Raw genomic sequence first — 57671 nt, 5'->3', positions numbered from 1 at the left:
GCCGCAACTTGACCAACTAGTTGCTTGTCAGCACCAGTGATCACGATTTCAGTTTGGCTTGGACATTCAGCTTTAATACCCGCTGGCAACTCGTGCTCAACTGGGTGTGAGAAGCCTAGTGTTAGACCTACAGCGTTGCCTTTGATAGCAGCACGGTAACCTACACCTTTAAGAGTTAGCTTCTTAGTAAAGCCTTCAGTAACACCAACAACCATGTTGTTAACTAGAGCGCGAGCAGTACCTGCTTGAGCCCATGCGTTAGCAACACCTTCTTTAGGACCGAAAGTCAGGTTATTTTCTTCCTGAGCGATTACAACTGCGTTGTTAAGAACGCGAGTTAGTTCGCCTTTCGCACCTTTTACAGTGATTTCTTGGCCGTTTAGTTTCACCTCTACGCCAGCTGGAATAGCGACAGGTGCTTTTGCAACACGAGACATAGTCTACTCCTTATTAAGCTACGTAAGCGATGATTTCACCACCAAGACCTGCTTTACGTGCAGCGCGGTCTGACATAAGACCCTTGGAAGTAGAAACGATAGCAATACCAAGACCACCCATTACAGAAGGAAGTTCATCTTTCTTCTTGTAAACACGTAGACCTGGACGAGAAACACGTTTAAGTTGCTCGATTACTGGTTTAGCTTGGAAGTACTTAAGTGTAACTTCTAGCTCAGGTTTTGCTTCGCCTTCAACAGCGAAGTCAACGATGTAACCTTCAGCTTTTAGTAGTGCAGCAATTGCAACTTTAAGCTTTGAAGAAGGCATTTTTACAGCAACTTTGTTTGCTGCCTGACCGTTACGAACGCGGGTCAGCATATCCGAAATCGGATCTTGCATGCTCATATGATTTACTCCAAATGATTAAGTGGCAATTACCAGCTAGCCTTACGAAGACCCGGAATCTCGCCTTTCATGCAAGCTTCACGAACCTTAATACGGCTTAGACCGAACTTACGTAGGTAACCGTGTGGACGACCAGTTTGGTTGCAACGGTTGCGCTGACGTGATGCACTTGAATCACGTGGAAGAGATTGCAGTGTAAGAACCGCGTTCCAACGATCTTCTTCAGATGCGTTTACATCGCTGATGATAGCTTTTAGCGCTGCACGCTTTTCAGCGAACTTAGCTACTAGCTTCGCACGTTTTGCTTCACGTGCTTTCATTGAATTTTTAGCCATAACAGTAACCCTTCACCTTACTTACGGAATGGGAAGTTAAAGGCAGCCAGCAGAGCACGGCCTTCCTCATCAGTACCAGCAGACGTCGTAATAGTGATGTCTAGACCGCGTACTCGATCAACTTTATCAAAGTCGATTTCCGGGAAGATGATTTGCTCGCGAACGCCCATGCTGTAGTTACCGCGACCGTCAAAAGACTTAGCGCTAACACCACGGAAGTCACGTACACGTGGAAGAGCGATGTTAATTAAACGCTCAAGAAAATCCCACATACGTTCGCCACGCAAGGTTACTTTACAACCGATAGGGTAGCCTTCACGGATTTTGAAACCTGCAACAGATTTGCGCGCTTTTGTGATAAGTGGCTTTTGACCAGAGATCGTTGCCATATCAGACGCTGCATTTTCTAGCAGTTTCTTATCGTTGATTGCTTCACCAACACCCATGTTTAGGGTGATTTTCTCGATTCTAGGGACTTGCATGACGCTTGTGTAACCGAACTGTTTGGTCAGTTCAGCGACTACAGACGACTTGTAGTAATCATGCAGTTTCGCCATAGTAGAACTCCAAATTACTTCTATTAGTTAGAAACGGTTTCGCCGTTAGACTTGAAGAAACGAACTTTTTTGCCGTCTTCAAAACGGAAACCGATACGGTCAGCTTTACCAGTAGCTGCGTTAAAGATAGCCACGTTAGAAACGTCGATAGCTGCTTCTTGCTCTACGATACCGCCTTGGATACCCATAGCTGGAACAGGTTTCTGATGTTTCTTAACTAGGTTGATACCTTCAACGATAACTTTACCAGTTGCTAGAACCTTAGTTACTTTACCTTTCTTGCCTTTGTCTTTACCAGCAAGAACGATTACTTCGTCATTACGACGGATTTTAGCTGCCATTTCTACGTGCTCCTTACAGAACTTCTGGAGCCAGTGAAACGATCTTCATGAACTTATCGCCACGAAGTTCGCGTGTCACAGGACCAAAGATACGTGTACCGATTGGTTGCTCAGTATTGTCGTTTAGCAATACGCAAGCATTTCGGTCGAAGCGAATGACAGAACCGTCAGGACGACGTACGCCTTTACGGGTGCGCACTACCACCGCCTTCAGAACATCACCTTTTTTAACTTTACCGCGAGGGATTGCTTCCTTCACAGTAACTTTGATGACGTCACCGATATGTGCATAACGGCGGTGAGAGCCACCCAGAACCTTAATACACATTACGCTGCGTGCGCCTGAGTTATCAGCTGCGTCCAGCATACTTTGCATTTGGATCATGTTAGTGCTCCGCTAAATATTAATAACTAGACCCATCACGGGTCGGGCTGCCTCTTTAAAAGGGACGCGAATTGTACCACCCTTTTTTGTGATTGGGTAGTCAAAAAATAAACGGCTCCAAAAATATTTTGGAGCCGCTTTAGTTTCATAGAATTAACGAGATTAAATCTTCGCCTTTTCTAGAACTTTTACCAAAGTCCAAGACTTAGTCTTAGACAGTGGACGACACTCTGCGATTTCAACTGTGTCGCCTAGGCCACACTCGTTGTTCTCGTCATGTGCGTGTACTTTAGTCGTACGTTTTACGTATTTACCGTAGATTGGGTGTTTTACGAAACGTTCGATAGCAACAGTGATAGACTTGTCCATCTTGTCGCTAACAACACGACCTTGTTGAGTACGTTTTACTTCGCTCATTATGCGCCTGCCTTCTCAGTCAAAACAGTTTTCACACGTGCGATATCACGGCGTACAGCTTTCAGAGTATGAGTTTGCTGTAGTTGACCAGTCGCAGCTTGCATGCGCAAGTTGAACTGTTCGCGTAGCAAATTCATTAGCTCAGCGTTAAGCTCTTCAACGCTTTTCTCGCGTAGATCTTGTGCTTTCATCACATCACCTGCTTAGTTACAAATGTAGTTTTGAAAGGCAGTTTACGTGCCGCAAGACGGAACGCTTCACGTGCCAATTCTTCAGGTACACCACCCATTTCGTACATAACCTTACCAGGTTGGATTTGGGCTACCCAGTACTCAACGTTACCTTTACCCTTACCTTGACGAACTTCAAGTGGTTTTTCTGTGATTGGTTTGTCTGGGAACACACGGATCCAGATTTTACCTTGACGCTTAACGTGACGTGTCATTGCACGACGTGCCGCTTCGATTTGACGAGCAGTTAGACGACCACGGCCAACAGCTTTAAGACCGAATTCGCCGAAGCTTACATCAGTACCTTTAGCTAGACCACGGTTACGACCAGTCTGAACCTTACGGAACTTAGTACGTTTAGGTTGTAGCATCTGTCGACTCCTTACTTACGGCCTTTACGCTGCTTCTTAGGCTTGTCGCCTTTAGGCTCTACAGCGTTAGCTGCTGGCATACCACCTAGGATTTCACCTTTGAAGATCCAAGTTTTAATGCCGATCACACCGTATTGAGTGTGAGCCGAAGAAGTTGCGTAATCAATGTCAGCACGTAGAGTGTGTAGAGGCACACGGCCTTCACGGTACCACTCTGAACGTGCGATTTCAGCGCCGCCTAGACGACCGCTTACTTCCACTTTGATACCTTTAGCGCCTAGGCGCATTGCGTTTTGTACTGCGCGCTTCATAGCACGACGGAACATAACACGACGCTCTAGCTGAGACGCGATGCTGTCACCAACAAGTTGCGCATCTAGTTCAGGCTTACGTACTTCAGCGATGTTAATTTGCGCTGGTACACCTGCAATTTTAGCTACAGCTGCGCGTAGCTTCTCAACGTCTTCACCTTTCTTACCGATAACAACGCCTGGACGAGCAGTGTGAATAGTCACACGGATGCTCTTAGCAGGACGCTCGATAACGATACGTGATAGAGACGCTTTTTTCAGTTCACTTGTAAGGAACTGACGTACCTTGAAGTCGCCGTCTAGGTTGTCAGCGAAATCTTTGGTGTTAGCAAACCATGTAGCATTCCAAGGCTTAACGATGCCTAGACGAATACCATTTGGATGTACTTTTTGACCCATTGCTTACTCTCCTAGTCTCTAGCGATCTGCTACAACAACAGTGATGTGGCTTGAACGCTTCAAGATACGATCCGCACGACCTTTAGCACGAGGCATAATACGCTTCATGGTTGGGCCTTCATCTACAAAGATTTTTGCGACATTCAGATCGTCAATATCTGCACCTTCGTTGTGCTCCGCGTTAGCGATAGCAGACTCTAGAACTTTCTTAACTAGTGCAGCAGCTTTTTTGTTGCTGAACGTTAGGATTTCTAGAGCTTGGTCAACAGATTTACCACGGATTAGATCCGCAACTAAGCGAGCTTTCTGAGGCGAAATGCGAGCAAAGTTATGTTTAGCAATTGCTTCCATTATCTACTCCTTAGCGCTTCTTAGCTTTCTTATCCGCAGCGTGACCGCGGTAAGTACGTGTTGGTGCGAATTCACCCAGTTTGTGACCGATCATTTCATCAGTTACAAATACTGGTACGTGCTGACGACCATTATGGACAGCGATGGTCAAACCGATCATCGTAGGGATGATCATTGAACGACGGGACCAAGTCTTAATAGGCTTTTTGTCTCCGCTTTCCACCGCTTTCTCTACCTTCTTCAGCAAGTGTAGGTCAATAAAAGGACCTTTCTTGAGAGAACGTGGCATGGCGATTCCTCTTTATATAGATTACTTGTTACGACGACGTACGATGTACTTGTCAGTGCGTTTGTTCTTACGAGTCTTGAAGCCTTTAGTAGGCATACCCCAAGGAGATACTGGGTGACGACCACCAGAAGTACGGCCTTCACCACCACCATGTGGGTGGTCAATCGGGTTCATTACAACACCACGAACCGTTGGACGGATACCGCGATGACGTGATGCACCTGCTTTACCAAGTTCACGTAGCATGTGCTCAGAGTTACCAACTTCACCGATTGTTGCACGGCCTTCAGAAAGAACTTTGCGCATCTCGCCAGAACGTAGACGGATAGTTACGTACGCACCGTCGCGAGCAACGATTTGAGCGTAAGCACCAGCCGAACGAGCTAGCTGACCACCTTTACCAGGCTTAAGTTCAACGTTATGTACTGTTGAACCTACTGGGATATTACGCATTGGTAGAGTGTTACCAGCTTTGATTGGTGCATCAACACCAGACTGAATAACATCACCAGCGACAACACCTTTAGGTGCTAGGATGTAGCGACGCTCACCGTCTTTGTAAAGAACTAGAGCAATGTTTGCGCTACGGTTTGGATCGTATTCAAGACGCTCAACTGTCGCTGGAATACCATCTTTAGTACGTTTGAAGTCAACTACACGGTAGTGATGCTTGTGACCACCGCCGATGTGACGTACTGTGATACGACCCTTGTTGTTACGACCACCGTTCTTAGAGTTTTTCTCTAGAAGAGGTGCGTATGGCTTGCCCTTGTGTAGGTCAGCGTTAACAACTTTAACAACGTGACGACGACCAGGGGAAGTCGGCTTACATTTAACAATAGCCATTTTTAACTACTCCTGTTATTCCGCGCCGCCAACGAAGTCAAGATCTTGACCTTCTTTCAAAGTAACGTACGCTTTCTTAACGTCGCTGCGGCGACCTTGGCGTAGACCTTGACGTTTGGTCTTACCCTTAGTGATAAGAGTATTTACAGACTTAACTTCAACTTCAAATAGCTTTTCTACAGCTGCTTTGATCTCTTTTTTAGTCGCATCTTTAGCTACTTTGAAAACGATAGTGTTCGCTTTCTCAGCTGCCATAGTTGCTTTTTCAGAGATGTGCGGTGCACGTAGAACTTTTAGGATACGCTCTTCAGTGATCATGCTAGCATTTCCTCTACTTGCTTAACTGCTTCTGCAGTCATTACAACTTTGTCAAACGCGATTAGAGATACTGGATCGATACCAGCAACATCACGTGCGTCAACTTTGTATAGGTTACGAGCAGCTAGGAATAGATTCTCATCTACTTCGCTAGTCACGATTAGAGCGTCAGTTAGCTCAAGCTCTTTAAGCTTAGCAACTAGCTCTTTAGTCTTTGGTGCTTCAACTGAGAAGTTATCAACAACGATTAGACGCTCTTGACGAACAAGCTCAGAAAGAATGCTCTTCATAGCACCACGGTACATTTTTTTGTTTACTTTTTGGCTGTGATCTTGTGGTTTCGCAGCAAAAGTAACACCACCTGTACGCCAGATTGGGCTACGGATTGTACCAGCACGCGCACGGCCAGTACCTTTTTGACGCCATGGCTTAGCGCCACCGCCAGAAACTTCTGAACGTGTTTTTTGAGCACGAGTACCTTGACGAGCACCTGCTGCGTACGCAACAACTACTTGGTGTACAAGAGCTTCGTTAAACTCACGTCCGAAAGTAGTTTCGGAAACAGTTAGTGCATCGGCACCTTTAACCATTAGTTCCATTACTTACTCCTGAGACGTTATGCTTTAACAGCTGGTTTAACGATCACGTTGCCGCCAGTTGCGCCTGGGACTGCACCTTTAATAAGAAGCAGGTTGCGCTCAGCGTCAACACGTACGATCTCTAGGTTTTGAGTCGTTACACGCTCAGCACCCATGTGACCTGCCATTTTCTTGCCTTTAAATACGCGACCTGGAGTCTGACATTGACCGATAGAACCAGGAGCACGGTGAGACAATGAGTTACCGTGAGTCATATCTTGAGTACGGAAGTTCCAACGCTTAACAGCGCCTTGGAAACCTTTACCCTTAGATGTACCAGTAACGTCTACTTTCTTAGTTTCGTTGAATAGTTCAACAGTTAGTTCTGAACCAACTTCGAACTCTTCGCCGTTTTCTAAACGGAATTCCCAAAGACCGCGACCAGCTTCAACGCCAGCTTTAGCAAAGTGACCTGCTTCAGCTTTGTTTACACGGTTAGCTTTCTTAGAACCAGCTGTAACCTGGATTGCTGCGTAGCCGTCAGTTTCAAGAGTTTTCACTTGAGAAACACGGTTAGCTTCAACCTCAACAACTGTTACTGGGATAGAAACGCCTTCTTCAGTAAATACGCGGGTCATGCCCACTTTACGACCGATTAGACCAATCATACTTCTAATCTCCCTTAACCTAGGCTAATTTGAACGTCAACGCCCGCAGCAAGGTCTAGACGCATTAGAGCATCAACAGTCTTGTCTGTTGGCTCAACGATGTCGATTAGACGCTTGTGAGTACGGATTTCGTACTGGTCACGTGCTTTCTTGTTAACGTGTGGAGAGATAAGAACTGTGAAACGCTCTTTACGAGTTGGCAGTGGGATTGGACCACGAACCTGTGCGCCAGTGCGCTTAGCTGTTTCAACGATTTCCGCTGTAGAAGCATCGATTAGTTTGTAATCGAAAGCTTTTAGGCGGATACGGATACGTTGGTTCTGCATGAGACAGAGCTCCAAATTTAATAAATTACACAAACAATATCGCCACTCAAACTCGTCAAGACGAGAGAATGCCGATTGATTTATGTGAAACCGTAGCATCCAAGATTAGGACGCATTGTCAGTTAATTTTCGATTAACTATCCCTATATGCCAAAGTCACCTTTGAGGATAGTTTTTCCGAAGAAAAGATAGCTAATTGTATTAACCGCGAACATAAGCTGAGTATACATTACCTCGCAAATCCTTAGATTTGCTCGCTCCTCACTGCTCATTGGTTCACAACTGGCTTAACCAGTGCGCTGCATTATACAGATCACACTTTAGGTTGCAAGCGCTGAGTGAAAAATAATCGGGAATATTCCAAACCCCATACATCCCTCTTCGCTTGGTAGCCATTAAACAAAAAGGACGCCGAAGCGTCCTTTTCTAAACTGTAATCGTAATAGCGGCTGCTATTATTTCTTACCGCTCGATAGTGCACCGAAACGCTTGTTGAAGCGATCAACACGGCCGCCTGTATCAACGATACGTTGCTTACCAGTGTAGAATGGGTGACACTTGTCACATACGTCTAGGTGGATAGACTCTTTACCTAGAGTAGAGTTGAACTCAAAAGAGTTGCCGCAAGAACAAGTCGCTTTTACTGCTTTGTATTCTGGGTGGATACCAGCTTTCATGGGATAACCTCAATAGTAGGCCGTGTCGCTATACGAATCTAAGCCGCACACCACACGCAATTAATAATAAAATGGGATACCGCATCAACTAATTGCCGAAGCCATATCTCAAGGCGCGATATAGTAAAGAATCACATTGCTCGGATCAACACATTTGGCAACTTTTTCGCCACTTTTTTAGCCAGACTAATCATAGAAGCACGATTCACTCTGAATCATATAGCTTTACTCGAATTTCCATACCGATTTTAATAGACTCTCATTTCCTTTCCCTCTTTTTAATAGCTAAGAATTTATGCGTCCAACCATTGCTAGAGTGGCATTACCCGTTCCGCTCGACAAACAATTTGATTACGCCATTCCGGGGCACCTGTTTCCGATCATTGGTGGACGCGTTTCCGTGCCTTTTGGACGCCAAACCTTAGTCGGCATCGTCACCGCAATGGTGAACCACTCGGACTTTCCCAAAGATCAACTCAAGCCAATCAAAGCAGTTCTTGATTCTCAGCCGGTATGGTCTGAAAAGCTTTATTCGTTGCTGACTTGGTGCAGCCAATTCTACCAGTACCCACTTGGAGATACGCTACACAATGCGATGCCGGCAGCTCTGCGTAAAGGAAAGCCTGCAGATTTTGCGACGACGCTACAAGAGTGGCAAATTACCGAATCCGGTAAAAACAAGCTGATGCAAGGGCTTGATCGTCGAGCGGTCAAACAACAGAAGGTCTTGCAAATGTTGGTTAACGGCGCTTTGCCTCACCAGGAGTTTGTCGACCAAGAGATAGCCTCAACTGTACTAAAGTCTTTAGAAGAGAAAGGCTGGATTGAACGTATCGAGAAGAAGCCTGTAATCACCAAATGGGGGCAGCACGTTGAATGCGACGTCGAGAAGCCAAAGCTCAACCACGAACAAGCACTGGCTATTGCGAGTGTAAATAGCCAAACAGGTTTTGCCTGCTATTTATTAGAAGGCGTCACGGGCTCAGGTAAGACAGAAGTTTACTTAAACCTAATCAAGCCGGTCTTAGAGAAAGGTAAACAAGCCTTGGTTTTAGTACCAGAGATTGGCTTAACACCACAAACCATCAACCGCTTTAAACGCCGTTTTAATGTGCCAGTTGACGTCATCCACTCCGGGTTAAACGAGACGGAGCGTCTGAATGCGTGGCTTTCTGCACGCGACAAAGCGGCCGGAATCATTATCGGCACACGCTCTGCCCTACTCGCGCCTTTTGCTGATCTCGGGATTATCATTGTGGACGAGGAACATGACACCTCTTACAAACAGCAAGATAGCTTGCGTTATCATGCTCGCGATGTTGCTGTAATGCGCGCTCATAAAGAACAAGTTCCGATTGTTCTGGGCTCAGCCACACCTGCACTGGAGACATTACACAATGCCTTGTCAGGCAAGTATCACCATTTAACACTAACCCAACGAGCTGGCTCTGCCGTACCAACCACCAATAAAGTGTTAGATGTAAAAGGTCAGTATTTAGAAAGTGGCTTATCTGCCCAACTGATTGCCGAAATGCGCAAGCATTTAAAAGCGGGCAATCAAGTAATGTTGTTTCTTAACCGTCGAGGCTTTTCGCCCGCTTTGATGTGCCATGAATGCGGTTGGATTGCAGAATGTAAACGCTGTGATGCGTACTATACGTTCCACTATTACAGCAACGAAATACGCTGCCATCACTGCGGCTCACAACAACCGGTGATTCATCAGTGTCAGGGGTGTGGTTCAACTCAATTGGTTACCGTCGGCGTAGGAACGGAACAACTCGAACAACAATTGGCTCAGTTATTTCCAGAATACAACGCCATTCGCATCGACAGAGACAGCACACGTCGCAAAGGTAGTTTGGAAGATGCCCTTGAATCGATTCGTAAAGGTGAACATCAAATTCTGATTGGCACCCAAATGCTGGCTAAGGGGCACCATTTTCCAAATGTAACGCTCGTTGCTCTTTTGGATGTTGATGGCTCTCTCTATAGTAGTGACTTCCGCGCTTCCGAGCGACTAGCGCAGTTGTTTATTCAGGTCGCAGGTCGTGCCGGCCGCGCAAGTAAACCTGGCGAGGTTATCCTACAAACCCACCATCCTGAGCACAGCTTGCTGCAGGCCCTGCTTCAAAAAGACTATCGCCACTTTGCTATGACTGCTCTGGAAGAACGCAAATTGGCTCAGCTTCCGCCTTATAGTTTCTTGACTCTGTTTAAAGCAGAGGCGAACCAAAGTGAGGTAGTTGAAGACTTCCTGCGTCAGGTTCGCTTTACGTTAGAGTCACACCCTCTGTTCGATGATTCCTGCATGGTGTTAGGCCCTACTCCTTCACCTTTGGCCAAGCGGGCTGGTAAATACCGTTGGCAACTATTACTGCAAACTCAGCATCGTTCATTGATGCAAAAGTTATTAACCAGTGCCAAACCTGCTATTGAGTTGTTGCCAAATGCTAAGAAAGTACGCTGGAATTTAGACATAGAACCACAAGATCTCAGCTAGCAAACGTTTAACTATGTAATGAATTACCATTTAATGTGACCAAAATCACACCAAGATTACAATTTTTGTTAAACAGACCGTAACTTTCACTTTAGAAATGAATAGACTATCCAAATTAGAACAGTCTAAAGTGACTTGTTTGCACAGGCTTAGATTAAAACAATGACTATTCCCACAAATTGATATCGCGGTGAAGAATCCATTTTCCCACTCGTTAACACGAACTGAGCGAAGAGCAAATACAGCTCTAACTCGGTTTGATTACTCTGATTTCAAACCGGAATAACGTCATCTTGGCAAAAAATAAATGAGAGGTTAAAAACTATGGCGACAATGAAGGATGTTGCCCAGCTTGCGGGAGTGTCTACGGCTACGGTATCTCGAGCCTTAATGAATCCAGAGAAAGTCTCTTCTTCTACAAGAAAGAGAGTAGAAGATGCCGTACTTGAAGCGGGTTATTCTCCAAACTCATTAGCGCGTAACTTACGTAGAAACGAATCAAAAACCATTGTTACTATCGTTCCCGACATCTGTGATCCTTATTTTTCTGAAATTATTCGCGGTATTGAAGATGCAGCCATGGAACATGGCTATCTAGTCCTGCTGGGCGATAGCGGACAACAGAAGAAACGCGAAAGCTCTTTCGTTAACCTCGTATTTACTAAGCAGGCAGATGGAATGCTACTGCTTGGTACAGATCTACCATTCGATGTCAGTAAGCCAGAGCAAAAGAACTTACCTCCGATGGTAATGGCGTGTGAATTTGCGCCTGAACTCGAGCTTCCGACAGTACATATTGATAACCTGACCTCTGCATTTGAAGCGGTGAATTACCTGACCCAATTAGGTCATAAACGCATTGCTCAAATCTCTGGACCAGATACAGCAATATTGTGTCAGTTCCGCCAGCAAGGCTACCAACAAGCCCTGCGCCGTGCCGGCATCAATAAAGATCCACAATATAGTGTCATTACTGAGTTCTCTTTTGATGGCGGAGCAAAAGCCGTTCGTAAACTGCTCGAATTGCCAGAACCACCAACGGCTATTTTCTGTCACTGTGACACAATGGCCATCGGCGCAATTCAAGAAGCGAAAAAGCTTGGCTTACGAGTACCGCAAGATCTCTCTGTTGTGGGCTTTGATGACATTAACTTCGCTCAGTACTGCGATCCACCGTTGACCACCATCTCTCAACCTCGCTATGAGATTGGTCGACAAGCGATGCTAATGATGCTCGAGATGTTAAAAGGCCACGACGTGCATTCAGGCTCGCGTCTGCTTGAAACTAATCTCGTCATTCGTGGAAGTGCAGCGCCACCACAGCGCCCTTAACCTAAAGATTAGGTATTCATCCCCAAAGCGGTGCTAAGGCGCCGCTTTTTTATTTACCCCTCCTGCTTTTTGTGTATCCCTGAATAAATGTAAGTGAGAACGGAAACACACTCCTACACTCGGGCGTTGTCGCGCTTTAGCTATCAAGATTCTATCAATAGGGTGTTTTCTCAACTCGTTCTGGATTAACATATTTGCAAGAATCCTTGATGACCAGAAATAACCGTGGCAAATAGAGATTATGTAAGACGGGGGCGAGGCGCCCCAAAAAAGTCGACAAAAAAACAGCCGCCGAGAAGAAAAAAACCTTGGCGCAGTGGCCTGCTCGCTATCTTGCTCGTGGGCGGTTTTGGCTATGGTCTTTACCTTTTGAGTAGCGACCCAGAACCTAAACAACCAGTCGTGAAGCAGCCAACAACCACTGTCAGCAAACCAAAGCCGAAAAAAGACTTGCCGCCACCACCAGAAGAAAAATGGGAATATGTTGAGTCACTACCGAAACGTGAAGTTGAAGTTGTGGCTAAAGAAATTGAAGTTTCTAAAATTCCTTACATCATGCAGTGTGGCGCGTACAAAACTCAGGCACAAGCGGAAGAGCGCAAGCTTGCAATCGCGTTCCAAGGGATGTCGAGCAAGATTCGTAAGAAAGAAGGCAGTTCATGGTATCGTGTGGTGCTAGGTCCGTATAAGTTCAAACGTGATGCAGAACGTGACCGTCATAAACTGCAACGCGCGAAAATCGAGCCGTGCGCGATTTGGAAAGAAAATCTTTAAACTCAGGCCCTAGGAGCTAAGATCCTAGGGCCTTTCTTTTTGCCCCCTTGAATCCCCATTTCTCCTCCCCCATATACTGAATTAAATCCAAAGAGAAATAATCAAGAGGTCGACTGTGACTACCATTGTATCTGTACGTCGAAATAATAAAGTCGTCATCGCGGGTGATGGCCAAGTATCTCTAGGCAATACCGTAATGAAAGGTAATGCGCGCAAAGTTCGCCGCCTATACAACAACCAAGTACTAGCGGGCTTTGCCGGCGGTACTGCGGATGCCTTCACCCTTTTTGAGCGCTTCGAAAGCAAACTGCAAATGCACCAAGGTCACCTAACCAAAGCGGCAGTTGAGCTAGCTAAAGACTGGCGTAGCGATCGTGCTTTGCGCAAGCTCGAAGCATTACTTGCCGTTGCCGACGAAACCGCATCGTTAATCATTACCGGTAATGGTGATGTCGTACAGCCAGAACACGACCTGATTGCGATTGGCTCTGGTGGTGCTTACGCACAAGCTGCCGCAACCGCCCTACTAGAAAACACAGATCTAGATGCTCGTGAGATCGCGGAAAAAGCTCTCAATATCGCGGGTGATATTTGTGTCTTCACTAACCATCACCACACGGTAGAAGAGCTAGACTCAACAATAGAGCCTGAAAAACCAACCGCGTAATCGTAACGAAGTAAGGAAAGAATATGTCTGAAATGACGCCTCGCGAAATCGTTCATGAATTGAACCGCCACATTATCGGTCAAGAAAAAGCCAAACGTTCGGTTGCGATTGCACTTCGTAACCGCTGGCGCCGCATGCAGCTTGAAGAAAGCTTGCGTGCCGAAGTGACGCCAAAAAACATCTTGATGATTGGCCCTACTGGTGTTGGTAAGACTGAAATCGCACGACGCCTCGCAAAACTGGCAAATGCCCCTTTCATCAAAGTTGAAGCGACAAAATTCACCGAAGTGGGTTACGTTGGTAAAGAAGTTGAAACCATCATCCGTGACCTAACCGATGTCGCTGTGAAAATGACGCATCAACAAGCGATGGAAAAAGTGAAATTCCGCGCAGAAGAACAAGCGGAAGAACGCATTCTTGATGCGCTACTGCCACCAGCACGTGATAGCTGGGGTCAAGCAGATCAAACGGAAGAGTCTTCTCACACTCGCCAGATCTTCCGTAAGAAACTGCGTGAAGGCCAACTAGACGATAAAGAAATTGAAATCGACGTAGCCGCACCGCAGATGGGCGTAGAGATCATGGCGCCTCCTGGTATGGAAGAGATGACTAACCAGCTGCAAGGCATGTTCCAAAACCTCGCTGGCGACACTAAGAAAAAACGTAAGCTGAAAATCAAAGACGCAATGAAAGCGTTAGCGGAAGAAGAAGCGGCGAAACTGGTTAACCAAGAAGAGCTGAAAGAAGCAGCGATTTTCAACGTTGAAAACAACGGCATCGTATTTATCGATGAGATCGACAAGATCTGTAAACGCGGCGAGAGCTCAGGCCCAGACGTTTCACGCGAAGGTGTTCAGCGCGACCTACTTCCATTGATTGAAGGCAGCACGGTATCAACCAAGCACGGCATGGTAAAAACAGACCACATTCTGTTTGTTGCATCTGGTGCATTCCAAGTGGCAAAACCATCTGACTTGATCCCAGAATTGCAAGGCCGTCTACCAATTCGTGTTGAGCTAGAAGCACTAAGCAGCAACGACTTCAAACGCATTCTGACAGAACCAAAAGCCTCTCTAACAGAGCAGTACGTTGCGTTGATGAAAACGGAAGATGTGGACATCGAATTCACAGAAGACGGCATCACGCAAATCGCGGAAGCGGCATGGACGGTCAACGAAAGCACCGAAAACATCGGTGCTCGTCGCTTACACACCGTAATGGAACGCTTGATGGATGAAATCTCTTACGACGCAGCGGAGCAATCTGGCGCTAAATTCGTTATTGATTCCGCTTACGTGAAAGCGCGCCTAGGCGACACAATTGAAGATGAAGATCTAAGCCGCTTTATTCTTTAAACGCAATCTATTTTACCAAAGCCCAGAACCTTGTTTCTGGGCTTTTTGTTTAGAATGGCGGTGACTTAGACAACATCTAAATCAAAGGATCTCGTCATTCTAGCGAGCTCAAGCGAGACTAAGAATCTAGTAACAGCAGACGCCTATTCTTTCTCTCTCACCGTAACACTTCACAATCGGATGATAGATTCTGAATCACACTCGTTCCTCGCTGTTCAGAATGACGGTGACTTAGACAACATCTAGATCAAAAGCTCTCGTCATTCTAGCGAGCTTAAGCGAGACTAAGAATCTGCTAACAGCAGACGCCTATTCTTTCCAACTCACCTTAACCACGGCACTATTGGGACGATAGATTCTGAATCACCTCGTTCCTCGTTGCTCAGAATGACGGTGACTTTGACAACATCTAAATCAAAAGACCTGGTCATTCTAGCGAGCTCAAGCGAGACTAAGAATCTGGTAACAACAGACGCCTATTTTTCCTCGCTCACCTTAATCACCGCACAATCGGATGATCGATTCTGAATCACCTCGTTCCTGGCTGTTCAGAATGACTTTGACAACACCTAAATCAAAAGATCTCGTCATTCTAGCGAGCTCAAGCGAGACTAAGAATCTGCTAACAGCAGACGCCTTTCTTTCCCACTCACCTTCACCACTGCACAACCGGATGATAGATTCTGAATCACCCTTTGACTTCTAGTTGAGTTGTTTTAGGTCAATAGCGTATCTGCCTCTTTGTGCTTATACTGGGCACATTGGTTACTAGCACGAAATTTCCATGAAACAATCTCTACAGATCTGGCTTGAAGCCGCTCGTCCAAAAACATTACCTCTGGCATTGGTCTCTATCTTAACAGGTAGCGTGCTCGCCTACTCGGCGGGTCATTTCTCACTGACGATTGCCATCATGGCTTTCGTAACCGCGACATTGCTGCAAATTCTGTCCAACCTGGCAAACGACTATGGCGATGCCGTTCAAGGTACAGATAACGACAAACGCCTCGGCCCATTACGAGCGATGCAGTCAGGCGCGGTAAGTGCTAAACAGATGAAACAAGCGATTATCTTTAACATCGTTCTGACCGCCATTTCAGGCTTGGTGTTAGTTTTCTATTCACTAAGTTCACTGGAAAGCATTGTTACTTTTATCGGGCTGGGAATTTTGGCCATTCTCGCAGCCATTGCTTATACCATGGGTAGCAAACCATACGGTTACGTGGGGCTTGGCGATATATCAGTGTTCTTGTTTTTTGGTTTACTCGGCGTATCAGGTACCTACTTCTTGCATACCGGTCACGTAGACACCACGCTATTCTTACCTGCTTTAGGCTGCGGTTTACTCGCTGTTGCAGTACTCAACATCAACAATATGCGTGATATAGAGAACGACCGAGAGTGTGGTAAACGCACGGTGGCGGTACGCTTAGGTCAACGTAAAGCCAAGCAGTACCACTTTATCTTACTTGGCGGAGCTATCCTTGCCTTTGCGGCTTACTTGTTAATTCAAGACAAACCCGTTTGGATTAGCTTGCCATTTTTACTTAGTATTTATTTCGTGGCCGATCATGGTAAAGCAGTTTGGCATACACAAAAGCCCGCTCAGATAGCACCAATGATGCCAGTCATCGTGAAATGCTCTCTAGTCACCAACGTTTTGTTTGCAACAATTGTGGTAGCTCAAACTCTAGTAAGTTAAAAAAGGATTGTCATTGCATTGACTTAATGCCTAGATATACTCAAAGACAACCAATTTCTGTTTAGAAAGGTACGCTATGGAATACAATACCTCAGCACTCTGTGATATCTACCTCGATCAGGTAGATGTGGTTGAACCAATGTTCAGTAACTTTGGCGGTCGCGCTTCATTTGCCGGGCAAATCACCACCATCAAGTGTTTTGAAGATAATTCGTTGATCCGCGAGACATTAGAGCAAGATGGACTTGGTCGCGTTTTGTTAATTGACGGTGGCGGTTCCCTACGTAAAGCCCTTATCGATGCAGAAATCGCAACCATTGCGGAAGAAAACGAGTGGGAAGGCATTGTCGTTTACGGCTGTGTTCGTGAAGTAGATGAACTTGAAGATATGAACTTAGGCATTCAAGCCCTCGCCTCTATTCCTGTTGGAGCGACCAGCCAGGGTATTGGCGAATTGGATATACCAGTCAACTTTGGCGGCGTTAGCTTCCTTCCAGAAGATTACATTTACGCTGATAGCACCGGAATTATCCTGTCGCCAGAACCATTGAATATTGATTTAGAGTTGGATGAAGAAGCATAACGAGTCTTAGGCGCCTAAGTTATAGGGTCTTCTCTTGGCTCTTAGCTCTTAGCTCTTAGCGCCTAGCCTTGTCTTAACATTTTCTACTTCCCTAAAACACAAACACCCGCTTAACGCGGGTGTTTTTAATTTGGAATGAAGAAGCCGAATTATTCCACTTCGTCCATTTTGCCAAGTAGTGCACGAATGCGCTCTTGCCATTGTGCGTGCTCTTGCTGTGCTTGTTGTGCTTTTTGCTCTAGCTCTTCACGTTGAGAGCGAAGCTCGTTCGCTTCTTCCGCAAGTTTAGCTTTATCTTCTTTCAGCTCTTCGACTTCCATCTGAAGAAGAGTGATTGTGTCAACTGCAGTTTGAATTTTAGATTCTAGTTGTTCTAGTACTTCAAAAGACATCTTGGCCTACCTATGTTATTCCGTTGGGACGATGTGCGAGATTGATGCACACCTAACCTATATAAGGTTCATTCTACTCAGCGTCGCGATGAGAAACACTCACTATATTCGATATTTTGCATCATTCGGTCAAAAAATCAGCGCAATCTCACTAAACGCTGACTTTTCTTGTCGCCGAAGCATTTTTGAGCAAGGATTTTGCGTCCCGCTACGCTGAAAATCGCCCTAAGTATTGATCAAATTCAAGTTAGATAAAGTAAAAGCCTCGCAAAAAGGCAAACGTTTACTCGACCTTGTGATAGAATCGCCGCGCAAATTCTTCTTCCCTCTTGCTTACTTGGAGACATCATGAAACGCGATTTAGCAATGGCATTTTCCCGTGTGACTGAAGGTGCAGCTCTGGCTGGTTACAAATGGCTTGGCCGTGGCGATAAAAACGCAGCCGATGGCGCAGCTGTTGAAGTTATGCGCACGCTACTGAACAAAACAGATATCAGTGGTGAAATTGTCATTGGTGAGGGTGAAATCGATGATGCGCCAATGCTGTACATTGGTGAGCAAGTGGGTATTGGTGGTGATGAAGTAGATATTGCAGTCGACCCGATTGAAGGAACGCGTATGACGGCAATGGGACAATCGAACGCACTAGCCGTACTTGCCGCAGGTGAGAAAGGCAGCTTTCTTAAAGCGCCAGATATGTACATGGAAAAACTGGTTGTTGGCCCTGGTGCAAAAGGCGTAATTGACTTAGAAAAGCCGTTAAAAGAAAACCTAGAGAACGTAGCAAAAGCCCTGAACAAGCCACTTGATACCCTAGTCGTTGTTACCCTTGCGAAACCTCGCCACGATGACGTTATTGCAGAAATGCAAGCAATGGGCGTACGTGTTTTTGCGGTGCCTGATGGTGACGTCGCTGCCTCTATTCTAACTTGTATGCCAGACAGTGAAGTGGACATGATGTACTGTATTGGCGGTGCGCCAGAAGGGGTTGTATCAGCAGCGGTAATTCGAGCGCTAGACGGTGACATGCACGGTCGCTTACTTCCTCGTCACGAAGTAAAAGGCGATAGTGAAGAAAACCACATTTACGGCGCAGATGAACTAAAACGCTGCGATGAAATGGGCGTAAAAGCGAATGTTGTCCTTAAAATGGAAGACATGGCTCGTAGCGACAATGTGGTATTTTCAGCTACAGGCATCACTAAAGGTGACTTGCTGGAAGGTATCTCTCGTCAAGGCAATATAGCGACCACAGAAACGCTGCTCGTGCGCGGTCGATGCCGAACTATTCGCCGCATCAAATCGACTCATTACTTAGATCGTAAAGATCCAGAAGTACGCGATATTATTCTTTAAGCATTTCTCGAGGCTCTCGCTCAGTCTGAGTTTGAGCCTTTCTTTCCGCGTAATCGGACAATAGATTCTGAATCACCTCGTTTCTCACTGTTCAGAGTGTATATATTGGTTCGCATAAACATAGCACCTACAATCCACACTCAAATTAAGTCAACACTTTTCTTTACTAACCCTATCGAGCATAATATCTACTGACGTATAAATGGTGTGTATATGAAGACCGTAGATAGGATATTGCAAATCGTTAAGCGTGATGGTTCCGTCACTGCAAAACAACTCTCCTCTGAGCTAGGTATGACAACCATGGGGGCTCGTCAGCACCTGCAAAGTTTAGAAGATGATGGCATTCTTTCTATCCATGACGTAAAAGTAAAAGTTGGTCGCCCTGCTCGTCATTGGTCTCTCACTCAAAAAGGTCATGAGCAATTTGCTGACCGTCACGGAGAGTTGACCATTCAGTTTATAGAAGCTGTCGAACATATCTTTGGCAAAGATGGACTGGAAAAAGTCACATCAGAAAGGGAAAAACTCACGTTACAAAGTTATCGTCAGCATCTTGAGCAATGCGACTCTCTGCAAAGCAAACTAGAAACACTCGTCACGTTAAGAGAGCAAGAAGGCTATATGGCAGAGCTCGAGAAAGATGAGAACGGATTCATCTTGATCGAAAATCACTGTCCGATTTGTAAAGCCGCAACTCGCTGCCCAAGCTTGTGCCAGTCAGAATTAAGTGTCTTTCAGTCTTTACTTGGACGTGACACCAAAGTAGAGCGTACCGAACACATCATTAGCGGCCAAAGACGCTGCGTTTACCGCATCCAACAACTGCAGTAACCACCACAGCCAAACATCGACATGCCGCACTTATTCAATCTCAGGCTTGAAAGCTTCTCTTATAAGTGAGACGGCTGAAGAATTCATCCTCTCTCCTCTTTCTAGTGGTATAGGCTTTTAGTAACTAAAGGCAATTTCCATAAGGATTTGGAGAGCATCGATGTCTACTCTACGTCATACCTCATCCCAAACTCTTCCTCCATTCGATGAGATGGTTCGAATGGCAGAGCGAGATCCCGAAGCTTTTGAGCAATTTCGTCATGAGATGGCGAAAGAGATGATCGAGAACGCATCAGAAAATATGAAAGAAAGATTGTGGGCTCAACAAAGCCACATTGATAGAGTCATCAGCACGTGTAAAAACCCTCATCACACCAATATGGTATTGATGAACGAGTTGCAAAAACAGGTCGTGAAGTTCAAAGCAGCACTAGAAGGGGAACCGGCACCGACTCAAAACGCGGATGTGATTAGCTTAAATACGTTTAAAGATAGGGATGATTTTTACTAAAAGGCAGGAATAAGACTCTAGAACCCTAGAGTCTTATTCCAAAACATAGAGCTATACTTACTCCGGCTCAGGGCCATATTGGTTTGGTCCTGATGTTCCCTTTAAGAAACCACATTCAATTAGAATCCATAAACCACAAATCAGAGAAATGGAAGCGACGAACATCTGTGGGGTCGACGGCTCTTGCGCGGCAGGGCTAGTCATTGGCGTGGCAATTCGTCCGATAATCAGCGGAATATTCAGTGCTAGCCAATAGATCGATTTGTTGCGGTCGTGCCAACGCTTGGTGGTGATCGCCAAATCAGGGATCAACAGAACCACCAAGAAAATAGGAAGAAGCACATAGGAGAGAGTAGGAAGCAGCTGGCTGATACCGGCACCAAAGCCTAGAATGGACACATAGTAAATGACGTTCCAAATCCAGTAGGTTTTACGGTCTATACGTCCTTGAAAAGAAAACAGTAACTCTTTAGTCGACATCAAATTTTACCCCAAAGTAGAAAGGTTATAGATTAGCCGAGTCGATATAGTTTGGAAAGGACACCGATAGCTTGGGTGCCCACAACGCCCTTATAACAAGCAGAGCCAGGCTGAGAATTCGTAACAATAACCCCTCGCTATTCTCGGGCAATTCAGCGCAACCTAGTTCACTACCTTTTGGAAGCTATCTATATCCATATCTCGGATATTGACCGTTAAACTGTGCACGTGACTAGCTTGCTCTTGAAGTGTCGCCATCAAGGCTCGTGACAGTTCTCGCTTTTGTTCTTGGGAGCGACCAGATAACAAATCAAAGTTGATATGGATAAAGTCGAGGCTATCACCCTCCTCTCCTATTAACCAATTGTGGCACCGGAGCGTTCTAGATTTCACTGACGCGAGTTCAAAAAGGCCACTTTCTAACGCCGTTTTATGTAAATCCTCCAGCAACCCCTGAACATTGACGCGTTCTTCCACCGAGTTTGAATACTCTAAAACGAGATTTGGCATTTTGATTCCTTTCTACAACAATTAATTCCAGCGCGTAGTAATACCAATCTCAGCAGCAATTTCCGAGGAATGAACTATCATTCTGTCTACGCGATCACCAATCGGTTGCTTTTGACAAAAATAACAGGATCGATGCTTGGTCGAATCAACAAATAAAGCCGGACAAGACATGACGCCAATCATGATCTGTTCACATTATTCTGTTATATTCCTACGTAGATTTTTTACATTAATTGACTATTTACATTAAAGATAAGGGAGATATTCCTATGCGTCGTCCTGTAGTGATGGGTAACTGGAAACTAAACGGCAGCAAAGCAATGGTAACTGAGCTGCTAACTGGTCTTAACGCTGAACTTGAAGGCGTTGAAGGTGTTGACGTAGCAGTCGCTCCACCAGCACTTTACATCGACCTAGCAGAGCGCGTAATCGCTGAAGGCGGTAACAAAGTTATCCTAGGTGCTCAAAACACTGACCTAAACAACAGCGGTGCGTTCACTGGCGATATGTCTCCAGAAATGCTGAAAGATTTCGGTGCTACTCACATCATCATCGGTCACTCAGAGCGTCGTGAATACCACAACGAATCTGACGAGTTCATCGCTAAGAAATTCAACTTCCTAAAAGAAAACGGTCTAACTCCAGTTTTCTGTATCGGTGAATCTGAAGCGCAAAACGAAGCTGGCGAAACTGAAGCAGTATGTGCACGTCAAATCAACGCAGTTATCGACACTTACGGTGTTGAAGCTCTAAACGGCGCAATCATCGCTTACGAACCAATCTGGGCTATCGGTACTGGTAAAGCAGCAACCGCTGAAGATGCACAACGCATCCACGCTTCTATCCGCGCACTAATCGCAGCGAAAGACGAAGCAGTTGCAGCACAAGTAATCATCCAATACGGCGGCTCTGTTAAGCCAGAAAACGCTGAGGCTTACTTCTCACAACCAGACATCGACGGCGCTCTAGTTGGCGGTGCTTCTCTAGACGCGAAAAGCTTCGCAGCAATCGCTAAAGCAGCGGCTAAAGCAAAAGCTTAATCTCGTTTTTACTGAGAGTAGAAATAACAAAGGGATGCATCATGCATCCCTTTTTGTTTGCTTACGATCTAATGAGTTTTGTCATTCCAAGGAGTCTAAGCGACATCAGGAATCTACTCTCCGCACACACCCAAATCAAACCAGCAAAACAACAGAAATAATCTATAAGAGTCCCGTCATTCCGAGGAGCCTAAGCGACATCAGGAATCTACTAACCGCATGTGTCAAACCAAAAGTTAAGTAACGAAAAACGCCTTACATCAAAACAAAGAACCTAATCGCACTTCCGATTATTCCCACTCAATTCCATCCAACCAACGAACTCTATTCACTTACTCTGCCCACAGGATTTATAGTTACTGATACTTGTTCAAGGAGGAGCAATCGACATGACAACACCCATATCAGACATCGCCAGTGTGATTCACCATGGTGGGAAACATACCGTCACTGGCTCTTGTCATGAATTGAAACTGCCACACGGTAGCATCTTGATCGATTGCGGACTCTTTCAAGGCAAAGACATCCATTTGGGCAACCGCAGGGCATCACTAGATATCGAGTTTCCGGTTAAACACATCAAAGCATTAGTCCTGACTCATGCTCATATCGACCATATCGGACGCCTACCTTGGTTACTGGCTGCTGGATTTAAAGGCCCCATTTACTGCACCAAAGCAACAGCCGAACTGGTACCGCTAATGCTAGAAGATGGATTAAAGCTGCAACTGGGTTTGAACTTCCATCAGCGTCAACAAGTCCTCAATGTCATTAAAAAACAGCTAAAACCTCATGACTACCAACAATGGCTGCCACTTGGTAAACAATGTTACCTACGCTTTCAACCCGCAGGGCACATTCTTGGTTCTGCTTACGTAGAATTCAAACTCCCCAATCATGAAATCATCGTGCTTTCCGGCGATCTAGGTCCGTCCAATACCCCGCTCTTACCCGATCCAAAGCCGCCAAAGCGTGCCGACTATTTGTTCATCGAGTCCACATACGGCAACAAAGAGCATGAAGACATTGCCACTCGAACTGAGCGCTTAAACGCCATTATCGATCACGCACTGCAAGACGGTGGTGTAATTCTGATCCCAGCTTTCAGCGTAGGACGTACACAGGAACTGTTATTCGATATTGAACAGCTGATTCACCAACGCGACTTGTCGTCTTCTTTGCCAATTATCCTAGACTCACCACTTGCGAAAAGAGTCACGAAGACCTACCGCCGTTTCAAAAAACTGTGGGGAAAAGAAGCAAAGCAAAAGCTCAACAATCATCGTCATCCCCTCGCTTTTGAACAATGCATTACTGTAGAAAGCCATCGAGAACATCAAGCATTAGTGAATCGACTAGCCTCCACCGATGAACCTGCGATTGTCGTTGCGGCATCCGGTATGTGCGAAGGAGGAAGAATCGTCAATTACTTAAAAGCACTCTTACCAGACGAAAGAAATGATGTGTTGTTTGCGGGTTATCAGGCGCAAGGAACCTTAGGTCGAGAAATCCAATCAGGCAGCCACACGGTGGATATCGATAACCAACCAATCGAAGCCAACGCACAGATCCATACCATCTCTGGATATTCTGCACATGCAGACCAAAGCGATTTATTGAAGTTTGTTACTGGTATTCCAGCACAACCAAAAGCCGTGCATTTGATACATGGAGAGAAAGAAGCAAAAAAAGAGTTAGGAGAAAAGTTGGAAGCAGAGGGAATTGAGGTGGTGTATTAAACTAATATCAGCAGACATTAGAACGATACAATCTAGTTCTTACTTATTGTTAATGAGTGAAAACAGCATAATAATTTGAATATCAACGTGCTTTAACTAACCTTTATACGTCAGAAAGCCATGTTAAAGCACATTGGTAACGAGACTGAACAACTATGCAGGTTCAGCAACCTTTACGGTTGGTGTTTTAGCAAGCTCAGCACTAGACGCTTTTTTGTATAGGTTTTCGTAGCAGTAGTTTGTCGCCTCGATGTAACCTTCTACACTACCGCAGTCAAAACGCTGACCTTTAAATTTGTAAGCAATAACACAACCAGATTGAGCTTGCTGCATCAATGCGTCAGTAATTTGGATTTCTCCACCTTTGCCTGGCTCCGTATTTTCGATAAGATCAAAAATATCTGGCGTTAATATATAGCGACCAATAATTGCTAAGTTACTTGGTGCAGTGCCTGGTTCTGGCTTTTCTACCATGTGGTCAATTCGGAAGATGTCATCTTTGATCATCTCTCCAGCAATCACACCATACTTATGGGTCTCAGTTCCTGGAACTTCTTGAACCGCCACAATAGAGCAACGGAACTGCTTGTACAGCTCAACCATTTGCGCTAATACGCCCTGCTCTTCATTCACACAAAGGTCGTCTGCTAGTACAACAGCAAATGGCTCATCCCCCACCAACTCACGACCGGTCAAGACAGCATGACCAAGACCTTTCATCTCACGTTGACGGATGTATGTATAACTCGCTGAATCAATTAAAGAGCGGATATCGTCTAACAGTGCTTCTTTGCTTGTTCCTGAAATTTGATGTTCCAACTCGTAGTTTTTATCGAAGTGGTCCATCAAAGAGTGTTTGCCACGACCGGTGACGATGCACATACCGTCCATACCGGCTTCAATCGCTTCTTCAACACCGTATTCAATCAATGGCTTGTTCACCACTGGCATCATTTCTTTCGGCATAGATTTTGTTGCAGGTAGGAAACGAGTACCGTAGCCTGCTGCAGGGAAAAGACATTTTTTAATCATTGTGATTTATACCTAGCTAGACATAAAAACGAGGCTTTCGCCTCGTTTTGTATTACTTGTTATAGAATTCTTTATACCAAGAAACAAACTCTGCAACACCTTCTTTGACTGTTACTCTTGGTTTGTAACCAGTAGCGGTAAATAAATCTTCTGTATCAGCATAAGTTTGATAAACATCCCCAGGCTGCATTTCGCGGAAGTTTTTCTTCGCTTCAATACCAAGCTCATCTTCAATCGCTTTAACGAAGTCCATCAAGTTGATAGGAGAGCCATGACCAATGTTATAAACCGAATATGGAGCAGAACTGCTTGCTGGAGTTCCAGATTCTACAGTCCAGCTTTCATTTCGAGTTGGTAAGACGTCTGCAACACGGACGACACCTTCAACAATATCATCTACATGGGTAAAGTCTCTCCACATATCACCATTATTGTTGATATCGATAGTATCGCCATCAAGAATTTTCTTAGTGAAAATAAATGGGGCCATGTCCGGACGCCCCCAAGAACCATACACAGTGAAAAAGCGCAAACCTGTTGTTGGGATATCATACAAATGAGAATAGCTATGAGCCATTAACTCGTTAGACTTTTTCGTTGCTGCATAAAGTGATACTGGATGGTCAACACTATCTGAAGTGGCAAAAGGAACTTTTGCATTAAGACCATACACAGAGCTCGAAGATGCATATACCAGATGGCTTACTTTGTTTTGACGGCATCCCTCAAGAATATTTAGGTGCCCGACCAAGTTTGAGTCCGCATAAGCGTGTGGGTTTTCTAGTGAGTAACGTACTCCAGCTTGGGCAGCCAAGTGGATAACGCGATCAAACTTCTCAGTTGCAAACAGCCTCTCTATCGCTTCGCGATCCGCGATATCTACACTTACAAATTTAAACAGTGGATTTTCAATACGAGCGAGTCGAGCATGTTTTAGATTCACATCGTAGTAATCATTTAGATTATCGATACCCACAACTTCATGCCCTGCAGCATTAAGCTTCTCCGCTGTTGCACTACCAATAAAACCAGCAGCACCAGTTACTAAGTATTTCATAATTAACCGATTCCTAAAGAAACAAAAGCCAGTCAAATAAGACTGGCTTAACTTAATCAAGTGTGAGGTTAGTCACTACCAAACAGATCGCGTGTATAAACTTTTTCAGCTACGTCTGCTAACTCTTCCACCATGCGGTTGGAAACAATCACATCCGAGCATTTTTTGAATTCATTCAGATCTTTCACAACACGTGAATGGAAAAACTCAGCATCTTGAAGCACTGGTTCATAAACGACAACTTCTATACCCTTTGCTTTAATACGCTTCATAATGCCTTGAATTGAAGACGCACGGAAGTTGTCTGACCCAGCTTTCATGATCAAACGATATACGCCTACTACTTTTGGCTGGCGTTTAATGATCGAATCTGCAATAAAGTCTTTTCGCGTACGGTTAGCATCAACGATAGCACCAATAATATTGTTCGGAACTTCTTGGTAGTTTGCTAAAAGCTGTTTGGTATCTTTTGGTAAACAGTATCCGCCGTAGCCGAAAGATGGGTTGTTGTAATGATTACCAATGCGAGGATCTAAACCAACACCCTCAATGATCTGACGAGTATCTAAAGCGTGAGCTTCTGCATAAGAATCCAGCTCATTAAAGTACGCAACACGCATAGCAAGATAGGTATTAGAGAAGAGTTTTACTGCTTCAGCTTCTGTGGAGTCAGTAAATAGAACTTGAATATCTTCTTTTACAGCCCCTTCCACTAGCAAGTTCGCAAATACTTCTGCGCGTTCACTGCGTTCACCAACAATAATACGTGAAGGGTGAAGGTTATCGTAAAGCGCTTTGCCCTCTCGCAAGAACTCAGGAGAGAAGATGACATTTTCACATCCCAGCTCTTGCTTGACTCGAGCGGTATAGCCAACAGGAACAGTAGACTTAATCACCATAACTGCTTCAGGGTTAATTGACATAACATCTTTAATCACGGCTTCAACAGAAGATGTATTAAAGTAATTAGTTTGTGGGTCATAATCAGTAGGCGTTGCAATCACAACATAATCTGCAGATAAATAAGCCTTTTCTTTATCCGTAGTCGCAACAAAATTTAACTCTTTGTGCGCCAAAAAGTGTTCAATTTCAGTATCAACAATCGGCGACTTGCGCTGGTTAAGTAAGTCAACCTTCTCAGAAATGATGTCTAGAGCGACCACCTCGTGATTCTGGGCTAACAGCATAGCGTTAGAAAGCCCTACATAGCCAGTCCCAGCAACTGCGATTTTCATGGGTTAATCCTTCATTTATTTTTGGCAGAGGATACCAAAATGCAAAAAAATGAGCGAGGACAACGACTTCCACAGTAAGTAGAATAACCTAACAGAAGGAACTCGGCTGCCCTTAAATTCTATTTAATTGTTCAAAAAACTTACCTAAGTTCAGAGTTCAAGATTGACTCATAAATTTTATAGAGTCTGAATAATCAACTTCTGATTGGTTATGGTTCCAAACTAAGTCGCCAATACCATCTGTAGGATTAAAGCCTGTTGGAGCACTCAATAGTAATGTACGAATGTTTTCGTGATCCATACTATGGCAGGCGAAATCGAGATCGTTCAACAGTAGCTCGTACTCTTTTAAAGGTAAATGAACCTCATGTGCGGTCATTATTCGCTCATGCGCTGTTTGTTTGACATTGTCGCCAATAAGCAACTCTTCATACAGCTTCTCACCAGGTCGAAGTCCAGAAAATTGAATCTCAATATCACCATGAGGATTAGCTTCCGATTTAACTTCAAGACCGGAGAGTTGAATGAGATTACATGCTAAGTCTGTAATTTTTACTGACTCACCCATGTCTAAAACAAATACATCTCCACCTTTGCCCATTGCTCCAGCTTGAATAACTAGCTGCGCAGCTTCAGGAATGGTCATGAAGAAACGAGTGATCTCTGGGTGAGTTACGGTTACTGGTCCACCTGATGCGATTTGCTTTTTAAACACAGGAATCACGGAGCCTGAAGAGCCGAGAACATTACCAAATCGTACCATACAAAATCGAGTGCCATTTGGTTTTGCATTTTCTTGATCAGCAAGAGCCTGCAGACCAAGCTCCGCCATTCGTTTGGTTGTCCCCATTACATTAGTAGGGCGAACGGCTTTATCTGTAGAGATTAATACAAATGATTCAACACCGGCTTTAATCGCCGCGCACGCAGTATAATAAGTCCCATAGATATTATTACGCACCCCCTCAATTACGTTAAATTCGACCAATGGAACGTGTTTATATGCTGCTGCGTGATATACCGTTTGAACTTTAAAAGAAGACATTGTCGTTTCTAGACGATGTTGACGCTGAACAGAGCCCAACAAAGGAATAATGTCGCAAGTTAGCCCTTTTTCAATTTTAAGTTGATTTAGTTCGCGATCAATCTGATACAGACCAAATTCAGACAACTCAAATAAAATAATAGACTTAGGCGACTGTTCCACAATTTGACGACACAACTCAGAGCCAATAGAACCACCAGCACCTGTCACCATAACCACTTTGTCTTTGATATTCGCTTCTAGCAACACTTGTTGAGGCGCTACTGGATCTCGCCCAAGTAAATCCTCAATCGCGACGTCCTTAAGCTCATCAATTTTAGCTTTACCTGACACAATATCTGTCATATCAGGGACCGTGAGCACTTCAACAGGTAACTTAGCTAATTCGTCCAGAATAACCTTACGACGTGAACGTTTAGCACTTGGCACTGCAAGTAAGACTTGAGAAACATCATATTTATTTATGAGGGGCATTGCGTCTTCAATAGCAATAACAGGCAACCCTAAGATCATAGTATTGCAAAGAGTTGAGTCACCATCAATAAATGCTCTTACGCGATAGTCTCCACTACTTCTTAATGCCATCGCCAATTGTCGACCGCCAGATCCTGCACCATAAATGAGAACCTCTTTACTCTGCGTTGAATAGCTTTGAGCAATCAAAGATCGAACGATAACACGGGGTCCCCCACAGAAAAGAGCAAGAAATGCACCATAGATTATAGGAACAGTTCTAGGAAACGGGTCACTCATGTAGAAGCTAAGGGCGGCTACAAGTGTGGCAGAAATTACAGCCCCGGCAGTCACAACAAATAAAGCCTGAAAAGTGAGATAACGGAGAACAGCTCTATAAAGCCCTAATCGAGCGAATACAGCAATTGTGACTATTGTCACTGTAATTTGAATCCCCCAGACAGCGGGATAAGTAAAATAATTGGTTGCTCCAGAACGAACTAAGATTGCCAAATGAAAAGCCATAGAGATCAATATGATATCGATCAATACACTAACAATTCTTTTGTTAGTTCGAGAAAGTTGCCATATAAATTGTAGACGTTGCATAATAATTCTTGTATGTGGTTTTATCGGAGATAGCATGCATTAGTGTCACGAAAACAGAACTCTCACCGGAATAGAGGCGAACACGAGTAGTAAGAGATAGATACAACAAAACGCAAAAGAACAGCTTCCGCCGCTCCATCATAGCACTTTTCTGCTTCCTACTTTACAGCATCACCAGAACCACTCCCTGTTGCGGTCATCATGATATACTTGAAATAGTGTTTTAATGTTAATGTATCGATCATTTCTTTATCAGTTTTTGCTAATAAACTTGGTGTGGACATGTCGATATTTTGAACTTGAGCCAAACCTGTGACTCCCGGTAACACATCATAAACGCCAAGCGCGTCGCGCTCAATGATCAGTTCGTGCTGGTTAAACAAGTTGGGACGAGGTCCCACGAGACTCATTTCTCCTTTCAAAACATTAATGAGTTGCGGTAATTCATCAATCTTCGTCTTACGCAGAAAAGAACCAAGCTTAGTAATAGATGCGTTGCTTGCTAAATGGCTCGCTACCGATTGAGTATCTACCGACATCGTACGAAATTTAACCAACTTAAATGGTTTTTTATTGCGCCCAACGCGCTCTTGCACAAAAATCGGGGATCCTGTGTCAAACAAACCAATAATGATAACGATAAGAAATACCGGCCATAAAAAAAACAACCCAAAAAAAGCTGCAAAAAAATCAATAAAACGGAACATTCGTTACTTTACTCCTGGCTCACGCAAAGTGGCCATTGCTTGCTTCATTGTTAAAGGAGGGGTCCAACCTAAAACTTCTTCGGTATTAGAAGAGTCAACTTCTAAATTCCCATATAGCTGCTCAATCATGGCCGACTTACCGATAATTTTACCGACAAAACGCATTAAACTGACTGGCACAGGAAGTTGAATCACTTGTTTGCCCAGTCCGTTGACAATAGCGTTAGTAAACCGCTCGATAGAAACAGTTTCACCATCTCTTGCCAAAAATGTATGCCCCGCAGCATCAGGATGAGTGGCGCAGGTAATTAACAAATCCGCTAAGTTTTGAACTGCGATAAAATCTCTTCGATTATTTGCCAGACCAAAAGGTAAAAATGGAAGCTTATCTGCTAGGCGAGTTAACATGCCAAAATTCCCTGGTGCATTAGGTCCATAAACTAAAGTAGGTCTTACTATAACAACTTCCAAACCAGATTCTTCTGCTATTTTTTTAAGACCCAGTTCTGCATTGTATTTAGATTGAGCATATCCATTGTGAGGGTTAACTGATGAGCTAACAGAAAAGGGCTCATTACTTGTATATGTACCATTTACTCCGATAGAGCTAACAAAGACAAAACGTCGGACGCCTTGCTTTGATGCCTCGCAAGCCAGACGTAATGTGCCTGCCACATTCACTTTTTCGTAATCGTGCTCAGAAAATCTATTTGAGTGCGCTAATCCTGCTAGATGGATCACTACATCAATATCTTCAAAAGCCCCATCCCAATTAGTTTCAGCATTTAAACTATCAATAGTAAAACAAGATTGAAAATTATGCTTCTCACCTCTACGTACAACATACCTATCGATAATTTCTAAAGAAGCTAGGTAGCTTCCAATAAAACCTGTAGAACCCGTCATTAGAATTTTCATAAAAGCACCATTTTGGAAACTTGATGAGCAATAGCATCTAAGGCGATTTTCTCAGAAAAATGAGATATCAATACATCCCTTGTTTGAGGTAAACTACTTGAATAATTCAACTCTGACACATAGTCAAGGAGCCTTGACAACTCTGAAACATTGTTATTATTGCAATACCATCCAAGCTCATACTCCGAGAGAAGGCGTTCTAATTCAGAATTTTTATCACCTACATAAACAATAGGCTTGTTTGCCGCCATAGAGAAGTACGCCTTGCTAGGCACCCCTAAACCAAACATCTCTGGAGCTAGTGTTACAAGGGCAACATCACAAGCATTCAAGCCTAAATTGTTTTTCTCTAAATCCAACCTTCCATAATAATGAACTCGTTCATAACCAACTTCAGTATTGATCCTTTTGGCTACATGCTGCACTTGTTTTGCTTCTGATCCGCAACCAATAAATAAAAACCGACTTTTTTCACATTTCGTTTTTCCAATAGCTTCTAGCAATTGACCAATCCCTTGCAAGCGTCCCATATTGCCAAAAAACTGAAAGACGGTGTTATCCTGCCATCCAAGCTTAAGAATCAATTCGTTGTCTTTCTTGGGTATCTCTACGATTCGCTCTGTTGATGCCCAGTTTGGTATAAATTCAATTTGATTTTCTCCTTCTGTTTTATTATCCAACAACTCTTTCATATCACGTCCAATACATATCAACTGCTCAGGTGATGAATAGACCTTCTTAGACAGGGCGGTCAAAAATCGATAAGAGAAGCTGGACTCGTTTATAACTTTTGCTGGAATTAAATTATTAGGAAATACATCATGAACCAGAACCAACCATTTAAAAGGCTGAAAAGATTTTAATAAAGCTAATCCAAACATTGTTACTATGGGATTAGTTCCGGAAAAAACCAAATCCACATTTTTCAATTCCGCCTTAACACCACGAATAAATGTTATTGTCTGACTTAACTGCCCGTTAAGTCGAGAGATAAGGCTGTTTTTATTGTGTTTAGAATACTTCACATAGTGGGTTTCGATTTTGTATTGCTTAGAAAAGCCTCGCGCATGTTCCGTATCTGGTGTGATAAGAATAACGTCATGTTCTTGTCGTATTTTTCTTACAATTTGCGACCAATAATAAGCCGTTGAATTATGGTTCTCGCCGATATATTCAGCGAGAATTAGAATTTTCTTGCGACTCACTTTAGTACTCTTTCCATACAACGCGTTTAACGTAGTCTGTATAAGAATGGACTATACGCACAATCTTATCTGATACATTTGGCATAGAATAATCATAGACTGGACGTAATAAGCGTTCGTCACCACTTGGTTGAGACTCTAGGATTTCTAGTCCTTGCAACACACGTTCAACTTCCAAGCCGACCATCATAACAAACGCTTCTTCCATTCCCTCTGGACGCTCGTGCGCTTCTCGTAAGTTCAACGCCGGGAAATTCATAATCGATGACTCTTCATTGATTGTGCCACTGTCTGAAAGTACCGCTTTCGCGTTTTTCTGAAGATGGTTGTAGTCATGAAAACCTAGTGGCTTCAGAAGCTGAATGTTGGCTTGAAACTCAATACCTTGTGCTTCTATGCGGTTTCGTGTGCGAGGGTGAGTCGATACGATAACTGGATGTCCATACTTCGCCGCCACTGCATTCAAGCTCTCCGCCAATTTAGCAAGTTGCTTTGGTGAATCAACATTCTCTTCTCGGTGAGCACTCACCACAAAGAACTCACCTTTCACCAAACCAAGACGCTGAAGAACGTCTGAGTTATCGATTTGAGGCATGTAGTGGTTTAACACCTCAAACATTGGACTACCCGTTTTAATAACGCGGTCGGCTGGAAGCCCTTCAGCTAACAAGTAATCACGAGCAATCGTGCTGTAAGTAAGGTTTATGTCTGCGGTATGATCGACAATACGACGGTTGGTCTCTTCAGGGACTCGTTGGTCGAAGCAGCGATTGCCCGCCTCCATATGAAAGATAGGCACCTTACGACGTTTCGCTGGAATAGCAGAAATGCAAGAGTTGGTATCACCTAAGACCAGCATAGCTTCCGGTTTTATCTCTTCCAGCACTTCATCCACCTTGATGATGACCTGCCCAATAGTTTCAGCCGCGTTCTTGCCTGCTGCATTAAGAAAGTAATCTGGCTTCCGGACCCCTAAGTCGTTAAAGAAGACTTCGTTAAGCTCGAAGTCATAGTTCTGACCTGTGTGCACTAGAATATGCTCACAATGCTCATCCAATTTTGCCAACACACGGGACAAGCGAATAATCTCAGGACGCGTGCCAACCACCGACATGACTTTTAATTTCTTCATTTTTTTCTCTTCAAGGTTTACAATGGGAACGTAAAGGTATCTGGCGCTTCTCGGTCAAAAATCTCGTTTGCCCAGAGCATAACGATCATCTCTTCATCGCCAATATTCGTGATGTCATGCGACCAACCTGGCACAGTCTCGACGATTTGAGGAGCGCGGCCTTCTGTCTCCAGCTCATAGCGCTCCCCCGTCCCAATGTGTTCAAACTTAAAGCGAGCTTTACCTTTTAAGACAAGGAACTTTTCATTCTTGCTGTGGTGATAGTGCCCACCTCGAGTTATCCCAGGGTGCGCGGTAAAGAAAGAAAATTGGCCTGCTTGCTTTGTCTTTAGCATCTCGCTAAATACACCACGCTCATCACCATAACTTGGGATGGTATAGCTAAATTGCTCAGGTGACATATAGCTTAAGTAAGTCGAGTACAATGCTCGAACCAATCCTGTACCCACATCTTCCGTGACTAAGTTCTCTCGACTCTCTTTAAACGCTCGCAGTAAATCCGCAACCTCACCAACTGTGGTTGGGTACTCCGGTGAAACGGCTTTGGCCCCACTCGGCTCAGTACCGTCAAGTAAAGCAATTAAGCTACGGCAAACGTCATCGATATAAACAAGCGTGACCGGAGCTTTAGGATCGTTGATGGTAATATCTAGATCATTGAGCGTGTTGTAACAGAAAGTGGCTACAAAAGAGTTGTAGTTTGGGCGACACCATTTCCCAAATACGTTAGGAAAACGATAGATATAAAATGGCGCGCCGCTCTCTTGCCCATACTGTTCAACACTCTGCTCTGCAGAGCGTTTGCTCTGTCCATATGCGTTGTCTTGAAGAGCTTGAGTGGAAGAGCTCACCACAAGGGGTGTCTTTCGACCACTGGCTTTCAGTTGCTTCACAACAAAGTCAGTAAAATCAGCGTTACCCTCTTGGAATTCCGCTTCTGTTTTTGGGCGATTAATTCCGGCTAAGTGATAAACAAAGTCAGCTTTTGCTAATGCGTGAATCGCTTGCTCACTTGTGGTATCACGGTCAATTTCAACAAGGTCTTCATAGCCATGTTCACGAAGCATGACACAGAGGTTTCTTCCAATGAAACCTTTTGCTCCTGTTACAACAATCTTCATCTATACGCCCTCAGGTACAACCAAGCTTCCCGCTTCAATATCGACAATGAAATCAAGCTTACGTAATAGCTCAACCATACCCTGTACATCCAAACGCTCAGTATTATGAGAGTTGTAATCTTCGATAAGAGATAGATCTTTCTCACCTTCTTCATTGTATTTTGAGTAGTTAAGGTCTCGATTATCTGATGGGATTCGGTAATAGTTACCTTGATCTTGAGCCACAAACATTTCTTCGCGGCTACACAATGCTTCATACAGCTTCTCACCATGGCGAGTACCAATAACATTCACTTGGTGACCTAATTTGTCTGTGATTTGTAACAAAGCCTCAACCAACACTTCTATCGTTGCCGCAGGTGCCTTTTGCACAAAAATATCGCCATTAGTACCATTCTCGAATGCATGAAGTACCAAATCAACAGCATCATTAAGAGTCATCATGAAACGAGTCATACTAGGATCAGTGATAGTGATTGGTTGCCCATTAATGATTTGACGTAAAAATAGTGGAATAACCGAGCCTCGAGAAGCCATAACATTACCATAACGAGTCGCGCAAATTGTTGTGTTGGTGTGCTCTAGGTTACGGCTCTTAGCAACAATGACTTTTTCCATCATCGCTTTTGAAATACCCATCGCGTTGATAGGATAAACCGCTTTATCGGTACTCAGACAAACCACACGTTCCACGTTATTTGCAATCGCCGCTTCTAGTACGTTCTCAGTACCCAATACGTTGGTTTTTACCGCTTCTAGAGGGTAAAATTCACAAGAAGGTACTTGTTTTAGTGCTGCCGCATGGTAAATGTAATCCACGCCACGAGTGGCATTGAGAATACTTTGATAATCACGAACATCACCAATATAAAACTTAAGTTTATCACTATTATATTTTTTGCGCATATCATCTTGTTTTTTTTCATCGCGAGAAAATATGCGAATTTCTTTAATACTAGTTTCTAAGAAACGATCTAAAACGGCATTGCCAAATGAACCGGTCCCACCAGTGATAAGTAAAACTTTATTAGTAAACATAAAAACTAACCTATTAATTGAACTATACGATGACAAAAACTTTCTTTCGTAAAGTTATCTAAATAAAATTTTTTATTATAAGATTTAAAAGTATTTAATTCATCATTCGAAAAAGAGAGGATTTTTTCTGCTATATCATTGGGATTTCCCAACTGACAGTATCTTCCATTAACATTGTTATTAAATATATCTGGAATTCCGCCAACCTTTGTAGTGACAACAGTACACCCATAACTATAAGCTTCTAATATTGACAAAGGTTGTCCTTCATCATAACTTGGTAAAACAAAAATATTTGCTTTCGAGAAAAGCATTTCTTTATCTTTGTCAAATAATGGACCATGATAAGTAACTAAGTTTGACAACTTAGATAACTTAACATTAATTTCATTCTCAAAACATGGTTCAATATTACCAGCTATGTGAACTTCATAACATTTACTATCAAGCAATTTTACAGCATCTAAAAAATCAAAAATACCCTTATCTTTCATTAGATTACTAAAAAAAAGAACCTTTACCTTATTACTATATTCTTGTTCATGAAATACAGGGCACTCAACACCATTCCAACATACAATAGACTTAGAGGTAGGAATTAACTCTAAGTGTTCCTTACGAATACTATCGCCTAGGAATATCACATTATCAACCAATGCTAAACCAATATTAACAAGTTTACGAAACAAAATATTAGTCGTTCTGTAATTATAGATTAATCTCGACCCATGAAAATGAATGATCGTTTTTTTGCAAAAAATCTTGGAAAAAAAAAGAACAGGTAAAAGCCTCAAAAAACCCAATGCTGATTGTGGTGGAGTTATGTATGCAAAGGAACCTCGATTTGAAAATACAAACAACAAACTAGAAAGTGTATTAATTATGCTTTTTAAAAAATAATTAATTTCAAAAACCCCCTGAGAGCTTTTATTTTTTATCTTTTTTCCAATAGATATATCAAAAAAAGAGACGTCAAATTCATCATGCTTTTTTAAAAACTCCAATAAATATTTATTGGCAAGACTCATACCATGAACCGGTTCTGGGAAAGGACCGATTATAAATATTTTTTTATTCGACATAAGCTTGAACCTGCTTGTCAATTCTAACTTTCAATTCATAACGGTTAGTATTGGATTGATAAAAATTAAAATTATCCGAAATATTTTCTATAGATATTAACAATTCATCCTTGGATTCTGCTGAAAATACAACCCCAGTTTCCAACTCATCAATTAGATCAACTTTACAACCAACCTTATCGCTAACAATAACTGGTAAACCTAAAGATAGCGCTTCTTCAACAACTAATCCCCAAGGCTCAGAAAGAGATGGTAATATCAACACGTGATGTTTAGAGTAAACTGTGTGAAGTTCATTGTTGTTCAAATAACCAAGGAATTTCACATTATTTGGAGAGTTAAATTCAAGTTCATTTCGTAAAGGACCATCACCAACTAAAGTTAGCTTATGCCTTGACGATTTAAAAGCATCGACTAATAAACTCAAGTTCTTTTCATAGGAAAGTCTACCAACATAAAGAAAGTTAAGGTCATTGTTTGTTGTGCTGCATTGTTCATTCTTTACTTTTTTTAACTTTGGAATACCAACACCATAACTGTATTTAACATCCCCTTTAAACCCTAACTCTGATACCAATTCCTTTTGTAAAAAACCAGATACCAAAGCTTGACTAAACCGTTTCAAGTAAATTTTTTTTAAGAACCCTTTTATTCCATTTGTTTTTGACTCATAGATACTACTCTCTATTATTATCGAATTTTTACGTCTATTCAAAAAAAACAACATTGGCATCAATTCTGGCATTTCCCAACCAGACATAAACAAACGGATATATTTTAGGTTGTATATTTCTTTCAAAATAAAAAATGCGGTCTCAGTTCTGCTGCGTTCTTCAAAAGGTTTATTTGTCAAAAATACATGAGGAAAATTAATGTCACGAGAAATAAAATCTCCACTCCTAATGTTAGAGCAATCAGAAATAAAAATAACGAATATATTTTTCCTCTTGTGCAACTCATTATACAATGCCACTTTATAAAAAGATGGCACATTGGTTATAAAAAGAAAATCAACATTATCCATTAAAAGTTCCTTTATCAATTTGAGGCAATTGATTGAAATCATTTATTATTGCTCGAACTCTATCTTTAACTTCATGACCATCATGAATAATACGCTTGTATCCAGACAAAGAGACTCTTTCAATCACTTCTTTATTATTTAGCAAATAGTCAATTTTATTTTCAAACTCAGTCTTATTTTTGAAGAAAAAAGCTTCGACATTAGGTTCAAATAAACTACTTAAGTCTTCAGAATATTCACTAAGCATCATTGTTTTGGTAGACGGAATCTCAAAACAACGGCGAGTATAAGTATCTCTATTAAGCTTAGACAAGAACACCAATGCAATTTTTGAGCGATTAATAGTCAAATTATAGTCTTGATATACAGGTTTAATTGGCCCATTTAACTTAACTATTTCGTTATAAAACGGTGATTTTTCCCAACCAGTTCCAAACAGTTTAACATTGTATTCGCTTTCAAATAATGAAAGCATAAGAGAGTCTCTACCATCATTTTCAAAGTGACCAATAAACACTATATCTATATCTTTGACAACTCCGGGAATGTAAAAATTACTGCTAGAAACATAATAAGAACGTAATAACTTGACATTTTCAACTCCTATATTTCTATAATCATTAATGTTGGCTAACCTATAGGCATAAACTACATCACATTCCTTTACTATCTCTTTGTGAAGTCTCCAGTAATACTTTGGATAATTAGGAGAAAACGGATCGTCATTGTTATAACTAAATACCCGACATCCGTTTTTCCTTATAGATCGAATTGTTTTTCCAAAAAGATGAGTCCCTCTATATATAAAAACCAAATCCGGTTGGAATTCCGTGGTGTGTTTAATTAGGTCCTTATTTATCTGATTAATTACAGGTCCAAAAGTAAATTTATTTTGAAATCTATAATAGAGAGACTTTATTTTACTATCATGACTTGGTGTTAAGTGATTAGGATATTGATAGTTTTTAAAATATCCTTTCCAATAGAAATGGCTCACCTCATGTCCAAACTCTTCGAAAGGCTGGGTAAATGAATCGGAATATAAATTAGAGGAAAAGCCATCAGAAACAATTAAAACTTTCATTATTTTTCCATTTATAACTAAACATGTCTTGCAGAAAGAAATTGCCTAATTAATTTATCGATACAATACATAAACATCAAAAAAATCATCGAAAACACACCAAATTTAACGAGTACTATTGGACTATAGGCTAACCATCTAGGGAAAGTGACAAGTAAGGCAAATGCGTAAATATATAGAAATATATTATTTTTATTTTTATACAGACCAAAATAAAAAGTTAACACAAGCCAAAGCCCAGATAAAACAGGACCGATCCAACCTAGCCAAACATAGAAATAAGATGATATTAATCCCCCACCGCCAGCGCCGTAAACTGCTTGGTCTGCCAAAGCTAAATTGCTAGCATTTTTAAATTCCATTCCATATAAAAATATATTAAATAAGAATGAGATAAAACTGCTAATTCGAAAGCTCAAATCCCAAATACCGGTATCACTTAACCCAATCATCCTTGATGAAGCTTGCATAACATCACCAAAATTACTTGATACGATTCCATTTCTAGGTGGAGAAAATATCATTTCTATAGAAAAACTACCATTCATTAAGCTAAAAATAAGCTCTGGATTACCACGTATAGTTCCAATTACAGTCATTAATAACAAGCCAAATAAGCCATATATAATTAGTTTCTTCCTTTCTATATCATGGGCAAAATTATAACTCATATATAAAAAAGCCAAACCAATTTGAAGAACCTCAACTCTACCTCCATAAAGGACACTTTTCACACTAAACCATATTAAACCAAAAAGAATAATAAATTTCTGTAAAAAAGATTTCGAGCTATAAATATTGGCAATAATAAAAAATATTATCCCATATTCATATAATGCAGTTTTTTCACTATCATTACTGCCATAAGCACTATTTAAAACAGTCTCACCTTTGATGCCGATGTGTGTTAGAATAAAAAATGAAATTATTGAAAAGTAAAAAACAACATAATTATTCCTTCTTATCTCATCAAAGGTAGGGAATTTATTATCATCTGAAAATAACGATAAGAAGACAAAAGGAAATAAAAACAATGCATGTAGTACCAGTGCTTTATTTAAGTATTTAGCTTCTTGGAAAGAATTCCAGTATGATATTCTTAAACCAGAACTAAAGAAATGACGCATTTCTATTACGTAAAGAAGACTAAAAAGCAACACTATAAATATTGGAATTACTTTTGAAAACCTAAACAAATATATAACATTTATAATAGAAACCAGCATGAATATATATTTACCTTCATTATCAAAGGCATAATACAGCACAGAAAAAATAGTCAAAAAAGAAATAAAGGAAGCAAATATAAAATCTTCGAACTTAACACTAAATGTCTTCATGGCATCATTATTATCATAGATTAAGATCTCTAATTTTTTTTGCAGGACATCCTGCAACAACACTATTAGAGGGAATGTCCTTTGTAACAACAGAACCTGCAGCAACTATTACATGATCTCCGATATTAACACCCGAGAGTACTATTGCCCCAGCTCCTATTTGAACATTGCTTCCAATAATTACGGGGTTGTTAACATGCATTTTACTTTCCATTCCATCATCTTTCAAACTAGTCGTAATTATTTTAGAACCAGCAGAAAGTGCAACGTTATCACCTATAGTTAAAGTAGTTGCGGCATTCAAGTACACCCCAGGGTTAATAGTTAAATTATTTCCAAACTTAACATTTTCTGGACACACAACCTCAAACCTCCCCCAAGCCATAAAGCCTTCTCCACCATTTAGAATAAATGAGTAAAATTTACTTCTAAGACGGCATAGGTAATAATTGTAATAGGAAAAAGCTTTCTGAAACTTTAACTTAATATTAAATTTCATCTTACACTCTACTTGCTTGCTTATATTCTTTATAAAATTTAAAAGCCATAATTAACCACATAATTATCTGAGAAACAATCAAACCATCGATTATATTTTTTCCTGATGTCGCATCTGTAATCATTGGATAAAAACATACAGTTAGTAATGAAGCAATTGTCGAGGCATTAATTATAACGATGCCATTTTTTAAAATAAGACAACGCGAGTACAATGAATTCAACACCACAAATAAAGAGAATAATAATGAAGCAATTACGACTTCTCCCACATTTACCATATCAACCCCTAAAACATAAGAAATAACTTTATCGATATTTGAGTAAAATGATAAAACTAGTAGATACGAAGCGAAGAAGAACAAAAACAATATCATCGTGGTTTTTGTTACAAGTAAAAAAACTTTATTATTTTCTTTTATTTTTGCAATTACAGGGTATATAGATTGAACAAACGAAGACAGTATTAAATTAATAGCGGATGTTATCTTATTAAAGATGTCATAATATATCATGTACGAAGTTTCTCCTAAGCTAACTATGCTATTTGACGCTATACTTGGAATAACTCCTACAAAAAATTGAAAACTAAATATTGAACTAGCTTTACTTATTATTTTGCATGTATTCTTAATACTTACATTGAAACTTCCTAGATTAAAACTTAAATTGTTGAAATAGAAAAATACGGTTACCAGATTGCAAAAAAACCAACATAGGAATACATATTCAATACTGTTAAATGGCAATATTGCTAATAATAAAAATATAAACTTACCGACAATATTAGAAAATGCTATGATATGCATTTTTTCTTTTAATTGATAGTACCATACTAAGTTAAATGATAACGGCAATACAGAAAGTAAAGATACAACAATAAGTTTTGTGTCTATTTGTTTAATTAAATCAAGGTAAATGAAAACCAAAAATGATGAAACCATATAAAGAAACAATCTAGCAAGAATAGTTTCTTTTATTTTTTCTCTAAGCTCTGCGCCTTGCTTTGTACATTCCTTAATAAGGTATGCATCAAAAGAAAAGTTAGAAACTAAAAGAACCAATTGCGACTGAATGAAAAGATAAATGTATACTCCATATTCCTCTGCACCTAACTTTCTTATCAAAATAGGCATGCATATTATATTTATAATTGTTGCCAAAGCATTTGCAGATGACATCGCGAGTGTGTTTTTAAACAACTTTACATACATTGTAGTGATTCTTTAAAGTTTACTTTTTACAATAAATCTAATTACTACTATAACCAAACCAAGCACAGTGCCAAAAAAAGAACCTATAAGGCAAAGAATTCCTCTATTTGGACTATTCTTGATCTCTGGAACAACAGCAGGATCTATAGTTTTAAAAATAAATTCTTCTTGGACTTCAGCAAGCATTAAATTTTTAGTCTGTTCTTCAATTAGTTTATAAAAAGTATTTTGCATATCAGCTACTGCAGTTTTTTGTAGTTGGGCATTTAAATATGCAAGGTTTTGAGATGTTTCCTTTATAGTACGCTCGCGCATCACATTGTTAATATCTTGCACAAGCCAATTTACCCATTGTTTTGCAATATAAGGAGAATAATGATTTACAGAGATTTTATATAACCCACTATCTTTGTCTTGATTAACACTGAAAATTTCTTTTTTGAATATTTCAAAAGCCTCTTGCTCACTCGGTTTTGAGTTCCTAAGTCCTTCCGCTTGGCGCAACCAAGTACCTTTAGCAGGATTATAAACATCTTCATCCAAGATGAGTTTATTACTCTTCAAGTCCCAACTTTTTGCCGCCATCAAGGGCACAAGCAGATCATGGCTATCAATAAAAGAGCCAACGAATTGACGCGATTGCATCACCTGAACAGCAAGATCCGTTTGCGACGACTCTCCCCCACTGAGGTTTACTCCGGCAAACGCAGCCAAACCACCTAACTGTCCCGCCATTTTTGATAAACCACCACCATTTGAGTTTTCAGCTGGTGCTAATAGTGCATCTGCTTTATAAATATTGGGAAGACTCAACGCATACAGTACAGAACCAACAGCAAATACAAATGTTGTTACAATAATGATCCACTTCTCTTTCCATAAGGCTTTAAAGAGCTCGCGTAAGTCGATTTCATCATCTGTGGACTGGGGGTGGGGTGGGTATGGTAGATAATTTGGATTGGATTCTTTTTGTGGTTCCATGGGTCTTTAATCCTAAGCTCTGAGGTATGTTATGCTGGACTCAGAGATTGGTGAAATTTGATAGATTGTTCTCCGACTTTCAAAACACAACCGCGCTATGACAAGATTCCTAGTCTCGCTTCGGCTCGCTGGAATGACGGGTTACGGCTGAATAATGCCACTATTGCTATTCAGAGTAGTATTTGCCGTTTTGATTAATAATGTTCATAAAACTGAGCTTATGTTACTTCAATCGTTACATAAGCTCTTACTATTATTGCATTTCTAATCTTGTTTTAAGCTGATTGGAATGACCTTGTCGTCCCCTACTTCAACGCGTTGATCGCTACACCCGTTTGGTAAAGGATCTGCGTTGCAGCAGTCCAAGTGCTTAATGCATCACGGTAGTCAGTATCAATTGGTACAACAATTGTATCACCCGCTTTTAGCTCTTCATGGTTATTACCGAACCAATATCCTGATGTAGGTTTGTAAACCGAGCCATCTGCGCGTACAACGAAGATACGGTCTTCGTCTGCTTGTTTTTTCGCGCCACCTGCTTTGTTTAAGTAATCATCCACATCTAGCTTGTTATCCAAAAGATATGTAATAGGAACTTGAACTTCACCCATGATCGAAACCGTATTGCGGAAGGTCGGTACAAATAGGAAATCACCATCTTCTAACATAAAGTCCGCAGAACGCTCGTCTTTAAGGATACGATTAAGCTGTACGACCATACGACCAAGAGCTTTGCTGCGACTTGCTTCTTCAACAAACTTGAGTGTTTTATCAGGGTCTGAAATAACCGAGCCCATATTACTGTCTGCTCGGAAGGTTTTCTTTGCTGTTTCTGCTCGCATATCTGCAGCATATTGGTTTAGTAGCTTTTGTTCTTGAAGGCGCAGAGCCTCTCGAGTGAAGATAGCACCTTGCGGATGTGCGAATTCGGTTAAACCACCTGCACGCTCTAACAGCTCACCTAAAGTTTCACCTTGGCGAACGGTGTAGGTGCCTGGGAAGCGAACTTCCCCTTGCAGTGTCACTGTGCTTTGCAATTTGACGTTTGGCTTCTCAAGAATATTCAAACGGTCTCTGCCAACAATAATGGCATCATCAGCAGTGCTACCTTGAATAGCTTGGCGTAAATCAATACGCTCAACGTCAATAGAAGCGCGCTCATCTTTACTGTTAATTACTGTTCGAGCTAATTCGGCATTGATGGTAAATGCGTTATAAGTTAAGCCACCCGCAGCCTCAATTAAGGTAGAAATCGTCATACGTGGGGTAATTGGGTAACGCCCTGGGTGTTTTACCTCACCGAAGACTTCTGCAATCTGCGGAGCCAAACCCAAACGCGATTGCTGTTGAAGCTGTAGCAAAACAGGAGCAAGTAACGTGCGGCGCGTATTTTGTTTTAATGCTTCAAAGTCTTCTTTGGTAATTTCTTTGCCACGGAATATGATTTTCGGCTCTTCTGATTCTTCAGTTGAAGATTGCCCCTTCGACATATTGTCTGTCGCTGAAGATATTGCAACAGAAGAGCTCATAACTTCTTGCTCTTTTTGTTGATCCAGCTCGGCTTTAAATTGTGCTTGCTCAAGCGTTTTCGCTTTCGTAACCGTATCTTGATCTGCAAGGGTATCTAAATCCTCATTGTTGAAACGGTTAAATACCAACACTCGGTCACGTGAGCTTAGCTTTAGGTTATCTTTGCTGTTCGGCGAAAGAATCGCGTTCGCAAGATTTACTTGATAAACCTCAATGTCACGCTGTGGGTTAACCTCACGAACAACAACGGCATAGTTTACATCTGCAGTAGAATTAAATGAGGTATCAACAGATTGGAATAAGTCTGCGATTCGCAGACCGTTCTTCCACTCAATAAAGCCGGGATGACGAACATCACCTTCAATTTGCACGTAACGAGTTAGTTCTTCACTCTTCTTCAGTACATTAACGGCGTCACCATCTTTGACTTTAGTTTGCTGGTCATGTGACTGGCTAAAGTTCAGTGTTAATGCATCGCGAGCACCTTTAGCTGCATAACGCTTCACTTCAATTTGATCGCTATAAGCGTTAGCGGTAAAACCGCCAGCCATTTGAATCGCTTGCTTATAGGTTTCACCTGGTTTGATTTCATAGATTGCGGGGCGGTTTACTTCACCATCAATCGAAATCGTGTTACCCAATGCACCGATGAAGACCACATCACCTGGTAATAAGCGGATATCGTTACGCGCATCACCTTTAAGTAACAGATCGTACATATCCAGTTTACGAATTACCTGACCATTACGCTTAAGTTGCACGTTACGCAGGGCACCACTCTCACTAAAGCCACCACTGTAGTAAATCGCTTGAGAGATTGTGGTTAGTGCACTAACTGTGTAAGCACCTGGTTTGTACGCATCACCCATAACAAAAACTTGCATGGTACGCATTTCACCTAACGAAATATCACTGCGAACCCCGATCATTTGCTCTTTTACACGCTGATTTAGAGAATCACGCACATCAGAGAATGTCATGCCGGCCACTTGAACAGGACCAAGGGAAGGGAAGTTGATGATGCCAGCACGATTAACACGAAGACGATGCGTTGTGTTCTCTTTACCAAAAAGTTGGATAACGATTTCATCACCAGCTCCTACCGTGTAGTCAGCCGGAACAGGTACGTCACTGATTGGTGCAAACGTCGTCGGTGAACCCGCAAATAAATCTAGACCAAAGCGCTTTAGACCTTGCTCACCTTTTTCTGAGTCTTCTGAGTCGTTAGCTTTTGCCTCAACAGTACTACTAGCAGCCGAGCGTTGCTCAATCACTTGAGGGTTTTGATAACTGCTTGGAGAGGAAGCGCCGGAAGGAATAGAGATACCATACTTACTCGCCAATGCTTGTTGCTGGTCTGCTGGTAAGTTCTGAAACATCTGAATTTGTTCTGGGGTTGGAGTCTGCGCATGAGTAAGCGGCGCAAATAGGCTTGCTAGAATGCAAGCACCTATCGAGAAATATCCTTTGAGCATGATAATTCGCTATTTAAAGTCGGGGTTTAAAAATCCTAGCCACAAAACTAGGCGCTAGGTCTTTAATTAAAACCGGTGTTGAAAGCCAAGAGTAAGTGCGTTCAAGCGTGCCTGGTCTTCAGATGTGCTATCAACAAACTCAAAAACAACTGCATTCTGCTTGTCCAAAGCATAATGCATACCCAAGCCAAAGCTAAAGCCTTGATCTTTATTAGGGCCTACATTTTGTTGGTCGATCTGGACACTAGAATAACCGGCAAGTCCGTAAAGTGCTACACGCTCGGAGACAGGCATATTCAACTTAATAAAACCACTCGCAAGACTATCTACTGCAAGTCCGCTATCTCGTTGTACAGAAGTTCCGTAACGTGCTTCAAAAGCGAGGTAATCATTGAAGAAGTAACCAGCTTGCGCTTGAAGAAGGAAAGGGTTTCCCTCGGTTACTGGAGAAGAGGAATGATGAAATTCAGCGTTAGAGTAACTTACTAACGCACCAGCATAAAAATCTGCTGAGGCAGAAAATGAGCACAAGCCTAAGCTGATTGCACTCAACGCCCCTAGCCATGGTCGTTTATTAATCACGTAAGTGTTCCTTGGGTGTCGACTGACCGCTGCACATTATGAACGACGCGCGCAGTGAATGTCTGTTAACTTTTGTCAATTTCGCTTGTGCGTTTACACGCTACCGCCCGGCGGCATTACGCGTTAGCCACTGTTCGCTGATTCCCGATTCATTCGGTTTATTGATATAAATATTCTTTTTAAGCCTCACTTTTGTGACTAACCGTTCAAAAAAACAATCTTTTATAAACGCAACACAAAAGCTGGCAAATTATGCATGTATTAGCGCAAAACGGCAAGGGGGCAAAAACGTCTCAGATTTCCGTTTATGGTTCGTAAATTCTCACGAATGAGAAAAACACTGGCTGCCAGCCGCTTAAAACAGAACACCACTACGGATGCATTGAATAAAAAAATGTGAACGTTTGCGTAAATTCAGAGGTGACCGGAAATAACGCAGTCGAAGACGCATTTTGATTCAGTACAAATATCAAACCTAAGCAATTCTCTATTCTCAGTCTTGCAACAACTTTTCTTTAACGTTAGGCAAATTCACATAGGAAACTGTTTACATGCTGATTGTTTTTTAACTAAAATGAACGATGGTATGTTCTAAACAGACCAAACATCGATGTTTTAAAATCTGAAATACAAGGATTAATAATGAAGAACACAGCTCTAGCTATTCTTATGGCTCTAAGCGCATCAACTGCATTGGCAGCGACTGAAGCTGGTACTACTGGTACAGCAGCAGCATCTGCAACTGGTACAACTGCAGTAGCAGTAGGTGCAGCAGCAGCAGTAACTGTAGTAGCAGTTGCAGCGTCAGACAGCGATTCAACGTCTACTTCTACTTCTACTTCTACTTCTACTTCAGTAACTAAATAATTTTTTAGTTTTGTAGATATTGAAACAATCGCCCTGATCTATTCAGGGCGATTTTATTTGTAATGAGGGAATGATGAACACCTTTCTATCGCGAAAATGGATGCGCTTACTTATTGCCCTACCATTACTGAGCTCAATCTTTGGCTGTACACAAAAGTTTAATGATGTCTCGGCGACAGTCCAAGAAGCTTATGGCAACTACATCGATGTCGAACTAACGCCAGAAGAGATTGAAGCGGTACCTTATGCCAGTGCTTACTTAAAAATTGGTGACCAAAAACAGGTCTTCGTAGTGTTGGCCTTTGCTGAGCAAAACCCATTAACTGGTAATACCCAATTAAAGTGGGTAAGCGCAGACAAGGCAATGGTAGTAACAGAGAACGGTCATATCGTTAAAACTATTGGTTTGCAAACCACCAATTTAGCAGGTATTTATGGCAACGTTCCTGCCTACTCAGCGCCCTCTGTGCAATATTCTCTTTCTTACGATTGGGCTGACAAATACCGTTATGGGTTCCCGGCTAAAGTCCAACGTTCTCGTCAAGGTAAAGAAACCGTCATAACCCCTATTTCATCTACCTCTACTGATGTTTATACCGAGGTTGTAACGTTTACCAGCTTAGAAAAAAGTGTGGAGAACCAATACTGGGTAAACGGTAAAGGAGAAGTAGTGAAAACACGTCAACACTTAGGTCCAAACATGGTGCCTGTTGAATTGACGATTTTGAAAGGGTACAGCAAATCATGAATAAGCGACTGCTATCTTTATTAAGCCTAAGTTTAACGGCAACGATTCTGGCGACACCTACTATCGTTCAAGCTCAAAATCACACCTCACCACCGCTCAATATAGAACTTGTCGGAACGGGCAAAGCATTGCAATTCCAACACGCGGCACGTTTAGAGAGCGTACTTAAGCATGCGCAAAAACAACAAGTCGCCCTGCAATACCCTTTAGCTGTGACTCTATTTGATAACGCCGAAACCGCAGTGCAAGAAAGTACTGCCTTAAAGAATTCGGTGTTAAACCAAATGATTCAACATAATTTAGTTGCGCACCCATTTTACAAGTTTATCCAACGAAGCCAGTTTGCACCTCGCGTGCTATCGGCCATTGATGTTGATCGCATCCGTCTAGATAAATTTGATAACCCTCTTTTACAAGGTCAACTTGCGTTAAGTGCACCAAAACGTGAAGAAAAAGTGTTGTATGTGGGTAACTTGGAAAAAGTCTACGCGGTAGAAAACCAAGCGGGTGTCGCTCTGCATAAACAGATCGATAACCTACGTTCAAGTGATATTGATGAGCTTTCCTATACGCCAATCCTAATTTATCCGGATGGCAAGGTTATTCATCCTCACCATGGCAGTTGGTTAACCACTCAATATTACTTGCCACCACTTACTTTGGTGTACATCCCATTTGATGAGTTCGAAACATCACAAATGGATAAAGACATTGTCGCTCTGCTTGCACAACGTAAACCAACCTCATCGAAGAACTAAACATGAACCTGATCAGAACCAGTTTATCCCTTTCTTTAATGGGTCCAGCGTTGGTGTGGGCTCAAGACATGCCTTTTGAAGTGCCGCCATTGCAACCATCACAAATGGACTTTGGTGGTGTCGGCTTAATGCAGATGCCTACAGGTCGTATGGCACCTGAAGGCGAGTTTAACTTTGCTATTACCGGTAGCGACGAGTACCTATTTTACAATGTGACTTTGCAAGTGATGCCATGGCTAGAAACGACCATTCGTTACACCATGGTGAACGATCTTTTCTACAGTAACGATCCGAGCTTTTCGGGTGATACCAAGTACACCGACAAGGGAATCGACTTTAAAGTTCGCTTGTTAGAAGAATCCGAGTACCTGCCAGAGCTTTCGGTTGGTGTGCGTGACTTTGCAGGCACCGGTCTTTTTGATGGTGAGTTTGTTGCTGCGACAAAGCGTTACTCTAACCCAAACCTTGGTACCTTTGATTTCACTTTAGGTATGGGCTGGGGCTACTTAGGTACGCGCGACAACATCAGCAACCCAGCTTGTAAGCTGTCCGATAGTTTCTGTGCACGCCCTTCTGATTACAAAGGTAATGGTGGTAGTGTGGATTTTGAACGTTGGTTCAAAGGTTCTGCTGCACTCTTTGGTGGTGTCGAGTATCAAACTTTGCACGCGCCACTGCGATTTAAGCTTGAATACGACAGCAACGATTACAGCGAAGATTTCCCAGTGGTACGTGGTGGTGTAGACATGACACCTCATACGCCTTGGAACTTTGGTGTTCTATATCGTTTAGGGCATATGGCAGATTTGCGCTTGAGCTACGAGCGCGGAGATACGTTAGTTGCTGGCGTGAGTCTTTACACTAACTTCAATGATATGCCGTCTTTCTGGCGTGATACACCAACACCAGAAGTTGAAGACAAGCAACCAGAACAACTGTCTGATGTAGATTGGGAACGTGTTACCGAGGAGCTGGATAAAATTGCTGGCTACCAAAATACCCAACTCTATGTTGAAGATAATACCGTTTCGGTTGTTGGCGAGCAGAAAAAGTATCGTGATCGCAATGAAGCTCATGAAAAAGCGGCGGCAATCCTTTATAACGAAATGCCAGACAACATTGATACCTTTACTATCAATGAACGCAGTCGTGGTCTGATCGGCGATCAAACGGTTATTTCAAAAGAGAAATACCGTGGCTTTGCAGAAGTTAACTACATCAATCCAAATATCGAAGATGCAACATCAACCTCAAGTGATAAACCGCAAGGCAAACCTGCTTACGATGGTTTTGAGCGCTTTGATTGGGGCTTCTCACCAAAACTGGCTCAGACCTTGGGCAACCCAGAAGAGTTCTATCTGTTCAGTGTTGGTCTAAGTGGCAGCGCCTCTTACTGGCTGACAGATAACCTAGAAATTGGGGGCTCGCTATACTGGGATTGGTACAACAACTACGACAAGTTTAACTACGTCACCCCACCGGATGGCACTTCGATTCCTCGTGTACGTACCATGTTCCGTGCTTATCAAAATGAACACGCGGTAACCATGTCCAACCTGCAGTTAACTTGGTTCCAAGAGTATTCCGATACCATGGACCAGCAATTCTACGCGGGCTATCTGGAGAGCATGTTTGCCGGAGTCGGTACCGAGTTTCTTTACCGACCACAAGGAGCTAACTGGGCGATTGGCGCTGACGTCAACTTAATTTCTCAACGTGATCCACAAAGTTACTTCGGTGTTTACGATGAGAAATGGCAAAATGTGCCAGAATATGGACGTCCGTTCCAAGTTGTAGATAAAGGCTTTACTGGTTTTGTGTCGGGTTATTACTACCCTCAATGGGATTTCCTACAAGATTTGATGATTCAAGTTGATGTTGGTCAGTTCCTAGCGGGTGATATCGGTACACAAGTGAATGTATCTAAACAGTTCAAGAGTGGTGTCATTGCAGGTGCATTCGCATCAATCAGTGATTTGTCGGCTGACGAATTCGGTGAAGGTAGCTTTACTAAAGGCTTCTACATTTCGATTCCATTCGACATCATGACCGTTAAGCCAAGCAACAACCGTGCGTTCTTTAGCTGGCAACCATTGACTCGCGATGGCGGTCAGAAGCTAGGTCGTAAGTACAGCTTGATTGAGCTGACGGATGAGCGTAATCCTTGGTATCAACGCCCAAATACGTCAAACGCTAAATAACAGCCTACTTGAGGGAGCTTCGGCTCCCTTTTGTTTATTCCTCCCCCAAGTGCTCTATACCTTTCCTTTTCCTTCCGATAGCGCTAATTTCTGTTTCTTGCTAGAATTCCTGAGAAAATTTTAATCTATGGTGGAAGTCTTATGATCATCGTAACTGGTGGTGCTGGCATGATCGGCAGCAACATTGTTAAAGCACTGAACGAAGCAGGTATTAACGATATTCTGGTTGTCGACAACCTAAAAAATGGCAAGAAGTTTAAAAACTTAGTTGATCTTGATATCACAGATTACATGGATCGCGATGACTTCCTTACTCAAATCATGGCAGGTGACGACTTCGGTCCTATCGAAGCCATCTTCCATGAGGGTGCTTGCTCTGCAACGACTGAGTGGGATGGTAAGTACATGATGCTTAACAATTACGAGTACTCTAAAGAGCTGCTTCATTACTGTTTAGATCGCGAGATTCCATTCCTATACGCTTCTTCCGCAGCCACTTACGGCGATACAGAGACTTTCGTTGAAGAACGCGAATACGAAGGCGCACTGAATGTATACGGTTACTCGAAACAGCAGTTTGATAACTACGTTCGTCGCCTATGGCAAGACGCTGAAGAGCATGGTGAGACCCTTTCTCAAATCACCGGCTTCCGCTACTTCAACGTATATGGCCCACGTGAAGACCACAAAGGTAGCATGGCATCAGTTGCGTTCCACCTAAACAACCAACTTAACGCAGGTGAAAATCCTAAATTGTTCGCGGGCAGCGAATCATTCAAACGCGACTTCGTTTACGTTGGTGATGTATGTAAAGTAAACCTGTGGTTCTTAGAAAACGGCGTATCAGGCATTTTTAACTGTGGTACTGGCCGTGCTGAATCTTTTGAAGAGGTAGCAAAAGCAGTTATCAAGCATCATGGCAAAGGCCAAATTGAAACCATCCCATTCCCTGAGCACCTAAAAGGCGCTTACCAAGAATTCACACAAGCGGATCTGACCAAACTGCGCACCGCAGGTTGTGATGTTGAATTCAAGACAGTTGCAGAAGGCATTGCCGAATACTTGACTATCCAAAACAGTTAAGCACCACAAGGTGGTAGAACCATAACCTGCCACCTTTACTCAAGTGCAATAGCCTGTATCATTCCTAACTATCTTTTTCTCATTTAAACCACTTCGCCCGCACACGAATAGGTAACTAGACACGCCATGACCATAAAACGTGATGACTTCGACCCTAAAGCATATAACCCTGAGTTTAAGCGCCACTTTCTGTCGCCTAAGTACTGGGGCACGTGGTTAGGTGTTATCTTATTTTTACCGTTATCATTAATGCCTCTGGGTTTACAAAAGTGGTTAGCGAAAACCATAGCCAAAAAACTGTGTAAATCCCACAAAGGTCCAGCTCACCGAGCGAGGGTTAACTTTGAGCTGTGTTTTCCGGAAAAGTCGTTCCAAGAACGTGAAGCTTTGATAGAAAAAACACTCTACACAGCGGCCATGTTCTTTTTTCGCTTCGGGTTACTAAGTTTACGCTCACCAAAATGGCTTCAGAAACGTTGCCAAATTCGTGGCCTAGACATTTTACGACAGCACATTGATAGCAACGAAAATGTAATTTTAATGGTTCCCCACTCTTGGGCAATTGATGTGCCTGCTATCTTGCTCGCTTCAATGGGAATGCCAGTTTCTGCAATGGCGAAGAAACAAAAGAATGATGTTGCTGACTGGCTGATGCACAAGCAAAGGGTCCAATACGGTGGTCGTGTTTATGAACGCTCAGGTGGCATTAAGCCTTTTCTGAAATCCATTCGAGATGGCTATGTAGGGTATTATCTACCTGATCAAGATCACGGCCCAGAGCATAGTGTGTTTGTGGATTTTTTTGCAACACGTAAAGCAACGCTACCTGGTTTAGGCAAAATTGCGAAACTATCACGCTCAAAAGTACTGCCTCTATTTGCGTCGATGAACACTGAAGATGGTACGTTTGATATTGAGATTTTACCAGCGTTTGAGCTGGATAAAGGCGAAGAGCAAGACGCTCGTACCTGTAATGAAGCCATTGAATATTTTGTCGGTGATAAACCCGAACAATATATGTGGGTACTACAGTTGCTGCACTCTCAAGAAGACGGCAATAACTATTACAATTTGTTTAAACCAAGATATAACAGCGACTGGAAAGTGCAGTGAAAGTATTTGTCGTAAGCTTGGCTCGATCACTAGATCGCCGAGAACGTATTGAAGAAAAGTTAAAACAACAAGGCATTACGTTTGAATTTTTTGATGCAGTAGATGGCTCTGTTGACCGTTTTCTTCATTCAGAAAAAAGTCGTCCAACCATTACTCTACGCCGCAAAGGGTATCAATTAAAAACCAGTGAAGTCGCCTGTTTTGCAAGCCATTACGAGTTGTGGGTTCGATGTGTTGAGCTTGATGAACCGATCGTCATCTTAGAAGACAACGTCGACCCCGTAGAAGGGCTGAAGCAAGTACTCGAACACACCCTTCCATTGACTTCTAATTATGACTACATCAAATTGTCTGCCACTCAGAAGCGTGTATTCATCCCAATCGTACCTATTGATGATAATCATATGCTAGGGGGATACTCAGCAGGCACTTGTGGTACCACCGCTTATATCGTCACACCTAAAGCAGCCTCAAAGTTTGTTATGCATGCTCAAGAGTTTATTGAACCAGTCGATGACTACATGGAAAAACCATGGAGACATGGTGTTCAAGTTTACAGCGTGTCTCCAGATCTCTTTACTAGAGCAGAGATTGCTTCGACGATTGGTGGTAAAAGAAAAGATAAATCCAAAATGACTCTTGCGAATAAAATATACGCTGAACTTTTTAGAACTTATGAGTCAATTTTGAAATTGCTATACTGGAAAAACAAAGCATGAAGATTTTAGTCATTGGCCCTGCATGGGTCGGCGATATGGTAATGTCGCAATCGTTATATATCGTATTAAAGCAACGCCATCCAGATAGCCAAATTGACGTTATCGCTCCAGGATGGTGTAAACCGATTCTTGAGCGTATGCCAGAAATCCATCAAGCGATTGAAATGCCTATCGGTCATGGTGAGTTTAACTTATTAGGCCGCAGGGAAATTGGCAAATCATTACGTGAAAAGCAATATGACCACGCCTATATCTTGCCTAAATCAGCGAAATCGGCACTGATCCCATGGTTTGCCAACATTCCTCTTCGTACTGGCTGGAAGGGAGAAATGCGCTATGGTTTATTGAACGACTTACGCCCTAACATGAAGTCTTTTCAGTACATGGTAGAGCGCTATGTAGCGTTAGCTTATCCAAAAGCAGAAATGGTGGACTCTAACTCTCTTGGCGGGCTTGAAACCTTACCTCGCCCTCGCCTTGCAATCAACGCGGCAGAGCAACAAGCCACGTTCAAAAAGTTCAACTTAGCCCAAGACCAACCAATTATCGGACTGTGCCCAGGAGCAGAGTTTGGTCCCGCAAAAAAATGGCCCGAAACACACTACGCTGAAGTTGCGACGCAAATGGCTCGTTCTGGGCATCAAATCTGGTTGTTTGGTTCTCAAAAGGACTTAGAGACTTGTAACAATATTCGCGCACTTGTTCCGACGCAATTCCATGAGGACATTCACGTTCTAGCAGGCCAAACCAGCTTAATTGAAGCGGTCGACTTACTTGCTGCATGTAAGACTGTTGTCGCGAATGACTCAGGCTTAATGCATGTGGCAGCTGCGGTTGGTTGTAATGTTGTTGCCGTGTATGGCTCAACTTCACCGAAGTACACCCCCCCACTCGCAGAAAAAGTGGAGATTGTTCATACCGATATTGATTGTCGCCCTTGTTTCCAGCGTGAATGTCAATACAAACACCTTAAGTGCTTGACAGAACTTTCGCCTAAGCAAGTGCTAGATAGCATCCAAAAACTTGACGCCATTACGATAAGCTCATGTTAGTTCGTATTGTTTATACCTTACTACTCGCTCTAGCGTCACCGCTGCTTTTATTTGGTTTGTACAAGAGCAAACCAAATAAGCCTAAGTTCGGCTCTCGCTGGAAAGAGCACTTTGGTATCACTCCCAAGCTAAAAAGCAACGACAAACCTATTTGGATACATGCTGTATCTGTTGGTGAAAGCATAGCAGCAACACCTTTAATCAAAGCCCTTAAGGAACAAAACCCCGAACAATCTATTCTAGTTACTACAACAACAAGTACCGGAGCTGAACAGATTGCTAAGTTGGGTGATTTAATTGAACACCGCTATATGCCAATTGACTTTGGTTTTGCTATCAAAGGTTTTCTTAAAGCAGTACAACCAAAACAAATGTTGATCATCGAGACTGAGCTGTGGCCAAACACGCTTCACAATGTTCACAAAGCGGGTATCCCTATAACTGTCGTGAATGCGCGCCTATCTGAAAAATCGTGTCAGAACTACGCTAAAATACAGCGGCTTTTTAACCAGCTTCATCCATGCCTAACTCAAGTACTCTGCCAAACGGATTCAGATGCAGAGCGCTTCGAACGCTTAGGCGTTAAGAAAAAGAAACTATCCGTTACTGGCTCGATTAAGTTCGATATTCAAATATCAGAGCAAGTGAAACAGCAAGGACAGCAGCTTCGAGCCCAACTTGGAAACGATCGTCCGATTTGGATTGCAGCTAGCACCCACAAAGGCGAGGACGAACAGGTATTAGATGCACATAGACAAGTTTTAAAATCTCATTCAAATGCTTTACTCGTTTTGGTTCCTCGCCATCCAGAACGATTTGATGATGTATTCACGCTTTGCCAACAGCAAGGCTTTAACACTGTGCGTCGCACTTCAACTCATGCAGTAGAGACGAATACTCAAGTATATCTTGGCGATACTATGGGTGAGATGCTAACGTTGATGGGTGCAGCGGATATCTGCTTTATGGGCGGTAGCCTAATTGGAGATAAGGTTGGTGGGCACAATGTATTGGAGCCTGCTGCTTTGGGCGTCCCTATTATCAATGGTCCAAGCTTCTTTAACTTCAAAGAAATCGTACATGAAATGAAGCAGAACAACCTCATCAAAATTGTGAAAAATGAGGATGAACTGGCAAGAGCTATCGTGGCTCTAATTAAAGACGTCGCAGCTCATGAGCGCATCACGTCAGAGCTTGCTCATTTTATGTTAGCAAACTCAGGCTCCTTACAACGTACCACCACAGCCACCTCTTCTATCTAAAAAAAGCCGAGTATTAACTCGGCTTTATTTTAAGCTTTAGTTTTAAACCAACGCTTCATTTTCTTTAGGTAATGTTTTTTCGATTTTTTCAGATATATACCTAAAAAGCATATCCAATACTTATAGCGATAGATCTTGTTCAAACCAAGAATACGGATTTTATATTGCTCAAACTCTCGGTCTTCTGCCGTTGGGTCTTTTGCTTGCTGGAGACTCCAAGAGCCCTCATGCATGCTACGATAAACCGACATTTTTTCAGGGAGGTACCAGGCGCCTTGCTCGATACTATTGATAATCTGCAACACAGAGTGCTCGCCATAAAGCTTGAAAAAGTCTTCATGTTGATAAATTAGGTCAAAAAACGGCTCTTTTCTAATAAACATCGATGCCATAGGCATAGTGTCTCCGCCCTTCTTAATGACATACTGATAAGGTATTTTCTTTTCTAAATCGCCTTGGTATCCGTATTTCTTGTCAACCAACTGGTCTTTTAGCAAAGTCAAAGAAGGATGAAAACAAGCATTAATATCCTTATGGTTTGCCAAAGCTTCAAGCTGTTTTTGAAGCTTGTTGTCATCAACCCAATAGTCATCACCTTCACAAAAAGCTATGAACTCCCCATCAACATGAGGCAACATGTTAAAAAGTACAGCTGATGACCCTTTAGAGTATATATTCTCCTCTGGATAAATTCTCTTTATTTGGCATTTCCCAGAATACTCATTAAAAACTCTATCGATAACTTTTCGACTATTGTCAGGAGAACAATCATCATGTATAAGCAACTCGTATTCAAAGTCTACTGTCTGATTAAGTATAGATAAAAGTGTCTGCTCAATATATTTTTCGTGATTATAGCAAGTACAAATAACCGAGACTTTGGTGGACATTTTATTCCTCTGTCTTCTATTTTATTTAATTAAGAAGAGTTATATCTTTTTAGCAGGATTACCTAGAACGGTGGTATTTGACCTCACTTTGGTAAATACGACAGCTCCCATGCCAACTGTCGCATCATCTGCTACTTTAACTTTAGGGTGGATAGTTGCTCCGGAGCCAATCAATACTCTCTCACCAATTTCTACATGACCATTGATGGTATTGCTTCCTAGTAAAGAGGTATAGCGACCAATTTTGACATCATGTCCAATAGCACAATTACAGTTGATGAGCGAAAAGTCACCAATAGCTGCACCAGGAGAGATGCTGCAGTTTGGGTTAATAATTACACCTTCACCTATTAAAGAGAATGGGCTCAACACAACACTAGGGTGAATAAATGAGATAGCATTACCGCCTTTATCTTTTAGCATTTCGGCAATACTAGCGCGAGCATAACCTTCCCCTCCAAATGCCAAAATAAAATCAAACTGTTCAAGATCATCTAGCATGGAGATTGATTTTACTTCGTGGCCATAAAATGTTGTTCCTGATACAAAATATTCGTCAGTCACACAAAAACACAAGAAACGTTCACGAATATCAT

General features: G+C 42.3%; 63 protein-coding genes (2 of these 63 running past the window's edge). 21 read left to right on the top strand and 42 right to left on the bottom strand.

The genetic code is table 11. The annotated features are described in order from the left end of the window. The 18 genes from rplF to rpmE all read right to left on the bottom strand — a co-directional run. On the bottom strand, positions 1-437 hold the 5' portion of the coding sequence (rplF, locus tag IJ23_RS08230; RefSeq protein ID WP_005379570.1) for a 50S ribosomal protein L6. 97 nt of this gene lie to the left of the window's left edge; 437 of the gene's 534 nt are visible here — the first part of the coding sequence; its start codon is at positions 435-437; the stop codon falls past the left edge of the window. Between the two features lie 13 nt (positions 438-450). Continuing rightward, positions 451-843 carry a 30S ribosomal protein S8 gene (gene rpsH / locus IJ23_RS08225; RefSeq protein WP_005379572.1) on the bottom strand — a complete coding sequence of 131 codons (393 nt, stop codon included), beginning with the start codon at positions 841-843 and terminating at the stop codon, positions 451-453. A gap of 29 nt (positions 844-872) precedes the next feature. Beyond that, positions 873-1178: a 30S ribosomal protein S14 gene (gene rpsN / locus IJ23_RS08220; RefSeq protein ID WP_004410442.1), complete on the bottom strand. Its 306-nt coding sequence runs from the start codon at positions 1176-1178 to the stop codon at positions 873-875. 17 nt (positions 1179-1195) lie between these two features. Next, positions 1196-1735, bottom strand: a complete 540-nt coding sequence (rplE, locus tag IJ23_RS08215) for a 50S ribosomal protein L5 (protein WP_005379573.1) — start codon at positions 1733-1735, stop codon at positions 1196-1198. 23 nt (positions 1736-1758) lie between these two features. Continuing rightward, on the bottom strand, positions 1759-2076 hold the full coding sequence (gene rplX, locus IJ23_RS08210; protein WP_005379574.1) for a 50S ribosomal protein L24: 318 nt from the start codon (positions 2074-2076) through the stop codon (positions 1759-1761). Between the two features lie 13 nt (positions 2077-2089). Then, a complete protein-coding gene (gene rplN, locus IJ23_RS08205; RefSeq protein WP_004410450.1) occupies positions 2090-2461 on the bottom strand; it encodes a 50S ribosomal protein L14 in 372 nt (123 codons plus the stop codon). 162 nt (positions 2462-2623) lie between these two features. Then, on the bottom strand, positions 2624-2878 hold the full coding sequence (gene rpsQ, locus IJ23_RS08200) for a 30S ribosomal protein S17 (protein WP_005379575.1): 255 nt from the start codon (positions 2876-2878) through the stop codon (positions 2624-2626). Continuing rightward, positions 2878-3069: a 50S ribosomal protein L29 gene (gene rpmC, locus IJ23_RS08195; protein WP_005379576.1), complete on the bottom strand. Its 192-nt coding sequence runs from the start codon at positions 3067-3069 to the stop codon at positions 2878-2880. Before rpmC ends, rpsQ begins: the two co-directional genes overlap by 1 nt. Next, complete coding sequence (gene rplP / locus IJ23_RS08190; protein ID WP_005379577.1) at positions 3069-3479, bottom strand: 50S ribosomal protein L16; 411 nt, start codon at positions 3477-3479, stop codon at positions 3069-3071. The genes rpmC and rplP overlap by 1 nt, the downstream gene beginning before the upstream one ends. 11 nt (positions 3480-3490) lie before the next feature. Beyond that, positions 3491-4189, bottom strand: a complete 699-nt coding sequence (rpsC, locus tag IJ23_RS08185) for a 30S ribosomal protein S3 (RefSeq protein ID WP_005383161.1) — start codon at positions 4187-4189, stop codon at positions 3491-3493. 18 nt (positions 4190-4207) lie between these two features. Then, entirely contained in the window at positions 4208-4540 is a 333-nt protein-coding gene (rplV, locus tag IJ23_RS08180) for a 50S ribosomal protein L22 (RefSeq protein WP_005383164.1), read from the bottom strand. A 10-nt stretch (positions 4541-4550) separates the two neighbouring features. Beyond that, positions 4551-4829: a 30S ribosomal protein S19 gene (gene rpsS, locus IJ23_RS08175; protein WP_004394525.1), complete on the bottom strand. Its 279-nt coding sequence runs from the start codon at positions 4827-4829 to the stop codon at positions 4551-4553. Between the two features lie 21 nt (positions 4830-4850). Beyond that, a complete protein-coding gene (gene rplB, locus IJ23_RS08170) occupies positions 4851-5675 on the bottom strand; it encodes a 50S ribosomal protein L2 (RefSeq protein ID WP_005383168.1) in 825 nt (274 codons plus the stop codon). Between the two features lie 15 nt (positions 5676-5690). Then, the gene (gene rplW / locus IJ23_RS08165) at positions 5691-5993 is read right to left on the bottom strand and encodes a 50S ribosomal protein L23 (RefSeq protein ID WP_004398471.1); all 303 of its coding nucleotides are present in this window, start codon (positions 5991-5993) and stop codon (positions 5691-5693) included. Beyond that, the gene (gene rplD / locus IJ23_RS08160; RefSeq protein WP_005379556.1) at positions 5990-6592 is read right to left on the bottom strand and encodes a 50S ribosomal protein L4; all 603 of its coding nucleotides are present in this window, start codon (positions 6590-6592) and stop codon (positions 5990-5992) included. Before rplD ends, rplW begins: the two co-directional genes overlap by 4 nt. 17 nt (positions 6593-6609) lie before the next feature. Next, on the bottom strand, positions 6610-7239 hold the full coding sequence (gene rplC, locus IJ23_RS08155; protein WP_005379555.1) for a 50S ribosomal protein L3: 630 nt from the start codon (positions 7237-7239) through the stop codon (positions 6610-6612). 14 nt (positions 7240-7253) lie between these two features. Next, positions 7254-7565 carry a 30S ribosomal protein S10 gene (rpsJ, locus tag IJ23_RS08150; RefSeq protein WP_004410492.1) on the bottom strand — a complete coding sequence of 104 codons (312 nt, stop codon included), beginning with the start codon at positions 7563-7565 and terminating at the stop codon, positions 7254-7256. Between the two features lie 455 nt (positions 7566-8020). Next, complete coding sequence (gene rpmE / locus IJ23_RS08145) at positions 8021-8242, bottom strand: 50S ribosomal protein L31 (protein WP_005379546.1); 222 nt, start codon at positions 8240-8242, stop codon at positions 8021-8023. A gap of 295 nt (positions 8243-8537) precedes the next feature. Here rpmE and priA point away from each other — a divergent pair, with 295 nt between their 5' ends. The 7 genes from priA to rraA all read left to right on the top strand — a co-directional run bounded on the left by priA (position 8538) and on the right by rraA (position 17158). Further along, positions 8538-10745 carry a primosomal protein N' gene (priA, locus tag IJ23_RS08140; protein WP_033906001.1) on the top strand — a complete coding sequence of 736 codons (2208 nt, stop codon included), beginning with the start codon at positions 8538-8540 and terminating at the stop codon, positions 10743-10745. A 303-nt stretch (positions 10746-11048) separates the two neighbouring features. Beyond that, positions 11049-12077, top strand: coding sequence for a DNA-binding transcriptional regulator CytR (gene cytR / locus IJ23_RS08135; protein WP_254901949.1), 1029 nt, complete (start codon positions 11049-11051; stop codon positions 12075-12077). A gap of 225 nt (positions 12078-12302) precedes the next feature. Continuing rightward, positions 12303-12851, top strand: a complete 549-nt coding sequence (gene ftsN / locus IJ23_RS08130) for a cell division protein FtsN (protein WP_017820300.1) — start codon at positions 12303-12305, stop codon at positions 12849-12851. Between the two features lie 115 nt (positions 12852-12966). Then, positions 12967-13518, top strand: coding sequence for an ATP-dependent protease subunit HslV (gene hslV / locus IJ23_RS08125; RefSeq protein ID WP_033905999.1), 552 nt, complete (start codon positions 12967-12969; stop codon positions 13516-13518). Between the two features lie 23 nt (positions 13519-13541). After that, positions 13542-14873 carry an HslU--HslV peptidase ATPase subunit gene (gene hslU / locus IJ23_RS08120; protein ID WP_033905998.1) on the top strand — a complete coding sequence of 444 codons (1332 nt, stop codon included), beginning with the start codon at positions 13542-13544 and terminating at the stop codon, positions 14871-14873. A gap of 784 nt (positions 14874-15657) precedes the next feature. Next, positions 15658-16575 carry a 1,4-dihydroxy-2-naphthoate polyprenyltransferase gene (locus IJ23_RS08115; RefSeq protein ID WP_005383178.1) on the top strand — a complete coding sequence of 306 codons (918 nt, stop codon included), beginning with the start codon at positions 15658-15660 and terminating at the stop codon, positions 16573-16575. 76 nt (positions 16576-16651) lie between these two features. Continuing rightward, complete coding sequence (gene rraA / locus IJ23_RS08110) at positions 16652-17158, top strand: ribonuclease E activity regulator RraA (RefSeq protein ID WP_033905997.1); 507 nt, start codon at positions 16652-16654, stop codon at positions 17156-17158. A 149-nt stretch (positions 17159-17307) separates the two neighbouring features. On the opposite strand, the gene zapB is transcribed toward rraA, so the two are convergent. After that, positions 17308-17550 (bottom strand): cell division protein ZapB, encoded by a 243-nt coding sequence (gene zapB / locus IJ23_RS08105; RefSeq protein WP_005379536.1) that lies wholly within the window; start codon positions 17548-17550, stop codon positions 17308-17310. Between the two features lie 348 nt (positions 17551-17898). Here zapB and glpX point away from each other — a divergent pair, with 348 nt between their 5' ends. The 3 genes from glpX (at position 17899) to IJ23_RS08090 (ending at position 20251) form a co-directional block, all read left to right on the top strand. Beyond that, a complete protein-coding gene (glpX, locus tag IJ23_RS08100; RefSeq protein WP_033905995.1) occupies positions 17899-18906 on the top strand; it encodes a class II fructose-bisphosphatase in 1008 nt (335 codons plus the stop codon). A 213-nt stretch (positions 18907-19119) separates the two neighbouring features. Then, a complete protein-coding gene (locus tag IJ23_RS08095) occupies positions 19120-19740 on the top strand; it encodes a helix-turn-helix transcriptional regulator (protein ID WP_005379532.1) in 621 nt (206 codons plus the stop codon). A 160-nt stretch (positions 19741-19900) separates the two neighbouring features. Further along, positions 19901-20251: a DUF3135 domain-containing protein gene (locus IJ23_RS08090; RefSeq protein ID WP_033905994.1), complete on the top strand. Its 351-nt coding sequence runs from the start codon at positions 19901-19903 to the stop codon at positions 20249-20251. A gap of 57 nt (positions 20252-20308) precedes the next feature. On the opposite strand, the gene IJ23_RS08085 is transcribed toward IJ23_RS08090, so the two are convergent. Then, positions 20309-20731, bottom strand: coding sequence for a DUF805 domain-containing protein (locus IJ23_RS08085; RefSeq protein WP_033905993.1), 423 nt, complete (start codon positions 20729-20731; stop codon positions 20309-20311). 162 nt (positions 20732-20893) lie between these two features. Beyond that, positions 20894-21241 carry a 5-carboxymethyl-2-hydroxymuconate Delta-isomerase gene (locus IJ23_RS08080; protein ID WP_017820736.1) on the bottom strand — a complete coding sequence of 116 codons (348 nt, stop codon included), beginning with the start codon at positions 21239-21241 and terminating at the stop codon, positions 20894-20896. A gap of 269 nt (positions 21242-21510) precedes the next feature. On the opposite strand from IJ23_RS08080, the gene tpiA reads away from it, so the two are divergent. After that, the gene (gene tpiA, locus IJ23_RS08075; protein WP_033905991.1) at positions 21511-22281 is read left to right on the top strand and encodes a triose-phosphate isomerase; all 771 of its coding nucleotides are present in this window, start codon (positions 21511-21513) and stop codon (positions 22279-22281) included. Positions 22282-22670: 389 nt separating this feature from the next. Continuing rightward, the gene (locus tag IJ23_RS08070; RefSeq protein WP_033905990.1) at positions 22671-24020 is read left to right on the top strand and encodes an MBL fold metallo-hydrolase RNA specificity domain-containing protein; all 1350 of its coding nucleotides are present in this window, start codon (positions 22671-22673) and stop codon (positions 24018-24020) included. Positions 24021-24173: 153 nt separating this feature from the next. On the opposite strand, the gene galU is transcribed toward IJ23_RS08070, so the two are convergent. The 19 genes from galU to IJ23_RS07975 form a co-directional block, all read right to left on the bottom strand. Next, positions 24174-25052: a UTP--glucose-1-phosphate uridylyltransferase GalU gene (gene galU, locus IJ23_RS08065; protein ID WP_033905989.1), complete on the bottom strand. Its 879-nt coding sequence runs from the start codon at positions 25050-25052 to the stop codon at positions 24174-24176. A gap of 52 nt (positions 25053-25104) precedes the next feature. Then, positions 25105-26109 (bottom strand): NAD-dependent epimerase, encoded by a 1005-nt coding sequence (locus tag IJ23_RS08060; RefSeq protein ID WP_029809593.1) that lies wholly within the window; start codon positions 26107-26109, stop codon positions 25105-25107. Between the two features lie 68 nt (positions 26110-26177). After that, complete coding sequence (locus IJ23_RS08055; protein ID WP_033905988.1) at positions 26178-27344, bottom strand: nucleotide sugar dehydrogenase; 1167 nt, start codon at positions 27342-27344, stop codon at positions 26178-26180. 157 nt (positions 27345-27501) lie between these two features. Beyond that, the gene (locus IJ23_RS08050; protein ID WP_033905986.1) at positions 27502-29451 is read right to left on the bottom strand and encodes a polysaccharide biosynthesis protein; all 1950 of its coding nucleotides are present in this window, start codon (positions 29449-29451) and stop codon (positions 27502-27504) included. A 158-nt stretch (positions 29452-29609) separates the two neighbouring features. Continuing rightward, positions 29610-30158 (bottom strand): sugar transferase, encoded by a 549-nt coding sequence (locus IJ23_RS08045; RefSeq protein WP_033905985.1) that lies wholly within the window; start codon positions 30156-30158, stop codon positions 29610-29612. A 3-nt stretch (positions 30159-30161) separates the two neighbouring features. Next, the gene (locus tag IJ23_RS08040; RefSeq protein WP_031848521.1) at positions 30162-31076 is read right to left on the bottom strand and encodes an NAD-dependent epimerase/dehydratase family protein; all 915 of its coding nucleotides are present in this window, start codon (positions 31074-31076) and stop codon (positions 30162-30164) included. Continuing rightward, positions 31073-32281 (bottom strand): glycosyltransferase family 4 protein, encoded by a 1209-nt coding sequence (locus tag IJ23_RS08035; RefSeq protein WP_033905984.1) that lies wholly within the window; start codon positions 32279-32281, stop codon positions 31073-31075. Before IJ23_RS08035 ends, IJ23_RS08040 begins: the two co-directional genes overlap by 4 nt. A gap of 1 nt (position 32282) precedes the next feature. Then, a complete protein-coding gene (gene wecB / locus IJ23_RS08030; RefSeq protein ID WP_031848519.1) occupies positions 32283-33413 on the bottom strand; it encodes a non-hydrolyzing UDP-N-acetylglucosamine 2-epimerase in 1131 nt (376 codons plus the stop codon). Between the two features lie 17 nt (positions 33414-33430). Beyond that, positions 33431-34534: a UDP-2-acetamido-2,6-beta-L-arabino-hexul-4-ose reductase gene (gene wbjC / locus IJ23_RS08025; protein ID WP_031848518.1), complete on the bottom strand. Its 1104-nt coding sequence runs from the start codon at positions 34532-34534 to the stop codon at positions 33431-33433. Further along, positions 34535-35572, bottom strand: a complete 1038-nt coding sequence (locus IJ23_RS08020) for a polysaccharide biosynthesis protein (RefSeq protein WP_031848517.1) — start codon at positions 35570-35572, stop codon at positions 34535-34537. A gap of 5 nt (positions 35573-35577) precedes the next feature. Beyond that, positions 35578-36654, bottom strand: a complete 1077-nt coding sequence (locus IJ23_RS08015; RefSeq protein ID WP_033905983.1) for a glycosyltransferase family 4 protein — start codon at positions 36652-36654, stop codon at positions 35578-35580. Then, on the bottom strand, positions 36644-37678 hold the full coding sequence (locus IJ23_RS08010; protein WP_033905982.1) for a glycosyltransferase family 4 protein: 1035 nt from the start codon (positions 37676-37678) through the stop codon (positions 36644-36646). Before IJ23_RS08010 ends, IJ23_RS08015 begins: the two co-directional genes overlap by 11 nt. Then, a complete protein-coding gene (locus IJ23_RS23740; RefSeq protein WP_050550073.1) occupies positions 37671-38762 on the bottom strand; it encodes a CgeB family protein in 1092 nt (363 codons plus the stop codon). The genes IJ23_RS08010 and IJ23_RS23740 overlap by 8 nt, the downstream gene beginning before the upstream one ends. A gap of 17 nt (positions 38763-38779) precedes the next feature. Then, positions 38780-40102, bottom strand: a complete 1323-nt coding sequence (locus tag IJ23_RS08000; RefSeq protein WP_152560898.1) for a hypothetical protein — start codon at positions 40100-40102, stop codon at positions 38780-38782. A gap of 13 nt (positions 40103-40115) precedes the next feature. Beyond that, positions 40116-40601: an acyltransferase gene (locus tag IJ23_RS23735; protein WP_050550072.1), complete on the bottom strand. Its 486-nt coding sequence runs from the start codon at positions 40599-40601 to the stop codon at positions 40116-40118. A gap of 1 nt (position 40602) precedes the next feature. Next, on the bottom strand, positions 40603-41814 hold the full coding sequence (locus IJ23_RS07990; RefSeq protein WP_033905980.1) for a lipopolysaccharide biosynthesis protein: 1212 nt from the start codon (positions 41812-41814) through the stop codon (positions 40603-40605). 12 nt (positions 41815-41826) lie between these two features. Beyond that, positions 41827-42795, bottom strand: coding sequence for a Wzz/FepE/Etk N-terminal domain-containing protein (locus IJ23_RS07985; RefSeq protein ID WP_033905979.1), 969 nt, complete (start codon positions 42793-42795; stop codon positions 41827-41829). 305 nt (positions 42796-43100) lie between these two features. Continuing rightward, on the bottom strand, positions 43101-45800 hold the full coding sequence (locus IJ23_RS07980) for an SLBB domain-containing protein (protein WP_033905978.1): 2700 nt from the start codon (positions 45798-45800) through the stop codon (positions 43101-43103). 66 nt (positions 45801-45866) lie between these two features. Continuing rightward, complete coding sequence (locus tag IJ23_RS07975; RefSeq protein ID WP_033905977.1) at positions 45867-46382, bottom strand: porin family protein; 516 nt, start codon at positions 46380-46382, stop codon at positions 45867-45869. 642 nt (positions 46383-47024) lie between these two features. Here IJ23_RS07975 and IJ23_RS07970 point away from each other — a divergent pair. From IJ23_RS07970 to waaA, 9 genes are all read left to right on the top strand, one after another. Then, entirely contained in the window at positions 47025-47249 is a 225-nt protein-coding gene (locus IJ23_RS07970) for a hypothetical protein (protein ID WP_033905976.1), read from the top strand. A 73-nt stretch (positions 47250-47322) separates the two neighbouring features. Next, positions 47323-47997 carry a YjbF family lipoprotein gene (locus IJ23_RS07965; RefSeq protein ID WP_033905975.1) on the top strand — a complete coding sequence of 225 codons (675 nt, stop codon included), beginning with the start codon at positions 47323-47325 and terminating at the stop codon, positions 47995-47997. Beyond that, on the top strand, positions 47994-48755 hold the full coding sequence (locus tag IJ23_RS07960; protein WP_033905974.1) for a capsule biosynthesis GfcC family protein: 762 nt from the start codon (positions 47994-47996) through the stop codon (positions 48753-48755). The genes IJ23_RS07965 and IJ23_RS07960 overlap by 4 nt, the downstream gene beginning before the upstream one ends. A gap of 2 nt (positions 48756-48757) precedes the next feature. Then, positions 48758-50956: a YjbH domain-containing protein gene (locus tag IJ23_RS07955; RefSeq protein WP_033905973.1), complete on the top strand. Its 2199-nt coding sequence runs from the start codon at positions 48758-48760 to the stop codon at positions 50954-50956. A gap of 141 nt (positions 50957-51097) precedes the next feature. Continuing rightward, positions 51098-52039, top strand: a complete 942-nt coding sequence (gene rfaD / locus IJ23_RS07950; RefSeq protein WP_033905972.1) for an ADP-glyceromanno-heptose 6-epimerase — start codon at positions 51098-51100, stop codon at positions 52037-52039. Positions 52040-52165: 126 nt separating this feature from the next. Next, positions 52166-53152, top strand: coding sequence for a lauroyl-Kdo(2)-lipid IV(A) myristoyltransferase (lpxM, locus tag IJ23_RS07945; protein ID WP_033905971.1), 987 nt, complete (start codon positions 52166-52168; stop codon positions 53150-53152). Continuing rightward, the gene (locus tag IJ23_RS07940; protein ID WP_033905970.1) at positions 53149-53871 is read left to right on the top strand and encodes a glycosyltransferase family 25 protein; all 723 of its coding nucleotides are present in this window, start codon (positions 53149-53151) and stop codon (positions 53869-53871) included. Before lpxM ends, IJ23_RS07940 begins: the two co-directional genes overlap by 4 nt. Then, positions 53868-54923 (top strand): lipopolysaccharide heptosyltransferase II, encoded by a 1056-nt coding sequence (gene waaF, locus IJ23_RS07935; RefSeq protein WP_033905969.1) that lies wholly within the window; start codon positions 53868-53870, stop codon positions 54921-54923. Before IJ23_RS07940 ends, waaF begins: the two co-directional genes overlap by 4 nt. Continuing rightward, positions 54917-56185, top strand: coding sequence for a lipid IV(A) 3-deoxy-D-manno-octulosonic acid transferase (gene waaA, locus IJ23_RS07930; protein ID WP_033905968.1), 1269 nt, complete (start codon positions 54917-54919; stop codon positions 56183-56185). Before waaF ends, waaA begins: the two co-directional genes overlap by 7 nt. Before the next feature lie 29 nt (positions 56186-56214). Here waaA and IJ23_RS07925 read toward each other — a convergent pair whose 3' ends face one another. Together IJ23_RS07925 and IJ23_RS07920 are read right to left on the bottom strand one after the other, a co-directional pair. After that, a complete protein-coding gene (locus IJ23_RS07925; protein ID WP_033905967.1) occupies positions 56215-57075 on the bottom strand; it encodes a glycosyltransferase family 2 protein in 861 nt (286 codons plus the stop codon). Positions 57076-57114: 39 nt separating this feature from the next. After that, positions 57115-57671, bottom strand: partial view of a NeuD/PglB/VioB family sugar acetyltransferase gene (locus IJ23_RS07920; RefSeq protein WP_033905966.1) — the 3' portion only. It continues 73 nt past the right edge of the window; 557 of the gene's 630 nt are visible here — the last part of the coding sequence; the start codon falls outside the window, past its right edge — the gene reads right to left on this strand; it ends in the stop codon at positions 57115-57117.

Origin of the sequence: Vibrio sp. OY15 (genome assembly GCF_000742455.1) — a bacterium.
GTDB classification, from domain to species: domain Bacteria; phylum Pseudomonadota; class Gammaproteobacteria; order Enterobacterales; family Vibrionaceae; genus Vibrio; species Vibrio alginolyticus.
The sequence above is the reverse complement of the archived record's forward strand: the minus strand, read 5'-3'. Positions and strand labels throughout refer to the sequence as shown.

Bases quoted from the DNA above. Each gene is read 5' to 3' on its own strand.
- rpsH (WP_005379572.1), bottom strand. From the start codon at position 843: ATGAGCATGCAAGATCCGATTTCGGATATGCTGACCCGCGTTCGTAAC.
- rpsN (WP_004410442.1), bottom strand. From the start codon at position 1,178: ATGGCTAAAAATTCAATGAAAGCACGTGAAGCAAAACGTGCGAAGCTA.
- rplE (WP_005379573.1), bottom strand. From the start codon at position 1,735: ATGGCGAAACTGCATGATTACTACAAGTCGTCTGTAGTCGCTGAACTG.
- rplX (WP_005379574.1), bottom strand. From the start codon at position 2,076: ATGGCAGCTAAAATCCGTCGTAATGACGAAGTAATCGTTCTTGCTGGT.
- rplN (WP_004410450.1), bottom strand. From the start codon at position 2,461: ATGATCCAAATGCAAAGTATGCTGGACGCAGCTGATAACTCAGGCGCA.
- rpsQ (WP_005379575.1), bottom strand. From the start codon at position 2,878: ATGAGCGAAGTAAAACGTACTCAACAAGGTCGTGTTGTTAGCGACAAG.
- rpmC (WP_005379576.1), bottom strand. From the start codon at position 3,069: ATGAAAGCACAAGATCTACGCGAGAAAAGCGTTGAAGAGCTTAACGCT.
- rplP (WP_005379577.1), bottom strand. From the start codon at position 3,479: ATGCTACAACCTAAACGTACTAAGTTCCGTAAGGTTCAGACTGGTCGT.
- rpsC (WP_005383161.1), bottom strand. From the start codon at position 4,189: ATGGGTCAAAAAGTACATCCAAATGGTATTCGTCTAGGCATCGTTAAG.
- rplV (WP_005383164.1), bottom strand. From the start codon at position 4,540: ATGGAAGCAATTGCTAAACATAACTTTGCTCGCATTTCGCCTCAGAAA.
- rpsS (WP_004394525.1), bottom strand. From the start codon at position 4,829: ATGCCACGTTCTCTCAAGAAAGGTCCTTTTATTGACCTACACTTGCTG.
- rplB (WP_005383168.1), bottom strand. From the start codon at position 5,675: ATGGCTATTGTTAAATGTAAGCCGACTTCCCCTGGTCGTCGTCACGTT.
- rplW (WP_004398471.1), bottom strand. From the start codon at position 5,993: ATGATCACTGAAGAGCGTATCCTAAAAGTTCTACGTGCACCGCACATC.
- rplD (WP_005379556.1), bottom strand. From the start codon at position 6,592: ATGGAACTAATGGTTAAAGGTGCCGATGCACTAACTGTTTCCGAAACT.
- rplC (WP_005379555.1), bottom strand. From the start codon at position 7,239: ATGATTGGTCTAATCGGTCGTAAAGTGGGCATGACCCGCGTATTTACT.
- rpsJ (WP_004410492.1), bottom strand. From the start codon at position 7,565: ATGCAGAACCAACGTATCCGTATCCGCCTAAAAGCTTTCGATTACAAA.
- rpmE (WP_005379546.1), bottom strand. From the start codon at position 8,242: ATGAAAGCTGGTATCCACCCAGAATACAAAGCAGTAAAAGCGACTTGT.
- priA (WP_033906001.1), top strand. From the start codon at position 8,538: ATGCGTCCAACCATTGCTAGAGTGGCATTACCCGTTCCGCTCGACAAA.
- hslU (WP_033905998.1), top strand. From the start codon at position 13,542: ATGTCTGAAATGACGCCTCGCGAAATCGTTCATGAATTGAACCGCCAC.
- IJ23_RS08115 (WP_005383178.1), top strand. From the start codon at position 15,658: ATGAAACAATCTCTACAGATCTGGCTTGAAGCCGCTCGTCCAAAAACA.
- rraA (WP_033905997.1), top strand. From the start codon at position 16,652: ATGGAATACAATACCTCAGCACTCTGTGATATCTACCTCGATCAGGTA.
- zapB (WP_005379536.1), bottom strand. From the start codon at position 17,550: ATGTCTTTTGAAGTACTAGAACAACTAGAATCTAAAATTCAAACTGCA.
- glpX (WP_033905995.1), top strand. From the start codon at position 17,899: ATGAAACGCGATTTAGCAATGGCATTTTCCCGTGTGACTGAAGGTGCA.
- IJ23_RS08095 (WP_005379532.1), top strand. From the start codon at position 19,120: ATGAAGACCGTAGATAGGATATTGCAAATCGTTAAGCGTGATGGTTCC.
- IJ23_RS08090 (WP_033905994.1), top strand. From the start codon at position 19,901: ATGTCTACTCTACGTCATACCTCATCCCAAACTCTTCCTCCATTCGAT.
- IJ23_RS08085 (WP_033905993.1), bottom strand. From the start codon at position 20,731: ATGTCGACTAAAGAGTTACTGTTTTCTTTTCAAGGACGTATAGACCGT.
- IJ23_RS08080 (WP_017820736.1), bottom strand. From the start codon at position 21,241: ATGCCAAATCTCGTTTTAGAGTATTCAAACTCGGTGGAAGAACGCGTC.
- tpiA (WP_033905991.1), top strand. From the start codon at position 21,511: ATGCGTCGTCCTGTAGTGATGGGTAACTGGAAACTAAACGGCAGCAAA.
- IJ23_RS08070 (WP_033905990.1), top strand. From the start codon at position 22,671: ATGACAACACCCATATCAGACATCGCCAGTGTGATTCACCATGGTGGG.
- galU (WP_033905989.1), bottom strand. From the start codon at position 25,052: ATGATTAAAAAATGTCTTTTCCCTGCAGCAGGCTACGGTACTCGTTTC.
- IJ23_RS08060 (WP_029809593.1), bottom strand. From the start codon at position 26,109: ATGAAATACTTAGTAACTGGTGCTGCTGGTTTTATTGGTAGTGCAACA.
- IJ23_RS08055 (WP_033905988.1), bottom strand. From the start codon at position 27,344: ATGAAAATCGCAGTTGCTGGGACTGGCTATGTAGGGCTTTCTAACGCT.
- IJ23_RS08050 (WP_033905986.1), bottom strand. From the start codon at position 29,451: ATGCAACGTCTACAATTTATATGGCAACTTTCTCGAACTAACAAAAGA.
- IJ23_RS08045 (WP_033905985.1), bottom strand. From the start codon at position 30,158: ATGTTCCGTTTTATTGATTTTTTTGCAGCTTTTTTTGGGTTGTTTTTT.
- IJ23_RS08040 (WP_031848521.1), bottom strand. From the start codon at position 31,076: ATGAAAATTCTAATGACGGGTTCTACAGGTTTTATTGGAAGCTACCTA.
- wecB (WP_031848519.1), bottom strand. From the start codon at position 33,413: ATGAAGAAATTAAAAGTCATGTCGGTGGTTGGCACGCGTCCTGAGATT.
- wbjC (WP_031848518.1), bottom strand. From the start codon at position 34,534: ATGAAGATTGTTGTAACAGGAGCAAAAGGTTTCATTGGAAGAAACCTC.
- IJ23_RS08020 (WP_031848517.1), bottom strand. From the start codon at position 35,572: ATGTTTACTAATAAAGTTTTACTTATCACTGGTGGGACCGGTTCATTT.
- IJ23_RS08015 (WP_033905983.1), bottom strand. From the start codon at position 36,654: ATGTCGAATAAAAAAATATTTATAATCGGTCCTTTCCCAGAACCGGTT.
- IJ23_RS08010 (WP_033905982.1), bottom strand. From the start codon at position 37,678: ATGGATAATGTTGATTTTCTTTTTATAACCAATGTGCCATCTTTTTAT.
- IJ23_RS23740 (WP_050550073.1), bottom strand. From the start codon at position 38,762: ATGAAAGTTTTAATTGTTTCTGATGGCTTTTCCTCTAATTTATATTCC.
- IJ23_RS08000 (WP_152560898.1), bottom strand. From the start codon at position 40,102: ATGAAGACATTTAGTGTTAAGTTCGAAGATTTTATATTTGCTTCCTTT.
- IJ23_RS23735 (WP_050550072.1), bottom strand. From the start codon at position 40,601: ATGAAATTTAATATTAAGTTAAAGTTTCAGAAAGCTTTTTCCTATTAC.
- IJ23_RS07990 (WP_033905980.1), bottom strand. From the start codon at position 41,814: ATGTATGTAAAGTTGTTTAAAAACACACTCGCGATGTCATCTGCAAAT.
- IJ23_RS07985 (WP_033905979.1), bottom strand. From the start codon at position 42,795: ATGGAACCACAAAAAGAATCCAATCCAAATTATCTACCATACCCACCC.
- IJ23_RS07980 (WP_033905978.1), bottom strand. From the start codon at position 45,800: ATGCTCAAAGGATATTTCTCGATAGGTGCTTGCATTCTAGCAAGCCTA.
- IJ23_RS07970 (WP_033905976.1), top strand. From the start codon at position 47,025: ATGAAGAACACAGCTCTAGCTATTCTTATGGCTCTAAGCGCATCAACT.
- IJ23_RS07965 (WP_033905975.1), top strand. From the start codon at position 47,323: ATGAACACCTTTCTATCGCGAAAATGGATGCGCTTACTTATTGCCCTA.
- IJ23_RS07960 (WP_033905974.1), top strand. From the start codon at position 47,994: ATGAATAAGCGACTGCTATCTTTATTAAGCCTAAGTTTAACGGCAACG.
- IJ23_RS07955 (WP_033905973.1), top strand. From the start codon at position 48,758: ATGAACCTGATCAGAACCAGTTTATCCCTTTCTTTAATGGGTCCAGCG.
- rfaD (WP_033905972.1), top strand. From the start codon at position 51,098: ATGATCATCGTAACTGGTGGTGCTGGCATGATCGGCAGCAACATTGTT.
- lpxM (WP_033905971.1), top strand. From the start codon at position 52,166: ATGACCATAAAACGTGATGACTTCGACCCTAAAGCATATAACCCTGAG.
- waaF (WP_033905969.1), top strand. From the start codon at position 53,868: ATGAAGATTTTAGTCATTGGCCCTGCATGGGTCGGCGATATGGTAATG.
- waaA (WP_033905968.1), top strand. From the start codon at position 54,917: ATGTTAGTTCGTATTGTTTATACCTTACTACTCGCTCTAGCGTCACCG.
- IJ23_RS07925 (WP_033905967.1), bottom strand. From the start codon at position 57,075: ATGTCCACCAAAGTCTCGGTTATTTGTACTTGCTATAATCACGAAAAA.